Annotated in this window: 43 protein-coding genes, 2 pseudogenes and 1 riboswitch; of the genes and pseudogenes, 31 read left to right on the top strand and 14 right to left on the bottom strand. The window is 71.2% G+C overall.

The annotated features are described in order from the left end of the window. Positions 1–405, top strand: a pseudogene (locus tag ABZ862_RS36645) (dehypoxanthine futalosine cyclase); the annotation flags it as partial. Between the two features lie 17 nt (positions 406–422). Continuing rightward, positions 423–875, top strand: coding sequence for a hypothetical protein (locus ABZ862_RS36640; RefSeq protein WP_360968354.1), 453 nt, complete (start codon positions 423–425; stop codon positions 873–875). A 72-nt stretch (positions 876–947) separates the two neighbouring features. On the opposite strand, the gene ABZ862_RS36635 is transcribed toward ABZ862_RS36640, so the two are convergent. Further along, positions 948–1,802, bottom strand: a complete 855-nt coding sequence (locus ABZ862_RS36635; RefSeq protein ID WP_360968351.1) for a chitinase — start codon at positions 1,800–1,802, stop codon at positions 948–950. A gap of 16 nt (positions 1,803–1,818) precedes the next feature. Here ABZ862_RS36635 and ABZ862_RS36630 point away from each other — a divergent pair, with 16 nt between their 5' ends. From ABZ862_RS36630 to ABZ862_RS36610, 5 genes are all read left to right on the top strand, one after another. Further along, entirely contained in the window at positions 1,819–2,073 is a 255-nt protein-coding gene (locus tag ABZ862_RS36630) for a hypothetical protein (RefSeq protein ID WP_360968348.1), read from the top strand. A gap of 303 nt (positions 2,074–2,376) precedes the next feature. After that, on the top strand, positions 2,377–2,730 hold the full coding sequence (locus ABZ862_RS36625; RefSeq protein ID WP_360968345.1) for a hypothetical protein: 354 nt from the start codon (positions 2,377–2,379) through the stop codon (positions 2,728–2,730). Further along, complete coding sequence (locus tag ABZ862_RS36620; protein ID WP_360968341.1) at positions 2,727–5,033, top strand: bifunctional polysaccharide deacetylase/glycosyltransferase family 2 protein; 2,307 nt, start codon at positions 2,727–2,729, stop codon at positions 5,031–5,033. Before ABZ862_RS36625 ends, ABZ862_RS36620 begins: the two co-directional genes overlap by 4 nt. After that, positions 5,030–6,397 (top strand): acyltransferase, encoded by a 1,368-nt coding sequence (locus ABZ862_RS36615; protein WP_360968338.1) that lies wholly within the window; start codon positions 5,030–5,032, stop codon positions 6,395–6,397. The genes ABZ862_RS36620 and ABZ862_RS36615 overlap by 4 nt, the downstream gene beginning before the upstream one ends. A 30-nt stretch (positions 6,398–6,427) precedes the next feature. Then, positions 6,428–7,123 carry a demethylmenaquinone methyltransferase gene (locus ABZ862_RS36610; protein ID WP_360968335.1) on the top strand — a complete coding sequence of 232 codons (696 nt, stop codon included), beginning with the start codon at positions 6,428–6,430 and terminating at the stop codon, positions 7,121–7,123. A gap of 56 nt (positions 7,124–7,179) precedes the next feature. Here ABZ862_RS36610 and ABZ862_RS36605 read toward each other — a convergent pair whose 3' ends face one another. Beyond that, a complete protein-coding gene (locus ABZ862_RS36605) occupies positions 7,180–7,494 on the bottom strand; it encodes a PASTA domain-containing protein (protein ID WP_360968332.1) in 315 nt (104 codons plus the stop codon). Positions 7,495–7,675: 181 nt separating this feature from the next. Continuing rightward, entirely contained in the window at positions 7,676–8,182 is a 507-nt protein-coding gene (locus tag ABZ862_RS36600) for a GNAT family N-acetyltransferase (protein WP_360968329.1), read from the bottom strand. Between the two features lie 99 nt (positions 8,183–8,281). On the opposite strand from ABZ862_RS36600, the gene ABZ862_RS36595 reads away from it, so the two are divergent. Beyond that, complete coding sequence (locus ABZ862_RS36595; protein WP_360968325.1) at positions 8,282–9,577, top strand: geranylgeranyl reductase family protein; 1,296 nt, start codon at positions 8,282–8,284, stop codon at positions 9,575–9,577. A 131-nt stretch (positions 9,578–9,708) separates the two neighbouring features. On the opposite strand, the gene def is transcribed toward ABZ862_RS36595, so the two are convergent. Both def and ABZ862_RS36585 read right to left on the bottom strand, forming a co-directional pair. Next, positions 9,709–10,338: a peptide deformylase gene (gene def / locus ABZ862_RS36590; RefSeq protein WP_360968323.1), complete on the bottom strand. Its 630-nt coding sequence runs from the start codon at positions 10,336–10,338 to the stop codon at positions 9,709–9,711. Between the two features lie 170 nt (positions 10,339–10,508). Continuing rightward, positions 10,509–11,318: a C40 family peptidase gene (locus tag ABZ862_RS36585; protein ID WP_360968320.1), complete on the bottom strand. Its 810-nt coding sequence runs from the start codon at positions 11,316–11,318 to the stop codon at positions 10,509–10,511. An 834-nt stretch (positions 11,319–12,152) separates the two neighbouring features. Between ABZ862_RS36585 and ABZ862_RS36580 the strand changes: the two genes are divergently transcribed. The 14 genes from ABZ862_RS36580 to nuoN are packed head-to-tail and all read left to right on the top strand — an operon-like array spanning position 12,153 to position 28,124. After that, entirely contained in the window at positions 12,153–12,512 is a 360-nt protein-coding gene (locus ABZ862_RS36580; protein WP_360968317.1) for an NADH-quinone oxidoreductase subunit A, read from the top strand. Positions 12,513–12,527: 15 nt separating this feature from the next. After that, positions 12,528–13,082, top strand: coding sequence for an NADH-quinone oxidoreductase subunit B (locus tag ABZ862_RS36575; protein WP_043442859.1), 555 nt, complete (start codon positions 12,528–12,530; stop codon positions 13,080–13,082). Beyond that, positions 13,079–13,837 (top strand): NADH-quinone oxidoreductase subunit C, encoded by a 759-nt coding sequence (locus tag ABZ862_RS36570; protein ID WP_360968313.1) that lies wholly within the window; start codon positions 13,079–13,081, stop codon positions 13,835–13,837. Before ABZ862_RS36575 ends, ABZ862_RS36570 begins: the two co-directional genes overlap by 4 nt. Then, the gene (locus ABZ862_RS36565; RefSeq protein ID WP_360968310.1) at positions 13,834–15,159 is read left to right on the top strand and encodes an NADH-quinone oxidoreductase subunit D; all 1,326 of its coding nucleotides are present in this window, start codon (positions 13,834–13,836) and stop codon (positions 15,157–15,159) included. Before ABZ862_RS36570 ends, ABZ862_RS36565 begins: the two co-directional genes overlap by 4 nt. 32 nt (positions 15,160–15,191) lie before the next feature. Beyond that, positions 15,192–16,037 carry an NADH-quinone oxidoreductase subunit NuoE gene (gene nuoE, locus ABZ862_RS36560; RefSeq protein WP_360968363.1) on the top strand — a complete coding sequence of 282 codons (846 nt, stop codon included), beginning with the start codon at positions 15,192–15,194 and terminating at the stop codon, positions 16,035–16,037. Continuing rightward, entirely contained in the window at positions 16,034–17,386 is a 1,353-nt protein-coding gene (gene nuoF, locus ABZ862_RS36555; RefSeq protein ID WP_360968306.1) for an NADH-quinone oxidoreductase subunit NuoF, read from the top strand. The genes nuoE and nuoF overlap by 4 nt, the downstream gene beginning before the upstream one ends. Then, complete coding sequence (locus tag ABZ862_RS36550; RefSeq protein WP_360968303.1) at positions 17,383–19,887, top strand: NADH-quinone oxidoreductase subunit G; 2,505 nt, start codon at positions 17,383–17,385, stop codon at positions 19,885–19,887. Before nuoF ends, ABZ862_RS36550 begins: the two co-directional genes overlap by 4 nt. After that, positions 19,884–21,251, top strand: a complete 1,368-nt coding sequence (nuoH, locus tag ABZ862_RS36545; RefSeq protein WP_360968300.1) for an NADH-quinone oxidoreductase subunit NuoH — start codon at positions 19,884–19,886, stop codon at positions 21,249–21,251. The genes ABZ862_RS36550 and nuoH overlap by 4 nt, the downstream gene beginning before the upstream one ends. Continuing rightward, positions 21,244–21,846, top strand: coding sequence for an NADH-quinone oxidoreductase subunit NuoI (gene nuoI / locus ABZ862_RS36540; protein ID WP_360968297.1), 603 nt, complete (start codon positions 21,244–21,246; stop codon positions 21,844–21,846). Before nuoH ends, nuoI begins: the two co-directional genes overlap by 8 nt. Beyond that, a complete protein-coding gene (locus ABZ862_RS36535) occupies positions 21,843–22,685 on the top strand; it encodes an NADH-quinone oxidoreductase subunit J (protein WP_360968294.1) in 843 nt (280 codons plus the stop codon). Before nuoI ends, ABZ862_RS36535 begins: the two co-directional genes overlap by 4 nt. Next, positions 22,682–22,981, top strand: a complete 300-nt coding sequence (gene nuoK, locus ABZ862_RS36530) for an NADH-quinone oxidoreductase subunit NuoK (protein ID WP_073901863.1) — start codon at positions 22,682–22,684, stop codon at positions 22,979–22,981. Before ABZ862_RS36535 ends, nuoK begins: the two co-directional genes overlap by 4 nt. Before the next feature lie 14 nt (positions 22,982–22,995). Next, complete coding sequence (gene nuoL, locus ABZ862_RS36525; RefSeq protein WP_360968291.1) at positions 22,996–24,891, top strand: NADH-quinone oxidoreductase subunit L; 1,896 nt, start codon at positions 22,996–22,998, stop codon at positions 24,889–24,891. A 6-nt stretch (positions 24,892–24,897) separates the two neighbouring features. Then, a complete protein-coding gene (locus ABZ862_RS36520) occupies positions 24,898–26,469 on the top strand; it encodes an NADH-quinone oxidoreductase subunit M (protein WP_360968288.1) in 1,572 nt (523 codons plus the stop codon). Beyond that, entirely contained in the window at positions 26,466–28,124 is a 1,659-nt protein-coding gene (gene nuoN, locus ABZ862_RS36515) for an NADH-quinone oxidoreductase subunit NuoN (RefSeq protein ID WP_360968284.1), read from the top strand. Before ABZ862_RS36520 ends, nuoN begins: the two co-directional genes overlap by 4 nt. A gap of 127 nt (positions 28,125–28,251) precedes the next feature. Here the strand turns inward: nuoN and ABZ862_RS36510 are convergent, their stop codons facing one another. Next, positions 28,252–28,839 carry a hypothetical protein gene (locus ABZ862_RS36510; RefSeq protein WP_360968281.1) on the bottom strand — a complete coding sequence of 196 codons (588 nt, stop codon included), beginning with the start codon at positions 28,837–28,839 and terminating at the stop codon, positions 28,252–28,254. A gap of 293 nt (positions 28,840–29,132) precedes the next feature. On the opposite strand from ABZ862_RS36510, the gene recQ reads away from it, so the two are divergent. Then, entirely contained in the window at positions 29,133–31,157 is a 2,025-nt protein-coding gene (recQ, locus tag ABZ862_RS36505; RefSeq protein ID WP_360968278.1) for a DNA helicase RecQ, read from the top strand. A gap of 103 nt (positions 31,158–31,260) precedes the next feature. On the opposite strand, the gene ABZ862_RS36500 is transcribed toward recQ, so the two are convergent. Both ABZ862_RS36500 and fahA read right to left on the bottom strand, forming a co-directional pair. Then, positions 31,261–32,199, bottom strand: coding sequence for a M56 family metallopeptidase (locus tag ABZ862_RS36500; protein WP_360968276.1), 939 nt, complete (start codon positions 32,197–32,199; stop codon positions 31,261–31,263). A gap of 126 nt (positions 32,200–32,325) precedes the next feature. Continuing rightward, positions 32,326–33,573, bottom strand: coding sequence for a fumarylacetoacetase (gene fahA / locus ABZ862_RS36495; RefSeq protein WP_360968273.1), 1,248 nt, complete (start codon positions 33,571–33,573; stop codon positions 32,326–32,328). Between the two features lie 262 nt (positions 33,574–33,835). Between fahA and ABZ862_RS36490 the strand changes: the two genes are divergently transcribed. The 3 genes from ABZ862_RS36490 (at position 33,836) to ABZ862_RS36480 (ending at position 37,496) form a co-directional block, all read left to right on the top strand. Next, the gene (locus ABZ862_RS36490) at positions 33,836–35,080 is read left to right on the top strand and encodes an ATP-grasp domain-containing protein (RefSeq protein ID WP_360968360.1); all 1,245 of its coding nucleotides are present in this window, start codon (positions 33,836–33,838) and stop codon (positions 35,078–35,080) included. Positions 35,081–35,248: 168 nt separating this feature from the next. Continuing rightward, entirely contained in the window at positions 35,249–36,451 is a 1,203-nt protein-coding gene (locus ABZ862_RS36485; protein WP_360968271.1) for an FAD-dependent oxidoreductase, read from the top strand. Positions 36,452–36,620: 169 nt separating this feature from the next. Further along, positions 36,621–37,496, top strand: a complete 876-nt coding sequence (locus ABZ862_RS36480; RefSeq protein WP_360968268.1) for an HAD family hydrolase — start codon at positions 36,621–36,623, stop codon at positions 37,494–37,496. 19 nt (positions 37,497–37,515) lie between these two features. Here ABZ862_RS36480 and ABZ862_RS36475 read toward each other — a convergent pair whose 3' ends face one another. After that, positions 37,516–38,025, bottom strand: a complete 510-nt coding sequence (locus ABZ862_RS36475) for a transglycosylase SLT domain-containing protein (protein ID WP_360968266.1) — start codon at positions 38,023–38,025, stop codon at positions 37,516–37,518. A 2-nt stretch (positions 38,026–38,027) separates the two neighbouring features. Next, a riboswitch (cyclic di-AMP (ydaO/yuaA leader) is annotated at positions 38,028–38,159 on the bottom strand. Positions 38,160–38,788: 629 nt separating this feature from the next. Here ABZ862_RS36475 and ABZ862_RS36470 point away from each other — a divergent pair. The 3 genes from ABZ862_RS36470 to ABZ862_RS36460 all read left to right on the top strand — a co-directional run bounded on the left by ABZ862_RS36470 (position 38,789) and on the right by ABZ862_RS36460 (position 42,624). Next, positions 38,789–39,799 (top strand): polyprenyl synthetase family protein, encoded by a 1,011-nt coding sequence (locus ABZ862_RS36470; RefSeq protein ID WP_360968263.1) that lies wholly within the window; start codon positions 38,789–38,791, stop codon positions 39,797–39,799. 248 nt (positions 39,800–40,047) lie between these two features. Further along, positions 40,048–41,001 carry a CHRD domain-containing protein gene (locus tag ABZ862_RS36465; protein WP_360968260.1) on the top strand — a complete coding sequence of 318 codons (954 nt, stop codon included), beginning with the start codon at positions 40,048–40,050 and terminating at the stop codon, positions 40,999–41,001. A 321-nt stretch (positions 41,002–41,322) separates the two neighbouring features. Next, positions 41,323–42,624 carry a DUF2092 domain-containing protein gene (locus tag ABZ862_RS36460; protein ID WP_360968257.1) on the top strand — a complete coding sequence of 434 codons (1,302 nt, stop codon included), beginning with the start codon at positions 41,323–41,325 and terminating at the stop codon, positions 42,622–42,624. A 115-nt stretch (positions 42,625–42,739) separates the two neighbouring features. Here ABZ862_RS36460 and ABZ862_RS36455 read toward each other — a convergent pair whose 3' ends face one another. Both ABZ862_RS36455 and ABZ862_RS36450 read right to left on the bottom strand, forming a co-directional pair. Next, a complete protein-coding gene (locus ABZ862_RS36455) occupies positions 42,740–43,987 on the bottom strand; it encodes an amidase family protein (RefSeq protein WP_360968254.1) in 1,248 nt (415 codons plus the stop codon). Between the two features lie 26 nt (positions 43,988–44,013). Beyond that, positions 44,014–44,577: a DUF6668 family protein gene (locus tag ABZ862_RS36450; RefSeq protein WP_360968251.1), complete on the bottom strand. Its 564-nt coding sequence runs from the start codon at positions 44,575–44,577 to the stop codon at positions 44,014–44,016. A gap of 220 nt (positions 44,578–44,797) precedes the next feature. On the opposite strand from ABZ862_RS36450, the gene ABZ862_RS36445 reads away from it, so the two are divergent. After that, positions 44,798–46,162 carry a tetratricopeptide repeat protein gene (locus ABZ862_RS36445; protein ID WP_360968249.1) on the top strand — a complete coding sequence of 455 codons (1,365 nt, stop codon included), beginning with the start codon at positions 44,798–44,800 and terminating at the stop codon, positions 46,160–46,162. A 28-nt stretch (positions 46,163–46,190) separates the two neighbouring features. On the opposite strand, the gene rarD is transcribed toward ABZ862_RS36445, so the two are convergent. After that, positions 46,191–47,198 (bottom strand): EamA family transporter RarD, encoded by a 1,008-nt coding sequence (rarD, locus tag ABZ862_RS36440; RefSeq protein ID WP_360968357.1) that lies wholly within the window; start codon positions 47,196–47,198, stop codon positions 46,191–46,193. 150 nt (positions 47,199–47,348) lie between these two features. Then, positions 47,349–48,203, bottom strand: coding sequence for an SDR family oxidoreductase (locus ABZ862_RS36435; RefSeq protein ID WP_360968246.1), 855 nt, complete (start codon positions 48,201–48,203; stop codon positions 47,349–47,351). Positions 48,204–48,295: 92 nt separating this feature from the next. On the opposite strand from ABZ862_RS36435, the gene ABZ862_RS36430 reads away from it, so the two are divergent. Beyond that, positions 48,296–48,709 carry a helix-turn-helix domain-containing protein gene (locus tag ABZ862_RS36430; RefSeq protein WP_360968244.1) on the top strand — a complete coding sequence of 138 codons (414 nt, stop codon included), beginning with the start codon at positions 48,296–48,298 and terminating at the stop codon, positions 48,707–48,709. 16 nt (positions 48,710–48,725) lie between these two features. Here the strand turns inward: ABZ862_RS36430 and ABZ862_RS36425 are convergent. Beyond that, positions 48,726–49,199 (bottom strand): annotated as a pseudogene (locus ABZ862_RS36425) (2-oxoacid:ferredoxin oxidoreductase subunit beta); the annotation flags it as partial.

The following is a 49,199-nucleotide window of genomic DNA, read 5'->3' as shown; positions in this document are numbered from 1 at the left end:
GGCCGCACCCAGGCCACCATCTTCGAATACCTCCGCATGATCGCCGTCGCCCGCCTCTTCCTCGACAACGTCGCCCACATCCAGGGCTCCTGGCTGACGACGGGCAAGGAGGTGGGCCAGCTGACGCTGCACTACGGCGCGGACGACCTCGGGTCGATCATGCTGGAGGAGAACGTCGTGTCCTCCGCCGGAGCCAGGCACCGCTCCAACCGGATGGAGATCATCGAGCTGATCCGGAACGCGGGCCGGGTGCCCGCGCAGCGCTCCACCACCTACGAACACCTCGTCGTGCACGACGACCCGGCGAACGACCCCGTCGACGAGCGCGTGATGTCGCACATCTCGTCCACGGCGATCGCGGGCGGCACCGCGCACCCCGAGTTGAAGATCCTCGCCGCCAACTGACCTGGGACGAACGGGGGATGCTGACGATCCATGCGGCGGACGAGGTCCTGCGCACCTGGGACGATCCGGCGCCGGTGAGGGGCGGCGGGGTCGTCGTCGACGGCGCCCTGATCGCCGCCGTGGGGCCGCTGACGGAGCTGACCGAACGCTTCCCCACGGCCCGGATACGGCGCTGGCCCGGGGTGCTCGGGCCGGGGAAGGTGCACATGGGGCCGCTTCCCGACGCGCCGAGTCCGCGGGAGCGGATCCACGAGGTGCTGAAACGGGGCGCGGTCGCCGTGCTGGCGGAGCACGCCGCCACGCCCGAACTGCGGGCCGCCGCCGCGCGGGGCGGCGTCGCGGTGGCGGCGGGGGGCGCGCGACTCGTGGCCCTGATGGAGACCGGCCGCGCCGACCTCGCCGTCTTCGACCCGTCCGGCGCCTGCATAGCGACCGTGTGCGCGGGACGACTGGTCCACCGGCGCCGCTGAACCGCCGTCCGTCCTTCCTTCCGCCCTTCCTTCCTCACCTCTCCGTCTCCTGAACTGCTCCGTCTCCTGACGTCAGCCGGAGAGCGCCTCCGCGAACGCGCCCGCGCCCTGCGTCACGCCGCTGCAGTCCGTGGCCGCGTCGTCCGCCGCGGTGTCGCCGTTCTCGCACTGCTGGTCACGGAAGGCGGACCACATCGACACCCACCCGATCTCCTTCTCCTCCGCGAACGTCCGTACCTGCGCCGCGTCGGCAAGCGTGAACGTCTCACCGGACACGTCGTTGACGCCGATCATCGAGGTGAGCGCCATGCCCCGCCAGGCGTCGGCGTCCGAGGTGCCGAAGATTCCGGCGAGCTGGGTGTGGGTGGCCTTGGCGGCCGTGATCGCGTAGTCGCCCATGTCGCCGCCGTACGACTCGCCGTAGTTCATGGTCATGATGTTCACGGTGGACACCTGGACGTCGTACTTGTTGGCCGACTTGAGCAGCGCGAGGCTGTCCGCGTCGAGGCCGGAGGGCATCACGGGGAGCGTGAACGTGACCTTCAGACCCGGGCGTTGCTTCTGGAGCACGGCGATCGCCGCCGAACGCAGCGCCGTCGCACCGGAGTCGGTGAGTGCGTCACCCTCGATGTCGAAGTCGGCCTGGGTGGCACCCGCCGCGTCCAGCGCCGCGCCGTAGGCCGCCGCCAGCTCGGTCACGCTGCCGCAGGCCGACGCCAGTTCGGTGCCGGAGGCGCCGCCGAAGGACACCCGTACCGTCGCGCCGTCCTGCTTCAGCCCCGCGATCCGCTCCTTCACCGCCGCGTCGCCGATCGCGTACTCGCCGTTCCAGCGGGGCGTGCAGCCGCCGCCGGCGATCACGAAGGCCAGGTTGTACGTCGTCGGGGTGCCCGCCGAGTCGTTGTCCGACGCCGTCGTCGCGCTCACATAGGGCGCATAGGACGTGCTCGACGATGACGACGGCGATGACGACGGTGATGACGACGAGGGCGATGAGGCGGCGGGCGCCGCGTCCGACGTGCCGCCGGAACCGGAGGAGCACCCGGTGACTGCCAAGGCAAACAGACAGCTGAGCCCGATCGCCCGCCTGGGGAAACTCCTCATTGCGCATGCACCAGCTCTCGTGACGTATGTCTCAGACCCGAAACAGAAACGGCGTCCAGAAGGAAAACCTCTCACACCCTGCATTTGTTCATGAGAATCGTAAATGCACAGGGTACTCACGGGTAAACAGTCGCAAAAGGTGCCAATCCGGCGGTGCAAACCGGGGCGTTCAGGTCCTGCCCTCCGGCCGCCGGCCATGGTTCCGTCTCTGGAGATTCTCAGGCAAGGCACAGCTTAACGCGTCTCTCATGGGCGCCTCACAAGAACTCCGATTGCGGTCACATAAAGCCTGTTTAACGTCTGGGGAATGCATTCAGAGACTGCCATCGAAAGCCGCGCGGAAGGTCGCGGTCGCCGCCGCAAACGCGGCAACGGGACGGCTGCCGCCGGGGGGCCCGTGTTCGTTGACACCTCCGGACGCCGGTCCCGGGTGCTGCGCCGCATCGGCCTCCTCGTCGGGGTCGTCTGCGCCGGTTACGCCGCGGTGATCGTCATGGCCTTCATGGGCTGGGGGACCTCGCTCAACCCGTCCTCCCTGCTGCCGTTCGGCAACGGCCAGAACAGCAGCGGGCAGGGGCCGGGCTTCGAGCCCCAGGGCGGTGTCGGCGGGCGCGTCGGCACTCCGTCCGGCACCCCGTCCCTCCCGTCGTCCGACTCTTCCGCCTCGTCCGGCTCGTCCCCGGCCTCTTCCGCTCCGTCCGCCTCCGCGTCCGCCACCTCCACCTCCACCTCCTCGGGCGATCCCTCATGACGACCACGACGCCCGCGCACGGCCGCCGCCGGGCCCCCACCCGTATCGAACGAGCCGCGGGCAAGGCCGCCGCGCTCCAGAAACCGCGGGTCATCCTCGCCCTGCTGCTGCTCACCGCGCTGACCGGCGTGATGCTGCTCGACGGCTATCTGCGCGCCGAGGTCGGCGGCGACGAACGCGTGCGCACCGGGGCCAGTTCCAGCGACGTACCCGACAAGGTCCTCGACGGCGGCCCCATCCTGACCTTCCGGGGCGGGCAGGCCACCACCGTGTCCGTCCCCGCCAAGACCATCACCCTCACCTTCGACGACGGCCCCGACCCGACCTGGACGCCGCAGGTGCTCAAGATCCTCGAGGAGAACGACGTGCCTGGCACGTTCTTCCTGGTCGGCTCGATGATCTCGCGCTATCCCGGCATCGTGCGGTCGATGGTCGAGCAGGGCAACGAGGTGGGCGTGCACACCTTCACGCACGTCGACCTGTCGTACCAGAGCAGCTCCCGCATCAACCGCGAGATGGAGCAGACCCAGCTCGCCCTCGCGGGTGCCGCCGGCATCACGACGACGCTGTTCCGGGCGCCGTACTCCTCGGAGACGGACGCCATCGACAACTACAGCTGGCCCGTCTACAAGAAGCTCGGCGAGGACGGCTACACCAGCGTCTTCGTCAACACCGACAGCGACGACTGGAAGAAGCCGGGCGTCTCGAAGATCGTCAAGTGGGCCACGCCCAAGGGCACCTCGGGTGCGGCGGTCCTCTTCCACGACGCGGGCGGTGAGCGTTCGCAGACCATCGCGGCGCTGCCGCGGTACATCAAGAAGATGAAGGCGAAGGGCTACACCTTCACCACCGTCAGCGGCGTACTGGAGCAGGAGCGGGCCGCCCAGCGGCAGGCGCAGTCGGCGGGCTCGGGACAGACGGCGGGGTCCGGGGAGTCGGCGGCCGGGGCCCTCCAGGGCGGCGGGCAGAGCGGCACCACCGCCGCCGGGACGGCCGCCGCCCGACTCCAGGCCGCCCACCACAAGGCCACCGGTACCACCCTCTACGAGGGCAAGGCCCTGATCGCGGCCGTCGCCGTCGCCGAGTGGACGGTGCCCGCGCTCTCCGTGGGGCTGATCGTGGTCGGAGTGGCGGTGCTGGGCCGCTTCGGGATGATGCTGGTGCTCGCCCGGAGCCACTACCGGCAGCGCAACCGGCGCCGGTTCAGCTGGGGACCACCGGTCACCCGGCCGGTGAGCGTGATCGTCCCCGCGTACAACGAGAAGGAGTGCATCGCCAACACCCTCAAGTCGCTGGCGCGGAGCACGCATCCGGTAGAGATCATCGTGGTCGACGACGGCTCCACCGACAACACCGCCGAGATCGCCGAGTCGTTGGGCCACCCCAACGTCCGTGTCATCCGCCAGGAGAACGCCGGCAAGCCGGCCGCCCTCAACAACGGTGTGCGCAACGCCAGTCACGACATCGTCGTGATGATGGACGGCGACACCGTCTTCGAGCCCGACACCGTGCGCCAGCTGGTGCAGCCCTTCGCCGACCCGGAGGTCGGCGCGGTCGCGGGCAACGCCAAGGTCGGCAACCGCGACACGCTCATCGGCGCCTGGCAGCACATCGAGTACGTGATGGGCTTCAACCTCGACCGCCGCATGTACGACCTGCTGCGCTGCATGCCCACCATCCCGGGCGCCATCGGCGCGTTCCGGCGGGAGGCGGTGCTCGGGGTCGGCGGCATGAGCCACGACACGCTCGCCGAGGACACCGACATCACCATCGCCATGCACCGCGCGGGCTGGCGGGTCGTCTACCAGGAGCACGCCAAGGCCTGGACGGAGGCGCCCGGTTCGCTCGGCCAGCTGTGGTCGCAGCGCTACCGGTGGTCCTACGGCACCATGCAGGCGCTCTGGAAGCACCGCAAGTCCCTGACGGACAGGGGGCCTTCGGGCCGCTTCGGGCGGATCGGGATGCCGCTGGTCGTCGTCTTCCAGATCGTGACGCCGCTCTTCGCCCCGCTGATCGACGTGTTCACCGTCTACTCGATGATCTTCGTCGACTTCACCGCCGCGCTGCTGGCGTGGCTCGCCGTGCTCGGTGTCCAGCTCTTCTGCGCCGGGTACGCCTTCCGGCTGGACAAGGAGAAGTACCGGTACCTGCTGATGATGCCGCTGCAACAGCTCGCGTACCGGCAGATGATGTACCTCGTCCTCATCCACTCCTGCATCACCGCCCTCACCGGCGGCAGGCTGCGCTGGCAGAAACTGAAGCGCACCGGCGAGGTCGGCACCCCGGCGGGGGTGAGCCGATGAGCTGGGAACAGCAGGAGCCGTATCCGCAACAGCCGTACCAGCCCCAGCAGCCGTACCAGCAGCAGCCGTACCCGGCGCCGCAGTACCAGCAGCCGCAGTATCCGCAGCAGGGCTACGGATACGCCTACGGCGGGCAGCAGGCCGTACCGCAGGCCTACCCGCAGCAGCAGTACGCCGAGTACGGTCACCAGCCCGCGACCGGCTCCACCGCCCCCCTGCCGGTGGTGGAACCGGACCCCGGACCGGACCCCGAGCCCGCACCCGAGCCGGAACCCGGACCCGCGTCGCCGGAACCCGCCGGGAAGGCGACGTCCTCGCCCGCCCGGCGTCCCCCGGGCCGGGACCGCTACTTCGACAGCCTCCGCGCCGTGGCCCTCGTCCGCGTCGTCGCATACCACACCTTCGGCTGGCCCTGGGCGGCCATGGTCTTCCCCTCCATGGGGATCATGTTCGGCCTGGCCGGCACCCTGATGGCGAAGTCGCTGGAGCGCCCCGCGCCGAAGGTGCTCAGGAGCCGGATGCGGCGGCTGCTGCCCCCGTTCTGGTTCTGGGGCGTGTTCGTGGTGCTGGCGATGCTGGTCCACGGCTGGATGCCGGGCTGGCAGATCGTGTACTGGATCGTGCCGCTCGGCGACCCGCCCGGCAACGCCTGGGGCGAACAGGCGTGGGAGATCCTCTGGTACCTGCGGACGTACCTCTGGTTCGTCCTGCTGTCCCCGCTGCTCCTGCGCGTCTTCCGGCTGGCGCCGGTCCCGGTGCTGCTGCTGTCGCTCGCGCCGATCGTGGTCCTGAACTTCGTCTGGTCGGGCCCGGACAACCGGTTCGGCAGCGCTCTGTGGGACCTGTCGACGTACCTGTTCTGCTGGCTGCTCGGCTTCGCGCACCGCGACGGGGTGCTGCAGCGGCTGAAGCCCTTCGCGGTCGTCGCGCTCTCCGCCGCCGCGCTCGGCTACGGCGCCTGGTACGCCTTCACGCACCAGGCCGACTTCGGCAGCTACGACCTCGACGACAACCCCCTCGCGCAGGCCTTCTGGTCGGCCGGCTTCGTCACGCTGCTGATGTGGGCCAAGGCGCGCTTCCGTATCGACTTCGCCTGGCTCACCCGCTTCCGGCGGCTGGACAGGACCGTCACGGTCTTCAACTCGCGCGCGGTGACGATCTACCTCTGGCACGAGATCGCGCTGGTCCTGGCCGTGCCGCTCATCGACCAGTTCTGGAACGTGCCCGCCTTCGAGACGTACCTGCCCCTGGCCAGCAACTGGTTCCTGTTCGGCGTCGGGTGGGTGCTGATCGCCGTGTTCGTCCTGCTGTGCGGATGGGTGGAGGACGTCGCGGCGAAGAAGAAGCCGAGGCTGCTGCCGTGACGTCCCGGCCCCTGCTGCCACAATGGGCGGGTGACCCGCGCATCCCTGGACAAGCAGCCGCACGACGTCGCCTCCATGTTCGACAAGGTGGCGGCACGGTACGACCTCACCAACGACGTGCTGTCCCTCGGACAGGACCGGCGCTGGCGCAAGGAGGTCGCGAAGGCGGTCGGCGCCCGCCCCGCGCAGAAGGTCCTGGACCTCGCCGCCGGTACGGCGACCTCCTCGCTGCCCTTCGCGCAGACCGGCGCCTACGTCGTGCCCTGCGACTTCTCGCTCGGCATGCTGCGGGTCGGCAAGCAGCGCAACCCCTGGCTGCCGTTCACGGCGGGCGACGCGACGCGACTGCCGTTCAAGGACGACACCTTCGACGCCGTGACCATCTCCTTCGGGCTGCGCAACGTGCAGGACACCGACGCCGCGCTGCGGGAGATGCACCGGGTGACCCGGCCCGGCGGGCGCGTGGTGATCTGCGAGTTCTCGCACCCCGTGTGGGCCCCGTTCCGGACCGTCTACACCGAGTACCTGATGCGCGCGCTGCCGCCGGTCGCGCGCACCGTGTCGTCCAGCCCGGACGCGTACGTCTACCTCGCCGAGTCCATCCGCGCCTGGCCCGACCAGCCCGCGCTGGCCGAGCGGCTGACGAAGGCCGGCTGGTCGAAGGTGGCCTGGCGCAACCTGTCCGGCGGCATCGTGGCGCTCCACCGGGGCTTCAAGCAGAGCTGAGCCCCGGCCTCCTGGTCCCGTCCGGCCGTCCGCCCGGCATCCCGTCCCGGGTCCGCTCAGCGTCCGGCGATCGTCTCCACGGGATGTCCGTGGTCCCCGGGCTCGTCCAGTTCGCGCCGCAGTCCGCCCAGCGGCGGTCTCGGGACACGGGGCTCCCGCATGCCACCGCCGCCGTCCCCGTCGGCGAAGCCGAACCACACGTACACCAGCGAGTCCCGCGGCACCTCGGCGCCGGGCTGCGGGTACTGGCGTACGACGTAGTCGACGACGGCCAGATGAAAGTCCGGACGGTCGGGCGAGTTGAGGGACAGGCCCTGGGCCTGTGCCCTTTCGCGTGCGTCGACGGCCATCAGACCGACGAACCTGGGCACGCGGACCTCGGGTGTTTTTTGCGTTATGCGCACAGATGTCACCCCCAGCGATACAGGCAGAGTAACCGCCGGGGGGTACCGTTCGGAAGCGCTGCGTGTTTTTCTGTGACAGATTCTCACTCTGGGTGAACAAAGTGGAGCGGTGAAGTCCGTATCGGTCCCGGGTGACCGGGACCGCGGCTCACAGCGCCAGGCGGTAGCAGTGCGCCTCGCGCCCCGACTCCGGTCTCACGAAGGTCTCCGCGAGCCGCATGCCCAGCCGCCGGGTCACCGCCGCGGACCGCTCGTTGCGGGCGTCGACCATCGCCACCACGTCCCGCACCCCCGCCGCCCTGAGCCGCTCCAGCGTCTGCCGGGCCGCCTCGGTGGCGTACCCCTTGCCCCAGTGCTCCCGCCCCAGCCGCCAGCCGATCTCGATCTCGCCCGTGGGGCCCCACTCCCGCTCCCAGGGCTGGGCGCCGGTGAAACCGGCGACCCGGTCGCCGCCGTCGGTCAGGGTCCACAGGCAGAAGCCGAGTGCGGCGTCGTGACGGCGCTGCCGGGCGGTGAGTTCCTCGTAGAACGACAGCTCCGCCGGGTGGCCGCCGAGGAACTCCATGACCTCCGGATCGCCGAACACCCGGTGCCAGGCGAAGGCGTCCTCGTGGGTGGGGACTCGCAGCCGTACGACAGGGAGAGCTCGGGTCACGGGACAGCCCTTCAGCCGGGTGATCAATTCTGCTGCATAGACTGCCCATGTCCAGTGCCGGTCGGCACGCCGATTTGCGAACCCTGGGGAGAACCCGCCGTGTCCGAGCCCCACACCGAGCCCTTTTCCGAGAACACCGCCGATGTGATCGTCGTGGGCGCGGGCCCGGCCGGCTCGACGACCGCGTACCACCTGGCCCGCGCCGGACTCGACGTGCTCCTGCTGGAGAAGACCGAGTTCCCCCGCGAGAAGGTCTGCGGCGACGGGCTCACCCCGCGCGCCGTCAAGCAGCTCGTCGCGATGGGCATCGACATCTCCGAGGAGGCCGGCTGGCTGCGCAACAAGGGTCTGCGCGTCATCGGCGGCGGTGTCCGTCTCCAGCTGGACTGGCCGGATCTCGCCTCCTTCCCCGACTTCGGCCTCGTCCGCCGGCGCGACGACTTCGACGAGCAGCTCGCCCGGCAGGCCCAGAAGGCGGGCGCCCGGCTCTTCGAGCGCTGCAACGTCGGCGCCCCGGTCGTCGACGACCGCACCGGCCGCATCACCGGCGTCACCGCGAAACTCGGCGAGGAGAAGCGGGCGGTCACCTTCCGCGCGCCCCTCGTCGTGGCCGCCGACGGCAACTCCTCCCGGCTCTCCCTCGCGATGGGCCTGCACCGCCGCGAGGACCGCCCGATGGGCGTGGCCGTCCGCACCTACTTCACCTCCCCGCGCCACGAGGACGACTACCTGGAGTCCTGGCTGGAGCTGTGGGACCGGCGCGGCGCCCAGGACCGCCTGCTGCCCGGCTACGGCTGGATCTTCGGCATGGGCGACGGCACCTCCAACGTCGGCCTCGGCGTCCTCAACACCTCCGCCTCCTTCAAGGAACTCGACTGGCGCGAGGTCCTGAAGGCCTGGTGCGCGTCCATGCCCGAGGACTGGGGGTACGTCCCCGAGAACATGACCTGCCCGATCCGCGGCGCCGCCCTGCCCATGGCGTTCAACCGGCAGCCCCACTACACCAAGGGCCTGCTGCTCGTCGGCGACGCCGGCGGCCTGGTGAACCCCTTCAACGGCGAGGGCATCGCCTACGCCATGGAGTCCGGGCAGCTCGCCGCCGACGTCATCGTCCAGGCGCACGCCCGGTCCACGCCGGCCCAGCGGGAACTGGCCCTGCGCGGCTACCCGCGCGTCCTCAAGGACACCTACGGCGGCTACTACACGCTGGGCCGCGCCTTCGTGAAGCTCATCGGCAACCCGAAGGTCATGCAACTCGCCACCCAGCGCGGCCTGTCCCACCCCCTGCTGATGAAGTTCACCATGAAGCTCCTGGCCAACCTCACCGACCCGACGGGCGGCGACGCCATGGACCGCGTCATCAACGCCCTGACCAAGGTCACCCCGAAGTCCTGACCCCGGCCCGCCACTTCCACGGCCACTTCCACGGCCGCTCCCGGCGCCTTCCAGGGCCACCGCCCGGCCCGGCCGTCCCCGGGCCGCCCCGGCGGTGGTCCGGGGCGGCGCGGAGGTGTCCAGGCCCCGGCTCAGGCCTCGTCCAGTTCCGCGGTCCTCGCCGCCCGCCGCGCGAACACCGCCTCCCGGCGGTCCGCGACCTGCCGCAGGGCTTCCTTGCGGTCCCGCCTGCTCAGCCGGTCCAGATAGACGTGGCCGTCGAGATGGTCCGTCTCATGGGCGAGGCAGCGCGCGAAGTATCCCGTCCCCTCGATCACCAGCGGGCCGCCGTCCTTGTCCAGCCCGCGCACCACGGCCCGGTCCGGCCGCGGTACGTCCATGGCGGCACCCGGCACCGACAGACATCCCTCGCCCTCGTCGAGAAGCCGCCGCCCGCCCGCGTCCGGCGCCTCCAGCACCGGGTTGACGAGGTGCCCGACGTGCCGCACCCCCTCGTCGTCCGGGCAGTCGTAGACGAACAGCCGCAGGTCCACACCCACCTGGTTCGCCGCGAGACCGGCACCGTCGGCGACGTACATGGTGAGGAACATGTCGTCGATGAGCGCGGCGAGGTCGGGCCCGAACTCGGTCACGTCCCGGCACGGCCGGTGCAGCACCTCCTCACCGACCTCGGTGATGCGCCGGACCGAGCCCCGCCCGGCCTCCGGTGCCCGTCGCGGATACGCGTCGACGGGCCTGCCCTGCACGAACACACGTGGCATCGCTGTCTCTCCCGGTCAGTGGTGGGTCGGGTGGGTCGGGTGGGTATCCGCGCGAACGCCGCGTCCCCCTGACATCACACCAGAACACCGGCCCGTACCACCGGGAAAGACGCCGAAGGGCCGCGCGCCCCCGGAGGGAGCGGCTGCGGCCCTTGACCGGCTGCCGGGACTCAGAGCACCCGCACCGCGCCGGTCGGGGGGTCGTAGGAGAGGGGCCTCTCCACGATGCCGGTGGAGGGGTTCTGCGCGCCGACGAACATGCCGCCGCCCACGTACACCGCGACGTGGTAGGCGCTGCCCGCGCTGCCCCAGTACAGGATGTCGCCGGGCTGGAGGTTGCTCAGCGAGACCTGGGTGCCGGCCGTCGACTGGGACTGGGAGACGCGCGGCAGGCTGACGCCGATCTGCTTGAACGCGGCCTGGACGAGGCCGGAGCAGTCGTAGGCGCTGGGGCCCGAGGCGCCCAGCACATAGCTCTTGCCGATCTGCGCCTTCACGAAGGCGATGACGGCCGCGGCCGAACCCGTGGCCGTGGAGGAGCTCGTGGAGCTGCCGGTGCTCGCCGTGGCGGCGAGGACGGTCCGCTCGGCCGTGCGGGAGGCGCGCTCCGCGGCGGCCCGGCGCGCGTCCTGCTCGGCCTTCTTCTTGGCCTCCGCCTTCTTCGCGTCCGCGAGGTCCGACTTGGCCTGCTTCGCGGCCTTCGTGGCCGCGGCGTCCCGCTCGGCCTGCAACTGGTAGTTCGCGGCGGCCTGCTGCGTGGCGTCCGCGGACTGGGCGATCTGGGCGGCCACGTCGGCCGTCAGGGTGGGCAGTTCGAGCGTCTGGGTCACCGGCTCGGCGGCGTTCGCCGAGTAGGCCGACGCACCGGCCACTGCCAGGGTGCCGATGACGCCACCGGCGACTCCCGCCCGCATCGCGATCGTCTGCGACGCGTTGCGGCGGGGCTTCCGGTGGCTGCGTATGAGAGCGGTGTGGGGCATGGGCACTAGCGGTATCAGGGCTTCCTCCATACCTACAAGGAACGTGTGCTGCGCCACAGTTGCTCAATCAAGCCTGTGAATCCCGGGCGTGTCGTTCTTTATTGACGCCGTAACGGACATTGCGGACGCACGTGATCAAGCCTGTGATCATGTACTTTCGTCGGTTCGCCCCAATTGCCCGTGACCTACCACCGGTGGGGACAGTTGGCCAAGCCCGGTTCTCATGGGTCTCTCATCGATGTGGTGGAGGTCACGGAATGGTCACCGGAAATCCTGTGACCCGTGGGCGGGCCGCGTTGTGCGGCGAGTTTGTGAACTCGTGCGCGACCCGGTGGACAAGTCCGCCGGTGCGGTGAACCCGGAAACCGACTTAGTGAACTAGTGAACAGGCTCGGTGAACCGATGCGTGCGTCCACATCGCGCCGGGCTTCTCCCTCTGTTGTGTGAATGGGTTTCCCTATCAGCGCCCGGAGTCCAAGGCCAATTTGGTTGCACGGGAACTCTCTTGATATGGAGGCCCCCCTCCGGCCTGCGAAGACGAGCGGGAATGTCGCTTCGCGTGATGGCTCTGACGCTTCCCGTGCGAAGATCAACCGACATATGACGGCATGATCGTTCGTCAGGTGGTGGAGATCACAAAGGTAGTGGAATACCCCGTGTCGCAGATCACAGAGGCTCGGGCATAGGATGCGTGGCAGTTGGGCTTGTGACCCGCTTCACATGTTCTCGATCTTGGTCGGGACGGGCGTGGCTCGAGGGTATGTGAGGCGGTATGAGTCCGTCACAACCGTCACAACCGCCACAGTCAGTGCCGACTGAGAGGAGCGAGGAGCGGTGAACGCCTATGCGCCCATCCTCGTACTGGGAGCCCTCGGGGCAGCCTTTGCGATCTTCTCCGTGATCGCGGCCACGCTCATCGGGCCGAAGCGTTACAACCGCGCGAAGCTCGATGCCTATGAATGCGGCATCGAACCGACCCCCCAGCCGGCCGGCGGTGGACGCTTCCCCATCAAGTACTACCTGACGGCGATGCTCTTCATCGTCTTCGACATCGAGATCGTCTTCCTCTACCCCTGGGCCGTCACCTTCGACTCCCTGGGGATCTTCGGGCTCGTGGAGATGCTGCTCTTCGTGCTCACCGTCTTCGTCGCCTACGCCTATGTGTGGCGCCGCGGCGGCCTGGAATGGGACTGAGGGGCCTCTAACACCATGGGACTCGAAGAAAAACTGCCGAGCGGCTTCCTGCTCACCACCGTCGAACAGGCCGCGGGATGGGTGCGCAAGTCGTCCGTCTTCCCGGCCACCTTCGGACTCGCCTGCTGCGCCATCGAGATGATGACGACCGGCGCCGGCCGCTACGACCTGGCGCGCTTCGGCATGGAGGTCTTCCGCGGCTCGCCGCGCCAGGCCGACCTGATGATCGTCGCCGGGCGGGTGAGCCAGAAGATGGCGCCGGTGCTGAGGCAGGTCTACGACCAGATGCCCAACCCCAAGTGGGTCATCTCCATGGGCGTCTGCGCCTCCTCGGGCGGCATGTTCAACAACTACGCGATCGTCCAGGGCGTGGACCACATCGTGCCCGTCGACATCTACCTCCCCGGCTGCCCGCCCCGGCCCGAGATGCTGATGGACGCCATCCTCAAGCTCCACCACAAGATCCAGACCTCCAAGCTCGGCGTGAACGCCGAGGAGGCGGCGCGCGAGGCCGAGGAAGCCGCGCTCAAGGCCCTGCCCACGATCGAGATGAAGGGGCTGCTGCGGTGAGCGACGCGAACGGCACCGGCGCGCAGGACGTGAACGCGCCCAACCCGGAGAAGGACCTCTCCGCCGCCAACCTCCCCGGCCGGCGCGGCCAGGGCGGCGAGGAGATCCGCGTCCAGCGCGGCATGTTCGGCGCCAACAACGGCGGCGACACCACCGGCTACGGCGGCCTGGTCCGCTCCGTCCGGCTCCCGGGACCGGCGAGCCGCCCGTACGGCGGCTGGTTCGACGAGGTCGCCGACGAACTCGAGGGAGCCCTGGAGGAACAGGGACTGCTGCCCGAGAACGCCATCGAGAAGACGGTGCTCGACCGCGGCGAACTCACCTTCCACATCGAGCGCGAGCACCTCGTCCGCGTCGCCCGCCTGCTGCGCGACGACGCCGCCCTGCGCTTCGAGCTGTGCACCGGCGTCAGCGGCGTGCACTACCCGCACGACAAGGGCCGCGAGCTGCACGCCGTCTACCACCTGCGCTCGATCACCCACAACCGGCTGATCCGCCTCGAGGTGAGCGCCCCCGACGGCGACCCGCACATCCCGTCCCTGGTCTCCGTCTACCCGACGAACGACTGGCACGAGCGCGAGACGTACGACTTCTACGGCATCGTCTTCGACGGTCACCCGGCCCTGACGCGGATCATGATGCCGGACGACTGGCAGGGCCATCCGCAGCGCAAGGACTACCCCCTCGGCGGCATCCCCGTCGAGTACAAGGGTGCCCAGATCCCGGCTCCCGACCAGCGGAGGTCGTACTCGTGAGCAGTACCCAGTCAGCAGCCGCCCGGGAGACCACCGAGGGCACCGTCTACACGGTGACCGGTGGCGACTGGGACGAGGTCGTCCAGTCCGCGGCCCGGGCCGACGACGAGCGCATCGTCGTCAACATGGGTCCCCAGCACCCGTCCACCCACGGCGTGCTGCGCCTCATCCTGGAGATCGACGGCGAGACGGTCACCGAGGCCCGCTGCGGCATCGGCTACCTCCACACCGGTATCGAGAAGAACCTCGAGTACCGCACGTGGACGCAGGGCACCACGTATGTGACGCGCATGGACTACCTGACGTCCTTCTTCAACGAGGCCGCCTACTGCCTGTCGGTGGAACGGCTCCTCGGCATCGAGGACCAGATCACCGAACGCGCCAAGATCATCCGGGTGCTCCTGATGGAGCTCAACCGCCTCTCCTCCCACCTGGTGTGCATCGCCACCGGCGGGATGGAGCTCGGCGCCACCACGATCATGATCTACGGCTTCCGTGACCGCGAGATGATCCTCGACATCTACGAACTGGTCACCGGCCTCAGGATGAACCACGCGTACATCCGCCCCGGCGGACTCGCCCAGGACCTGCCGCCCGGCGCGGTGGACCAGATCCGCGAGTTCGTGAAGAAGATGAGGAAGAACCTCCCGGAGTACGACAAGCTCGCCACCGGGAACCCCATCTTCAAGGCCCGTATGCAGGACGTCGGCTATCTCGACCTGTCCGGCTGCATGGCCCTCGGCATCACCGGTCCGATACTGCGCTCCACCGGCCTGCCGCACGACCTGCGCAAGGCACAGCCGTACTCCGGCTACGAGACGTACGACTTCGACATCCCGACCGCCGACACCTGCGACGCCTACGGCCGCTTCCTGATCCGCCTCGAGGAGATGCGCCAGTCGCTCGGGATCGTCGAGCAGTGCCTGGACCGGCTCCAGCCCGGCCCGGTCATGGTCGCCGACAAGAAGATCGCCTGGCCCGCCCAGCTCGCCCTGGGACCGGACGGCCTAGGCAACTCCCTCGACCACATCAAGGAGATCATGGGCACCTCCATGGAGGCCCTGATCCACCACTTCAAGCTGGTCACCGAGGGCTTCCGCGTCCCGCCGGGACAGGCGTACGTCGCGGTCGAGTCGCCCAAGGGCGAACTCGGGGCGCACGTCGTCTCCGACGGCGGCACCCGCCCCTACCGGGTCCACTTCCGCGACCCGTCCTTCACCAACCTGCAGGCCGTGGCGGCGATGTGCGAGGGCGGCCAGGTCGCCGACGTCATCGTCGCCGTCGCGTCCATCGATCCCGTGATGGGAGGCGTCGACCGGTGACCACCACTCCCGACGAGGGTGTCAGCCTGGGCATGCCGCAACTGCCCGCCCCCGGCTACCCGGACGACGTCCGCGCCCGCCTGGAGACCGACGCGCGCGCGATCATCGCCCGCTACCCCGACTCCCGCTCCGCCCTGCTGCCGATGCTGCACCTCGTGCAGTCGGAGGAAGGGCACGTCACGCGCACCGGCATGCAGTTCTGTGCCCGGATGCTGGACCTGACCACGGCCGAGGTCACCGCGGTCGCCACCTTCTACACCATGTACCGGCGCAAGCCCTCCGGGGACTACCAGGTGGGCGTCTGCACCAACACGCTGTGCGCGGTGATGGGCGGCGACGCCATCTACGAGCGGCTCCAGGAGCACCTCGACGTCGGCAACGGCGAGACCACCGACGACGGCAAGGTCACCCTCGAGCACATCGAGTGCAACGCGGCCTGCGACTACGCCCCGGTCGTCATGGTCAACTGGGAGTTCTTCGACAACCAGACCCCCGACAGCGCCACCCGTCTCGTCGACGACCTGCGCGCGGGCCGGCCGGCCGACCCGACCCGCGGCGCCCGCCTGTGCACCTTCAAGGAGACCGCCCGGATCCTGGCGGGCTTCCCCGACGAGCGCCCCGGCGCCGCCGACGAGAGCGTCAGCGCCGGACCCGCCTCCCTGCGGGGCCTGCGCCTGGCCAAGGGCGAGGAGGCACCCGCCCGCGTGGTCCACCCGCGCGACGGCGCGCCGCACGACGGCCCGCGCGACGCCACCCAGGACACCCGGCCGGAGGGGCAGTCGCCGGCCGGACACCGCAGCTCGCACGACGCGCCGCAGCAGACCTCGGCCTCCGACCCGGCACACCCGGCAGGGCCCGTCGCCGAGGAGGGGGAGTGATGACATTGGCACCCGAGATGCAGGGCACCAGCCCGGAGAAACTGCTCGCACCCGTGCTGTCGGCGTTCTGGGACGAGGACAAATCCTGGACGCTGGACGTCTACCGGCGGCACGACGGCTACGAGGGCCTGCGCAAGGCACTCGCCATGGCACCGGACGACGTGATCGCGTACGTCAAGGAATCCGGACTGCGCGGCCGCGGCGGCGCCGGATTCCCGACCGGAATGAAATGGCAGTTCATTCCCCAGGGCGATGGAAAACCGCACTATCTAGTTGTCAACGCCGACGAATCGGAGCCCGGCACATGCAAGGACATGCCGCTCCTGTTCGCCAATCCGCATAGCCTCATCGAGGGCATCGTCATCGCGTGTCATGCGATCAGGTCGCAGCACGCGTTCATCTATCTGCGCGGTGAGGTCGTCCCCGTCCTGCGGCGGCTGCACGCGGCCGTACAAGAGGCCTACGCGGCCGGCTACCTCGGCAAGAACATCCTCGGCAGCGGACTCGACCTCGAACTCACCGTGCACGCGGGCGCGGGCGCGTACATCTGCGGTGAGGAGACCGCACTGCTCGACTCGCTCGAAGGCCGCCGCGGTCAACCGCGGCTCCGTCCTCCTTTCCCTGCCGTCGCGGGCCTCTACGCGTGCCCGACTGTGGTGAATAACGTCGAGTCGATCGCGTCGGTTCCCGCGATCCTCCACCGGGGCAAAGAATGGTTCCGCTCGATGGGGAGCGAGAAATCACCCGGCTTCACGCTCTATTCCCTCAGCGGCCACGTCGCGAACCCCGGTCAGTACGAGGCGCCGCTCGGCATCACCCTGCGCCAGCTGCTCGACATGAGCGGCGGGATGCGGCCGGGCCACCGCCTCAAGTTCTGGACCCCGGGCGGCTCCTCGACCCCGATGTTCACCGAGGAGCACCTCGACGTCCCCCTCGACTACGAAGGAGTGGGCGCCGCGGGTTCCATGCTCGGCACCAAGGCCCTGCAATGCTTCGACGAGACCACCTGCGTCGTACGCGCCGTCACCCGCTGGACCGAGTTCTACGCCCACGAGTCCTGCGGCAAATGCACCCCCTGCCGCGAAGGCACGTACTGGCTGGTGCAGCTGATGCGTGACATCGAGGCGGGCAAGGGCCGCATGAGCGACCTCGACAAGCTGTACGACGTGGCCGACAACATCAACGGCAAGGCCTTCTGCGCCCTCGGCGACGGTGCCGCCATGCCCATCTTCTCCTCGCTCAAGCACTTCCGCGAGGAGTACGAGCAGCACATCACGGGCCGGGGCTGCCCCTTCGACCCGGCCAAGTCCACGGCATGGGCGGACAAGCCCGCGGAGGTGAACGCATGACCGTGTCGACCAACGCTTCCGCAGGAGGCGGAGAGGCGGCGGTCCCGCCGGAAGATCTCGTCACGCTGACCGTCGACGGCGCCGAGATCAGCGTGCCCAAGGGCACCCTGATCATCCGGGCCGCCGAGCAGCTCGGCGTGGAGGTCCCCCGGTTCTGCGACCACCCCCTCCTCGACCCGGTGGGCGCCTGCCGCCAGTGCCTGGTCGACGTGGAGGGCCAGCGCAAGCCGATGGCGTCCTGCACCACCACCTGCACCGACGGCATGGTGGTGAAGACCCAGCTCACCTCCGAGGCCGCCGAGAAGGCCCAGCACGGTGTGATGGAGTTCCTCCTCATCAACCACCCGCTGGACTGCCCCGTCTGCGACAAGGGCGGCGAGTGCCCTCTCCAGAACCAGGCCATGTCGCACGGCAACGCCGAGTCCCGCTTCGACGGGACGAAGCGCACCTACGAGAAGCCCGTACCGATCTCCGCCCAGGTGCTCCTCGACCGTGAGCGGTGCGTCCTGTGCGCCCGGTGCACCCGCTTCTCCAACCAGATCGCCGGCGACCCGATCATCGACCTGATCGAACGCGGCGCGCTCCAGCAGGTCGGCATCGGAGCGGGCGACCCGTTCGAGTCGTACTTCTCCGGCAACACCATCCAGATCTGCCCGGTCGGCGCGCTGACCTCGGCGGCGTACCGCTTCCGCGCCCGCCCGTTCGACCTGGTCTCCTCGCCGTCCGTGTGCGAGCACTGCTCCGGCGGCTGCGCCACCCGCAGCGACCACCGGCGCGGCAAGGTCATGCGGCGCCTGGCGGCCAACGACCCCCAGGTCAACGAGGAGTGGCTGTGCGACAAGGGACGCTTCGCGTTCCGCTACGCGCAGCTCCCGGACCGCCTCACCACGCCCCTGGTGCGCAACCCCGAGGGTGAACTCGTCCCGGCCTCCTGGCCGGAGGCGCTGGAGATCGCCGCCCAGGGCCTGCTGGCCTCGCGCGGCCGGACCGGAGTGCTGACCGGCGGCCGGCTCACCGTCGAGGACGCCTACGCCTACAGCAAGTTCGCGCGCGTGGCCCTCGGCACCCACGACATCGACTTCCGCGCGCGCGTGCACAGCGCCGAGGAGGCCGACTTCCTGGCCGCGCGTGTCGCGGGACGCGGCGTCGACCTCGACGGCACGGGGGTCACGTACACCTCCCTGGAGAAGGCGCCCGCCGTCCTCCTCGCCGGCATCGAGGCCGAGGAGGAGGCCCCCGGCGTCTTCCTGCGGCTGCGCAAGGCGTGGCGCAAGCGCGGACAGAAGACGTACGCGCTGGCCACGCACGCCACGCGCGGCCTGGAGAAGGCCGGCGGCACCCTGCTGCCGGCCGCGCCCGGCACCGAGACCGAATGGCTGGACGCGCTCGCGGGCGGGGTCGGCCTGGAGGACGCGGGCCGGCAGGCCGCGGAGGCGCTGCGCACCGAGGGCGCCGTGATCGTCGTCGGTGAGCGCCTCGCCGCGGTCCCCGGCGCCCTCACCGCCGCCGTACGGGCCGCCGCCGCCACCGGGGCCGGCCTGGTGTGGATCCCGCGCCGGGCAGGAGAACGCGGCGCCCTGGAGGCGGGCGCGCTGCCGTCGCTGCTGCCGGGCGGACGCCCCGCGACCGACCCGCGCGCGCGGGAGGAGGTCGCCGCGGTCTGGGGGCTCGCCGAACTCCCCGGCGGCCACGGCCGGGACACCGGGCAGATCGTCGAGGCCGCGGCGACCGGTGAACTCCAGGCACTGGTGGTCGCCGGTGTCGAGGTCGCCGACCTGCCGGACCCGGCCCGCGCGCTCCAGGCGCTCGACGAGGTCGGTTTCCTCGTGTCGCTGGAACTGCGGCCCGGCCCGGTCACCGAACGCGCGGACATCGTCCTGCCCGTCGCCGCCGTCGCCGAGAAGCCCGGCACCTTCCTCGACTGGGAGGGCAGGGCCCGGATGTTCGACACCGCGCTCAAGCCCGAGCAGATGACCCGCCGGCTCGCGCCGTCCGACGCGCGGGTGCTGCAGATGCTGGCCGACGCCATGGACGTCCATCTGGGCCTGCCGGATCTGCGCACCGTGCGCGCGGAGATCGACCGGCTCGGCGCCTGGGACGGCCCGCGGGCCGCGGCACCGCAGGAGAAGGCGGGACCGGCGCCGCGCGCCGCCGCGGGCGAGGCCGTGCTCGCGGGACACCGGCTGCTCCTCGACCGGGGCGTCCTGCAGGAGGGTGACGACGCGCTCGCCGGCACCCGGCACGCCGCACGCGCGCGCGTGTCGGCCGCCACCGCCGCCGAGGCCGGCGTCAAGGACGGCGACGTCCTCGCCGTGACCGGCCCCGCCGGAAGCGTCGAACTCCCCCTGGAGGTCACCGCGATGCCCGACCGGGTGGTCTGGCTCCCGCTGAACTCCACGGGCGGGGGCGTCGCCTCCGACACCGGGGCGCTGCCCGGCGCCCTGGTCCGTATCGGTCCGGCGGTCCCCGCCGGTGAGGCCCCCCAGGAGGTGGAGGCATGAGCAGCAGCCCGTACCTCGCCGCTTCAGACCTCTCGGTGTTCGGCCACGACCCCTGGTGGCTGGTCGTCGTCAAGGCGGTGTTCTGCTTCGCCTTCGTGATGCTGACCGTGCTGTTCTCCATCGTGTGGGAGCGCAAGGTCGTCGCCTGGATGCAGCTGCGCATCGGCCCCAACCGGCACGGCCCCTGGGGCATGCTCCAGTCGCTCGCCGACGGCGTGAAGCTGATGCTGAAGGAAGACGTCGTCGTCAAGCGCGCCGACAAGGTCGTCTACCTGCTCGCGCCGGTCGTCGCGGCGGTCCCGGCCTTCATGGCGATCGCGGTGATCCCGTTCGGCCCGGCCGACAACGAGATCTCGATCTTCGGGCACCGCACCACGATGCAGCTGACCGACCTGCCGATCGCGATGCTCTACATCCTCGCGGTCGCCTCCGTCGGCATCTACGGCATCGTGCTGGCGGGCTGGAGCTCCGGTTCGACGTACCCGCTGCTCGGCGGCCTGCGCTCCTGCGCGCAGATGATCTCGTACGAGATCGCCATGGGCGCCGCGTTCGCCTCCGTGTTCCTCTACTCGGGCTCGATGTCGACGTCGACGATCGTCGAGCAGCAGCACGACCGCTGGTACATCCTGCTGCTGCCGGTGTCGTTCATCATCTACATCGTCACCATGGTCGGCGAGACCAACCGCGCCCCCTTCGACATGCCGGAGTCCGAGGGCGACCTGGTCGGCGGCTTCAACACCGAGTACTCGTCGATCAAGTTCGCGCTGTTCATGCTCGCCGAGTACGTCAACATGGTGACCGTCTCCGCCGTGTCGACCACCCTCTTCCTGGGCGGCTGGCGGGCCCCGTGGCCCATCAGCACCTTCTGGGAGGGCGCCAACCACGGCTGGTGGCCGATGCTCTGGTTCACCGTCAAGGTGCAGCTGCTGCTGTTCTTCTTCATCTGGCTGCGCGGCACGCTCCCACGGGTGCGGTACGACCAGCTGATGAAACTCGGCTGGAAGGTTCTCATCCCGGTCTCCGTGGTCTGGCTGATGCTGGTCGCCACCGTCCGGGCCCTGCGCAACGAGAACTACGACTTCGCCGACATCGCGCTCTACATCGGCGGCGGCGTCCTCGCCCTGCTGCTCCTGTCCTTCGTCGCCGACATGTTCCGCGAGAAGGCCAAGGCCGCCGAGGAGCCCGCCGAACCGGCCGGCTTCGACCCGATGGCGGGCGGATTCCCCGTGCCGCCGCTGCCCGGACAGGAGCTTCCGCCGGTGCCCAGGCGCCGGTCCCGCCAGGAGCGGGAGCTCGTTGTCAGTGGTGGGGCGGACACTGTGAGTGACGGATCTCTGGATGGAAAGGAGGCGTCCGATGGCTGAGGAGCCCAAGGAGACCAAGCCCGGTTTCATGAACCCCGTGGCCGGCTTCGGCGTGACCTTCAAGGCCATGTTCAAGAAGCGGCTCACGGAGCAGTACCCGGAGCAGCAGAAGACCACGGCCCCGCGGTTCCACGGACGGCACCAGCTCAACCGCCATCCGGACGGCCTCGAGAAGTGCGTCGGCTGTGAGCTGTGCGCCTGGGCCTGCCCCGCCGACGCCATCTACGTGGAGGGCGCCGACAACACCGACGAGGAGCGTTACTCGCCGGGCGAGCGGTACGGCCGCGTCTACCAGATCAACTACGCCCGCTGCATCCTGTGCGGGCTGTGCATCGAGGCGTGCCCCACGCGCGCGCTGACGATGACCAACGAGTTCGAACTGGCCGACTCCAGCCGCGCCAACCTCATCTACACCAAGGAGCAGCTGCTCGCCGGCCTTGAGGAGGGCATGGTCGACAGCCCCCATTCGATCTTTCCGGGCATGGACGAACAGGACTACTACCGGGGCCTGGTGACGGAGGCCGCGCCCGGCACGGTGCGCCAGACCGCCGTCTCCAAGGGCGAGAAGCCCCGGGAAGAGGAGGTGGACGCATGAGCGCGCAGCTCGCCGCCTACTCCACCTCCACCGGCGAGGCGGTCCAGTTCTGGGTCCTGGGCACGGTGGCCGTGCTCGGCGCCCTGGGCACCGTCCTCATGAAGAGGGCCGTGCACAGCGCGCTGAGCCTCGCCGGGACGATGATCGTCCTGGCGGTGTTCTACCTCGCCAACGGGGCCTACTTCCTCGGCATCGTGCAGATCGTCGTCTACACCGGCGCGATCATGATGCTGTTCCTGTTCGTGGTGATGCTCGTCGGCGTCACCGCGGCGGACTCCCTGAAGGAGACCATCAAGGGCCAGCGCTGGCTGGCGCTGCTGTCCGGGGTCGGCTTCGGCGTCCTGCTGATCGGAGGCATCGGCAACGCCTCCCTCAAGGACTTCGACGGCCTCGGCCAGGCGAACGCGAACGGCAACGTGGAGGGCCTGGCGGCCCTCATCTTCACCAAGTACGTGTTCGCGTTCGAGATCACCGGCGCCCTGCTCATCACGGCCGCGGTCGGCGCCATGGTGCTCACGCACCGCGAGCGCACCGAGCGCGCCAAGACCCAGCGCGAACTGTCCGAGCAGCGGGTGCGCGAGGGCAGGCACGTACCGCCGCTGCCCGCGCCCGGCGTGTACGCCCGGCACAACGCGGTCGACATCGCGGGCCTGCTGCCGGACGGCACCCCCGCCGAGCTCACGGTCAACAAGACGCTACGCGACCGCGGTCAGATCCGTGACGTGTCGGCGGAGGCGCTCAACGATCTGCGCGCCCTCGAGCAGCGCGCCGAGGAACGCCTGGAGCGGACCGGGATCGAGCCCGCGCACTTCAAGCGGACCGAGGAGGCGTCGAAGTGAACCCCGTCAACTACCTCTACCTCGCCGCCCTGCTGTTCACCATCGGCGCGACCGGGGTGCTGATCCGGCGCAACGCGATCGTCGTGTTCATGTGCATCGAGCTGATGCTCAACGCCTGCAACCTCGCGTTCGTCGTCTTCTCCCGTATGCACGGCAATCTCGACGGCCAGATCATCGCCTTCTTCACGATGGTCGTCGCCGCCGCGGAGGTCGTGGTCGGGCTCGCGATCATCGTGTCGCTGTTCCGTACCCGCCACTCGGCCTCGGTCGACGACGCCAGCCTGATGAAGCTGTAAGGGGTCGCTGAATCGTGGAGAACCTGATTGCGCTGCTGATCGCGGCGCCCCTGCTCGGAGCGGCCGTGCTCCTGGTCGGAGGCCGGCGCCTCGACGCCGTCGGCCACTGGATCGGCACGCTGCTGTCGACGACCTCGTTCGTGCTCGGCGTGGTCCTCTTCGCCGATCTGCTCGGCAAGGACGCCGACCACCGCACCCTGACGAACCATCTCTTCACCTGGATCCAGGTCGGGGGCTTCCAGGCGGACGTCACCTTCCGCCTCGACCAGCTGTCGATGACGTTCGTCCTGCTGATCACCGGCGTCGGCTCGCTGATCCACCTGTACTCGGTCGGGTACATGGAGCACGACGAGCGCCGCCGCCGCTTCTTCGGCTATCTCAACCTGTTCCTCGCGGCGATGCTGATCCTCGTCCTCGCCGACAACTACCTGCTGCTGTACGTCGGCTGGGAGGGCGTCGGTCTCGCGTCCTACCTGCTGATCGGCTTCTGGCAGCACAAGCCCAGCGCCGCCACGGCCGCGAAGAAGGCCTTCCTGGTCAACCGGGTCGGCGACATGGGCCTGTCCATCGCGATCATGCTGATGTTCACGACGTTCGGCACCTTCGCCTTCACCCCGGTCTTCGCCGGTGTCGGCGGCGCGTCCGAGGGCAAGCTGACCGCCATCGGCCTGATGCTGCTGCTCGCCGCCTGCGGCAAGTCCGCCCAGGTGCCGCTGCAGTCCTGGCTCGGTGACGCGATGGAGGGCCCGACCCCGGTCTCCGCCCTCATCCACGCCGCCACGATGGTGACCGCGGGTGTCTATCTGATCGTCCGCTCGGCGAGCATCTTCAACGCCGCCCCGGACGCGCAGCTGGTCGTCACCGTGGTCGGAGCCGTCACGCTCCTCTTCGGTGCGATCGTCGGTTGCGCCAAGGACGACATCAAGAAGGCGCTGGCTGGCTCGACCATGTCGCAGATCGGCTACATGGTGCTGGCGGCGGGCCTCGGCCCGATCGGCTACGTCTTCGCGATCATGCACCTGGTGACGCACGGCTTCTTCAAGGCTGGGCTCTTCCTCGGCGCCGGTTCCGTCATGCACGGCATGAACGATGAGGTCGACATGCGCCGCTACGGCGGCCTGCGCACGTACATGCCGGTCACCTTCGTCACCTTCGGCCTCGGCTACCTCGCCATCATCGGCTTCCCGGGCCTGTCCGGCTTCTTCTCCAAGGACAAGATCATCGAGGCGGCCTTCGCCAAGGGCGGCACCGAGGGCTGGATCCTCGGCGCCTGCGCCCTGCTGGGCGCCGCCATCACCGCGTTCTACATGACCCGCGTGATGCTGATGACGTTCTTCGGCGAGAAGCGCTGGCAGCCCGACGAGAACGGCGAAGAACCGCACCCGCACGAGTCGCCGAAGAGCATGACGATCCCGATGATCGTGCTGGCCGTCGGCTCGGTCCTCGGCGGCGCGTTCTTCAGCATCGGTGACCGCTTCCTGCACTGGCTGGAGCCGGTCACGGGCCACAGCGAGGGCGACTCGCCGGTCAGCGCCGGCGTCGTCACCGGCGCGACCATGGCCTGCCTGCTCATCGGCGTCGGCCTCGCCTGGGCGCAGTACGGCCGCAGGCCGGTCCCGGCCGTCGCCCCGCGCGGCTCGCTGCTCACCCGGGCCGCCCGGCGCGACCTGCTCCAGGACGACTTCAACCACGTCGTCCTGGTCCGCGGCGGCGAGCACCTGACGCGCTCCCTGGTGTACGTCGACCACACCCTGGTCGACGGCGTCGTCAACGGTACGGCGGCCACGTTCGGCGGCCTGTCCGGGCGGCTGCGCCGCCTGCAGAACGGCTTCGTGCGCTCGTACGCGGTCTCGATGTTCGGCGGTGCGGCGGTCCTGGTCGCCGCGACCCTGCTGATGAGGGCGGTCTGATATCCGATGTCCTTTCCTCTGCTGACAGCGACGGCGGTGCTCCCGGCCGTGGGAGCCGTCGCCACGGCCGCCGTCCCGGCCGCGCGGCGCACCGCCGCGAAATGGCTGGCGCTGCTGGTCTCCCTGGGGACGCTGGGCCTGGCGGTCGCCGTCCTGGTCCGCTTCGACCCGGGCGGCGCCCGCTACCAGCTCACCGAGTCCCACTCCTGGATCAAGGCGTTCGGGGTGAGGTACGAGCTGGGGGTGGACGGCATCGGGGTGGCGCTGGTCGCGCTCACCGCCGTACTGATGCCGTTCATCGTCCTGGCGAGCTGGCACGACGCCGACCCGCTGAACAACGGCAACCGCCGCTGGCGGCCCACGCAGGGCTTCTTCGCCCTGCTGCTGGCCGTCGAGGCGATGGTGATCCTCTCGTTCGAGGCCACCGACGTCTTCCTCTTCTACATCTTCTTCGAAGCCATGCTGATCCCGATGTACTTCCTCATCGGCGGCTTCGGCGACCATGCCCACGAGCACGGTGAGGAGGCGGCGTCGACCCAGCGGTCGTACGCGGCGGTGAAGTTCCTCCTCTACAACCTGGCCGGCGGTCTGATCATGCTGGCCGCGGTGATCGGCCTCTACGTGGTCGCCGGGAGCTTCAGCCTCCAGGAGATCGTGCAGGCCCGCGCGAGCGGCTCGCTGCACATGGCGACCTCCACCGAGCGCTGGCTGTTCCTCGGTTTCTTCTTCGCCTTCGCGGTGAAGGCGCCGCTGTGGCCGGTGCACACCTGGCTGCCCAACGCCATGGGCGAGTCCACCGCGCCGGTCGCCGTGCTGATCACGGCGATCGTCGACAAGGTGGGCACCTTCGCGATGCTCCGCTTCTGCCTCCAGCTCTTCCCGGAGGCCAGCAAGTGGGCCACGCCCGCCATCATGGTCCTGGCCCTGATCAGCATCATCTACGGCGCACTGCTCGCCGTGGGCCAGCGCGACATCAAGCGGCTGATCGCCTACGCGTCGATCTCGCACTTCGGCTTCATCGTGATGGGCGTCTTCGCGATGACCAGCCAGGGCCAGTCCGGCGCGACCCTCTACATGGTCAACCACGGCATCTCCACGGCCGCGCTGATGCTGGTCGCCGGCTTCCTGATCTCCCGCCGCGGCTCCCGGCTCATCGCCGACTACGGCGGGGTGCAGAAGGTGGCCCCGGTGCTCGCCGGCACCTTCCTGATCGGCAGCCTCGCGACACTGTCGCTGCCGGGCCTCGCGCCCTTCGTGAGCGAGTTCCTGGTCCTGGTCGGCACCTTCACCCGGCATACCGCGGTCGGGGTGATCGCCACCTTCGGCATCGTCCTGGGCGCCCTCTACAGCCTCGTCCTCTACCAGCGGACGATGACGGGCCCGGTGAAGTCCGAGGTCTCCGCGATGCCGGACCTCAGGGTGCGTGAGCTGGCGGTGGTCGCCCCGCTGATCGTGCTGCTGATCTTCCTCGGCGTCTACCCGAAGCCGGTGACGGACATCGTCAACCCGGCGGTCAAACACACCCTGTCGGACGTACAGAAGACCGACCCCAAGCCCGAGGTGGAGGCGGCCAAGTGAGCGCAAGCGCCGTCCACGGCCTGTGGACAACATCGGCCACGGCCGCCCAGTCGATCGGGAAGATCGACGCCCCCAAGATCGAGTACGCCCAGCTGTCCCCGACCCTGATCGTCCTGGGCGCGGCGCTCGTCGGGGTGCTCGTCGAGGCGTTCGTCCCGCGCAGACAGCGCTACTACGCGCAGGTGTTCGTGTCGGTCGTGGCGTTCGTCGCCGCGTTCGCCACGGTCGTCGCGCTGGCTGCCGACGGATACGGCACCACGAAGGCGCACATCGCGGCCATGGGCGCGATCGCCGTCGACGGCCCCGCGCTGTTCCTGCAAGGCACCATCCTGCTGGCCTCGCTGGTCGCCGTGTTCACCTTCGCGGAACGGCGCCTGGACCCGGAGACGCACGGCAACCGCGTCGACTCGTTCGCGGCGCAGGCCGCCTCGGTGCCGGGCAGCGACAGCGAGAAGGCCGCCGTGAAGGCCGGCTTCACCACCACCGAGGTGTTCCCGCTGCTGCTCTTCGCGGTCGCGGGCATGCTGGTCTTCCCCGCGGCCAACGACCTGCTGACCCTGTTCGTGGCGCTGGAGGTCTTCTCCCTCCCGCTGTACCTGATGTGCGCGCTGGCCCGCCGCAAGCGGATCATCTCGCAGGAAGCGGCGGTCAAGTACTTCCTGCTCGGCTCGTTCGCCTCCGCGTTCACCCTGTTCGGCATCGCCCTGCTGTACGGCTACTCGGGCTCCGTGTCGTACGCGAGGATCGCGCAGGTCGTCGACGGCACGGTGACCGGCGTCGACCCGGCGCTGGCCGGCACCATGGGCAACGACGCGCTGCTGCTGGTCGGCGCCGCGATGCTGGTCATGGGCCTGCTCTTCAAGGTGGGCGCCGTCCCGTTCCACATGTGGACCCCGGACGTCTATCAGGGCGCCCCGACCCCGGTGACCGGCTTCATGGCGGCGGCGACCAAGGTCGCCGCGTTCGGCGCGCTGCTGCGCGTGCTGTACGTCATCCTGCCGGGCATGCGCTGGGACTGGCGGCCCGTCATGTGGGGCGTGGCGATCATCACCATGCTGGGCGGTGCGATCGTCGCGATCACGCAGACCGATATCAAGCGACTGCTGGCGTACTCGTCGATCGCGCACGCGGGGTTCATCCTCGCGGGTGTCATCGCGACCACCAAGGACGGCGTGTCGTCGGTCCTCTTCTACCTGGCCGGGTACTCGTTCGTGACGATCGGCGCCTTCGCCGTGGTCACGCTGGTGCGCGACGCGGGCGGCGAGGCCACCCACCTGTCCAAGTGGGCCGGTCTCGGCCGCAGGTCGCCGCTGGTGGCCGCCGTGTTCGCGGTCTTCCTGCTGGCCTTCGCCGGTATCCCGCTGACCTCCGGGTTCGCCGGTAAGTTCGCCGTGTTCAAGGCGGCGGCGGCCGGTGGAGCGGCCCCGCTGGTCGTGGTCGGTGTGATCTCCTCGGCGATCGCGGCGTTCTTCTACATCCGGGTGATCGTGCTGATGTTCTTCAGCGAGCCGCGGCCTGACGGCCCGACCGTCGCCGTGCCGTCGCCGCTGACGACGGCGGCGATCGGGGTGGGCGTGGCCGTCACGGTCGTGCTCGGTGTGGCGCCGCAGTACTTCCTCGACCTGGCCAGCCAGGCGGGCGTCTTCGTCCGCTGACCGGCCGGGCACGCCGCGCGGGCCCCGGTTCTCCCCAGGGGAGCCGGGGCCTTCGCGTGCGCGGGCACGGGCGCCGGTGTGGGCCGCGGGCATGCCGCGCGGGCGTGCGGACAGGCGTGCGTGCGGGTCAGGACGACGGGCACTTCACGGTGGGGTTCCACTGGGAGAAGAGTCCGTCCGGGTTGTTCTTGTAGAGCCAGACGTGCAGGTCGTAGTGCGTGGGCATACCGGGGTAGTGGCCCGGCATCGGGCCCTGGAAGTCCTGTCCGAACAACCGGGGCCGGGCGTTCTCGCTGTCCTTCACCGGCACGACCCACTCCACGCCGACGAGCCTGCGCCTGCCGTCGTCCCCGGCCTCGTAGAGCAGCCCGGCGGGCCTCGCGGGGTCGAGGGAGCCGAAGCGGGACTCGTTGAAGTAGTGGAAGCCCATTCCGCCCTGGTCGCGGGCCAGGCACATATGGGCGTCGTAGCCGTCGGCGGCGGCGAAGGGCAGATAGCGGTACTTCGCCGTCGCCGCGCGGGCGGCGGCGAGCTGTTCGACGACGGCGGGGTCCCGGTCCGTGGCGGTCGCCGCGGAGGGGTCTGCCGCGTGGGCCGCGGAGGAGTCCGGGGCATGGTCCGCGGCGTGTGCAGGGCCGGTGGCCGTGGTGAGGCCGAGGACCGGGGTGAGAGCGGCGGCCAGGCCGACAGCGGCTCTGGTCAGGCGAGCGGTCATGACATGCAGCTCCTTGGAACGGTGACAGGTGGGGGACGGACGGGCTGCCGGACGGACGGCGGGCTGCCGGGGCCGCCCTCGGCAGCCTGTCGCGGGCGGGATACGGCGGCCACCTGGAGACCCCCGATGGGCTGATACGACAAGTGATCGCGAGCTGTGGACAACTCGGGACGCTGTCGGCGCGGCGCCCTATCGTGGACGCAGTGGTCGAGAGACGACGCACGGGGGACAGGACTATGCGCGGGACGGGCGGGATCATCGAGATGCCAGGGGCCGAGACGTCAGGGGCCGAGATGCGAGGGATTGGGACGCGAGGGGTCGGGACGCTAGGGGCCGGGACGCCGGAGGTGACGGACAGTGAGGCGCTGGCCACACTGCACCGGGTCTTCGGGTACGAGACCTTCCGTGGCGAGCAGGAGGCGATCGTCGAGCACGTGGTCGCGGGCGGCGACGCCGTGGTCCTCATGCCGACCGGCGGCGGCAAGTCGCTGTGCTACCAGATCCCCGCCCTGGTCAGACCCGGTACCGGAATCGTCGTCTCCCCGCTGATCGCGCTCATGCAGGACCAGGTCGACGCGCTGCGTGCGCTCGGCGTGCGCGCCGGGTTCGTCAATTCCACCCAGGACTTCGACGAACGCCGCACGGTGGAGGCGGAGTTCCTCGCGGGCGAGCTGGACCTGCTCTATCTGGCACCCGAGCGGCTGCGCCTGGACGCGACCCTGGACCTGCTCGGCCGGGGCAAGATCTCGGTCTTCGCCATCGACGAGGCGCACTGCGTGTCCCAGTGGGGCCATGACTTCCGCCCCGACTATCTCTCCCTCTCCCTGCTGGGCGAGCGCTGGCCGGACGTGCCCCGGATCGCCCTCACGGCGACGGCCACCCACGCCACCCACCAGGAGATCGTCCAGCGGCTCGGGATGCCGGCCGCCCGCCACTTCGTGGCGAGCTTCGACCGGCCCAACATCCAGTACCGCATCGTGCCCAAGGCCGATCCGAAGAAGCAGCTGCTCGCCTTCCTGCGCGCGGAGCACGCGGGCGACGCCGGCATCGTCTACTGCCTCTCGCGCAACTCGGTGGAGCGGACGGCGGAGTTCCTCACGGCCAACGGCATCGAGGCGGTGCCCTACCACGCGGGCCTGGACGCGGTCACCCGCGCGGCGCACCAGTCCCGCTTCCTGCGGGAGGACGGCCTGGTCGTGGTGGCGACCATCGCCTTCGGCATGGGCATCGACAAACCCGACGTCCGGTTCGTCGCCCATCTCGACCTGCCCAAGTCGGTGGAGGGCTACTACCAGGAGACCGGCCGCGCGGGCCGCGACGGACTGCCCTCCACGGGCTGGATGGCCTACGGCCTCAACGACGTCATACAGCAGCGCAAACTCATCCAGTCCGGTGAGGGCGACGAGGCGTTCCGCCGCCGGGCCGCCGCCCATCTGGACGCCATGCTGGCCCTGTGCGAGACGGCCCGTTGCCGGCGCGGGCAGCTGCTGGCCTACTTCGGCCAGGAGCCGGACGCGGAGGGCTGCGGCAACTGCGACACCTGCCTCACCCCGCCGGAGACCTGGGACGGCACGGTCGCGGCGCAGAAGGTGCTCTCCACGGTGGTGCGGCTGCAGCGGGAGCGGGGCCAGAAGTTCGGCGCGGTGCAGATCATCGACATCCTGCTGGGGCGGCGCACGGCCAAGGTGATCCAGTTCGACCACGACCAGCTCTCCGTGTTCGGTATCGGCGAGGAGCTGACCGAGGGCGAATGGCGCGGTGTCGTACGGCAGTTGCTGGCCCAGGGGCTGCTCGCCGTGGAGGGGGAGTACGGCACGCTGGTGCTGACCGAGGCCAGTGGCTCGGTGCTGCGGCGCGAGCGGGAGGTGCCGCTGCGCAAGGAGCCGAAGAAACCGGCCACGGCCCGCGCGTCCTCGCCGGGCAAGGGCGAGCGCAGGGCCAGGGCCGCCGTGGCGGCCGCCGAGCTGTCCGAGGAACTTCTCCCGGCCTTCGAGGCACTGCGGGCCTGGCGTGCCGAGCAGGCCCGTGAGCAGGGCGTTCCGGCGTATGTCATCTTCCACGACGCCACGCTGCGGGAGATCGTCACCGCCTGGCCGGCCTCGGTCGCCGAACTCGGCACCGTGGGCGGGGTCGGCGAGAAGAAGCTGGCGACCTACGGGGAGGGCGTGCTCGGCGTGCTGGCCGCTCTCGCCGCCGGCCCGGACGGGGACCGGGCCGTGGCGGGGGACCAGGCTCCGGCGGGCGGCGCCACCGCGCGGGACGACGACTGGCCGGAGCCGGAGGGCGAGCCGGGGCCGGAGCCGGACGACTGGATATAGAGGCGGCAGAGGTTCTTGCCGCGCCCCTGCCGCACGCCTGGCCGTTCCCCCTCGTCCCGCTCGGCCCGTCCCTGTCCGGTCCGTTCCCGCGCGGTCTGCCGGCTCAGCCCAGTGCCGTCAGCCCCGGGGTGAAGGTGATCAGCAGCGGGATCAGCGGCACCAGCGCGGCGGCCGTCGTGGTCAGCGCCCGGCGCCGCCGGTCCAGCCGGGGCGGTGGCTGGAGGAGACGGTCGACGCGTTCGCCGAGCAGACGGCGGCTGGAGGCGCAGGACAGCACACCCCGGTGCTGGTTCAGCTCGATCAGCGCCAGGGCCGTGGTCAGATGGCCGCAGCGGCGGGACGCGGTGTCGTCGGCGGCCAGTTCGACCAGGCGGTGGGTCTGGTCGCAGAAGTGGGCGAAGACCGGGACACGGGGGAAGCCGGTGGCCAGCGCGGTGGACAGGTGGAGCAGCCAGTCGTGGTGGGCGCGGGCGTGGTCGCGCTCATGGGTGAGGACGGCGTCCAGCTGGAGATCGGTGAGCCGCCGGAGGGCGCCGGTCGTGACGATCAGCTGGGGCGGATGGCCAGGCAGCCACCAGGCGTCGGGATACTCGTCCTCCAGCACCAGCAAGGCCCCGCGGCGGACGGGCAGCCCGGCGGGCAGCTCGGGGGCCCGCTCCCGCAGGTGCGCCCGCTTCAGACCGCGGCCCCGGCGCGCCTCGACCGCCTCGCGGGCCAGCATCGCGGTCGTCCACGCGGCTCCGCAGGCCAGCAGCAGGGTGAGCGCGGCGGCCCAGGGGGCCGTGGCGGACAGGTCGTAGGCGGCGGTCACGGCGGGCGGCGCGGGGGCGAAGACCTGGTCGCGGACGGTCTGGAAGACGGCGGCGGCACCCAGCACCAGTGCGGCCAGGCAGCACAGCAGGACGGTCGCGACCAGGCACTGCCACACCCACAGGGCGACGACCGGTTCCCGCTCGGGCCAGACGGCCGCGGTGAGCGCACGGGGCGCCGGCACGGCCGCCGAGAAGGCGACGACGCTCAGCAGGAGCAGGCAGAAGGTCATGCCGGGAACTCCGGTTCCAGGTCGAGCGCGACGGAGGACGGACAGCGGTCTGCGGGTGCCGCCCGCCGCTCAGTATGACGGCGACGGGCGGCCGGAGTCAGGTGCCCGGCACGGGGAGAATCGCGCTCACCGCGCGACCACCCGCCCCGTCACCTCGCCCAGACCGACCCGGGTGCCGCCCGCTCCCGGGGCCCAGGCGGACAGGGTCACCACGTCCCCGTCCTCCAGGAACGTGCGCTTGCCGTCGGGGAGCTCCAGCGGGTCGCGCCCGTTCCAGGTCAGCTCCAGCAGGGAGCCGCGCTGGTCCGGGTCCGGTCCGCTCACCGTGCCGGAGGCGTACAGGTCGCCGGTGCGCAGGGACGCGCCGTTGACCGTGAGATGGGCGAGCTGCTGGGCGGCGGTCCAGTACATGGCGGAGAAGGGAGGACCGGAGACGGCGTGACCGTTGATCTCGACGCCGATGCGCAGGTCGTAGCCGCCGGGCTCGGTGCCGGGGGCGGAGTCGTCGAGGTAGGGGAGCAGGGGGTGCGTGCGTGCCGGGGGCGCGGTCCGTGCCTCGTCGAGCGCCTCCAGGGGCGTGATCCAGGCGGAGACGGAGGTGGCGAAGGACTTGCCGAGGAACGGGCCGAGGGGGACGTACTCCCAGGCCTGGATGTCGCGGGCCGACCAGTCGTTGAGGAGGCACAGGCCGAAGACATGCTCCCGGAAGTCGGCCAGCGGGACCGGGGTGCCCGGACGCGACGGCGCCCCGACCACGAAGCCGACCTCGGCCTCGATGTCCAGGCGGACGGACGGGCCGAACACCGGCGCCGGGTCGGCGGGACCCTTGCGCTGGCCCGACGGCCGCACGACGTCCGTGCCGGACACCACGACCGTGCCCGCGCGGCCGTGGTAACCGATCGGCAGATGCTTCCAGTTGGGGGTGAGGGAGTCGGCGGCGTCCGGGCGGAAGATCCGGCCGACGTTCCGGGCGTGGTGCTCGGAGGAGTAGAAGTCGACGTAGTCGGCGACCTCGAAGGGCAGGTGCAGGGCCACCGAGGACAGGGGGTGGAAGAAGGGCTCGATCGTCTCCCGGTGGGACGGCACGGTGAGCCAGGCCGTCAGCGCGCGGCGTACGTCCGACCAGGTGGTACGGCCCGCGGCGAGGAGCGGGTTCAGGGACGGCCGGGCGAGCAGGGAGGCGTACGGCGAGCCGAGTGCGCGGGCGGCCGCGCCGGCGTCCAGGACACGGTCCCCGAGCCGCACACCCACCCTCCTCCCGGCACCCGGTCCGGCCGGACCGGCGGGCCCGTCGGCTCCGGCGGGGGAGAACACGCCGTAGGGCAGGTTGTGCGGGCCGAAGGGGTCGCCCTCGGGGACGTCGAACGGGGGCATGGATACCGCCTCGCTTTCGTGCACATCGGGTGCGCGTCGGGTGCGCGCCGGTCACGGGAGGTGCGCCGTGCGTGCCACGGGTCGCCGCACAGGTTACGGGTGGGCTGCCTGTCCGGGCAGTGCCTAAAGAGTTTGCAATGTCCGCTTTGGGGTTGTCGGAGGCTTACATTCCGGCTTAGCGTCCTTTGGGGGACGCGGACGGGGTGGGTCCGCTCCGTAAGGGGGACACGTGGGGGGACCCGTGGCCAGGGGCACCGCCGGCATGCCGTTCGCGGCGGACCGTGAGGTGCCGGGCCTGATCGTCAAGTTCGGTGACTACCCGCTGCATCACGGGGGCGTCGGCGCGATCCGGAGCCTGGGCCGGCTCGGCGTCCCCATGTACGCGATCACCGAGGACCGTTACACACCGGCGGCCGTCTCCCGCTATCTGCGGCGGGCGTTCGTCTGGCCGACGTCCGGCACGGAGGACCCGTCCCGCCTGATCGAGGGGCTCCTGCGCATCGGCCGCCGTATCGGCCGCCCCGCCGTCCTCGTCCCCACCGACGAGGAGGCCGCCGTCCTGATCGCCGAGCACCAGGAGGCGCTGGAGGACCGCTTCCTGTTCCCGCGCGTCGAAGCGGCGCTCCCGCGCCGTCTGGCCAGCAAACAGGGGCTGCACGAACTGTGCGCGGAACACGGGGTGCCCAGTCCCGCGGCGGCCTTCCCGCAGTCGTACGACGACATCGCGGTCTTCGCGGAGAAGGCGCGCTTCCCGGTGGTGGCGAAGAACCGGGAGGCGTTCGTACGGCGCGCGCGGCCCGCCGTCAACGGCACCACCAGGATCGCCACCCGGGAGGGTCTGCTCGCCCGGGCCCGTGCCTGGGGCGAGCGGCCCGGTGTGATCCTCCAGGAGTACCTGCCGAGGGAGGAGGCCGAGGACTGGATCGTGCACGCCTACGTCGGCCGGGACTCCGTGCCCCTCGCCCTGTTCACCGGCGTCAAGGTGCGCTCCTGGCCGCCGCACGCGGGGATGACGGCGAACGCGTACGTCGTCGACAACCCGGAACTCGCCGACCTGGCCGCTCGTTTCGTCAAACAGATCGGCTTCACCGGCATCGCCGACCTCGACCTGCGTTTCGACCGCCGCGACGGCCGCTACAAACTGCTCGACTTCAACCCGCGCATGGGCGCCCAGTTCCGGCTGTTCGAGAACGAGTCGGGGGTGGACGTGGTCCGCGCCATGCACCTCGATCTGACCGGCCGCGCCGTCCCGGCCGGTGAACAGCGGACCGGTCGGCGGTACATCGTGGAGAACATCGACCTGCCCGCCCTCCTGGCCTACCGCCGCAGCGGCTACACGACACCGCACGCCCCAATCCGGCCGAGCGGGACGGAACTGGCCTGGCTCGCGGGTGACGACCCCCTGCCGTTCCTCACGATGCTCGCGCGCTTCGTCCGGCCGGGCGTGAAGCATCTCCACCAGTTGTGGCGGGCCGGCCGCCACGACGGCGGCACCGGCGCGAGGTAGGCGACGCACGGCACCCGACACACGGCACCCGACGCGCGGTGCGCCGTACGGGGTACGCGCCACGGAGGCGGGCAGCACGAAGCAGGCAGCACGAAGCAGGCGGCGCCGGGTACGGCGACGCCGGGCAAGGCAGCGCGAAACAGGCAAGTCGTCCTGGGGAGGGACTTCGTGATCCAACCGGTAGCAGTCATCGGCGCCGGCCCCTTCGGCCTTTCGACCGCCGCGCATCTCACCGCGCGCGGCATCCCGGTACGCGTCTTCGGCGAGCCCATGGTCAGCTGGCGCGACCAGATGCCGGCGGGCATGATCCTCAAGTCCACCCCGGCCGCCTCGAGCATCGACGCCCCGCAGCCCGGCCATACCCTCGCCGACTACTGCGACGCGGCGGGGACGTCCCGTCTGGTGACGGACGAGGACCTCATCCCCGTGGAAACGTTCACCGCTTACGGCGAGTGGTTCCAGCGGCAGTTGCTGCCCGGACTCGAACGGGTGCGGGTGGTGTCTGCGGACCGCCGCGAGGGCGGCGGCTTCGACCTCAAACTGGACTCGGGAGAGTCGTTCACGGCGCGTGCGGTGGTGGTGGCCACCGGTCTGTCGGGCCTCGCGTACCTCCCACCGGAGCTGGCCGTCGCCGGGGCGGGCGGACCCGCCCCCACCGGACCCGTCTCGCACAGCTCCCAGCACCACGACCTGACCCGGTTCGCGGGCCGGGACCTGGTCGTCGTCGGCGCGGGCCAGTCCGCGCTGGAGACCGCGGCTCTGGCCGCCGAGGCGGGCGCCCAGGTCACCGTCGTCTCCCGCGGCCGCGACAAGGTCGCCTTCGGCGCAGCGCCGTGGGACCAGCCCCGGCTGCGCCCCGAGTCGCCCTTCGGCCGTGCCTGGTCCCTGTGGGCGTTCAGCCACTACCCGCACCCCTACCGGTACCTGCCCGCGCATCTGCGCCACTACCTGGTCCGCCGCGTCCTGGGCCCGCTCGGCGCGTGGTGGCTGCGCGACCGCTTCGAGGACAAGGTGACGGTGCGGGAGGTCGAGCGGATCACCGGTACGGACGCCCCGGACGGCAGCCCGCGGCTCACCGTCCGCACCCTCGACGGCCGTACCCGCGAGCTCCCCGCCGACCATGTCATCGCCGCGACCGGCTACCGCGTCGACACGGCGGCGATGGACTTCCTCGGCGACGGACTGCGCACCGAGGTGGCCGTCAGCCGCGGCACCCCGAAACTCGGCGCGGGATACGTCTCCTCGGTCCCCGGCCTCTACTTCACCGGCCTGCCCGCCGCCGCCTCCTACGGTCCGGTGATGCGCTTCGTGTGCGGCACGGAGTTCGCCTCCCCGCGGCTCGCCGAGCACCTCGCGATGGCGCACCCCTGACCGGCGGTCCGGCACGTCGTGAAGATCACATGAAGTATGTGTGCGACCGAAGCGGCTGCGGCGGAAGGGGAGTTGACATGGGCGGCAGTGCGTGGCGGCGAGGTGCGGCCCTGCTCCGCCGTGCCCCGCGTGTCCGATCGGCGCGTCCGGCGATCCGTATTCTCTGATCATGCCCGCAACCGTCGCGCCTGCCGACCGCCCCGTTTACTCCCTCATCGCCACCGACCTGGACGGGACACTGCTGCGCGGAGACGACACCCTCTCCGACCGGACGCTCGCCGCGCTCGCGCGGGTGACGGCGGCCGGCGCGCGGCACCTGGTGGTGACGGGCCGCCCGGCGCCCAGGGTGCGTCCGCTCCTGGAGGACCTGGGCGGCGCGGGGTTCGCGGTGTGCGCCCAGGGCGCGCAGCTGTACGACGCCGCCACCGACCGGCTGCTGTGGTCCGTCACCCTGGACCGCGAACTGGCCGAGACCGCGCTCGGCAAGATCGAGGCCGAGGTGGGGGAGCTGTACGCGGCCGTCGACCAGGACGGCGTGGACGGGCTCACGCTGACAGAGCCCGGCTATCTGATGCCGCACCCGACCCTGCCGGCGGTGCGGGTACGGCATCGCGACGACCTCTGGTGCGAGCCCATCAGCAAGGTCCTGCTGCGTCATCCCACGCTGTCCGACGACGAGTTGGCGGCGACGGCGCGCGGAGTGATCGGTTCGCTGGCCACCGTCACCATGTCGGGCCCGGGCACCGTGGAGCTCCAGCCGTGCGGCATCACCAAGGCGACGGGCCTGGCCCTGGCCGCCGAACACCTCGGTGTGCGCCCCGCCGACACCATCGCCTTCGGTGACATGCCCAACGACATCCCGATGTTCGACTGGGCGGCCCACGGCGTCGCCATGGCCAACGCGCACCCCGAACTCAAGGCGGTGGCCGACGAGATCACCCTGTCCAACGAGGACGACGGCATCGCAGCGGTCCTGGACCGCCTCTTCCCCCAGGGGCCGGCGGTCCGGTTCGGGAACGAGGCCCCGCAAGGGGCCGGTTCCTGAGGGGCCGGCCCGGCGGGGGCTAATACGCTCCGTTGACGTTGTCGATCGACCCGTAGCGCGCCGCGGCGTAATTGCACGCCGCGGTGATGTTGGCCACCGGATCGAACGGGCTGTAGGACGTTCCCGCCACGTGGTAGGCGAGGAAGGTCGGGTCGATCACCTGGAGCAGCCCCTTGGACGGAGTCCCCTTGGCCGCGTTGGAGTCCCAGTTGTTGACGGCGCCGGGGTTGCCGGAGGACTCGCGCATGACGTTGCGGTAGATGCCGTTGTAGGTACCGGGAATGCCCTTCTGCGCCATGATCGCGAGGGACTGGCGGATCCAGCCGTCGAGGTTGTTCGGGTACCCGGCGAGAGCGGTGGACGAGGTGGCCGGCGTGGCGGGGGCCGCGGACGCGCTGGTCGCGCCGACGAGCGGCAGCGCCAGGACGGCGGCGCCGGTCACGGCGACGGCGAGCGTGCGCAGGAGGCCGGAGGAGCGGGGGGCGCGGGACGCGCTGAGGGCATGGCGGAGCTGGCCCGGTGCAGACATGACACATTCCTCTCCGTCGCCTGCGAGGTGAGCTGTCGGGTTCGGGCGGGAGCTGCCCGGCCGGGCCGCCCTGCGGCGGCGCGACTTCACCCCGAGCCGGCCCGGCGCGCTGTCCGGTACGGCGTTCTACCTGGGTCCCCCGCTCCTGCCATGGCGAGTGGGTGGGTGGTCGGTCGGGCGGCGGCAGGATTCGGCGTTCCGCTCGACTGGCCGGGAACGTATGCGAGAGCACATGTCCGGAACAAGTCGCGGAGAGGGGTATCGCGCAGTTTGACCTTGGTCGGAGCGATATGGGCCGCTTGATCCTTTGCGTCCGCCATGCATCAACTGGGCGGCAGGGGAAAGAGGGTGTGGGGAGCGTCGGCGCGCGGTGGGCCGGACGCGCCGGGAGTGCCGAGTGAGGCAACTCACGGTTTCGAGCGAGAGTGACGAAAAGGGCAATTAGCTCAGATGTGATCAGTTCGGACGTATTTCGACGGCCGACTCCGAATGGAACCTCGCGGGCGGTGCGCGTCGTTGTTCTGGTGATGGTGTGCGATCGCCCGATTCGCGGCAGACGGCAATAATTCCTCTTAAGTCAATCAATGTCCGTTCTTATTGTTTGATCAAATGCATAACGGTCGTGATCCAATAGCGCCCGTCCTGTGACGGTGGGCGCTATCGGTGATCGAAAGCTGACCGGATACGCTGACTTGAGTGATGGCAGCGACCTATCGACAAACCGCGTAAGCGCCGGTAGACGCCAGCAGACAGGAGATCCCCCGTGACCGTCGTCGGGCCGTTCGGGCTGAGCGTGCGGGACCAGGCTCTGGAAGCCGATGTCCAGGCCGGATTGGCGGCTGTCGAGGAAGGGCTGCTCGAGGCCACCAAGAGCGAGGTCCCCTTCATCACACAGGCGGCGCAGCATCTGGTACGGGCGGGCGGCAAACGGTTCCGGCCCCTGCTGGTGATGCTCGCGGCGCGCTTCGGCGACCCGTACGCGCCGGGAGTGGTGCCGTCGGCCGTGGTCGTGGAACTCACCCACCTGGCCACCCTGTACCACGACGACGTCATGGACGAGGCCGCGGTGCGCCGCGGTGTGCCCAGCGCCAACGCCCGCTGGGGCAACTCGGTGGCCGTCCTGACCGGGGACTTCCTGTTCGCCCGCGCCTCGCACATCCTGGCCGACCTCGGCCCGGAGGCGGTGCGGGTGCAGGCGGAGGCGTTCGAGCGGCTGGTCACCGGGCAGATCCTGGAGACGGCGGGCCCGGCCGACGGCCGTGATCCGGTCGAGCACTATCTGGACGTGCTGGCCGGCAAGACGGGTTCACTGGTCGCGGTGTCGTGCCGTTTCGGCGCCATGATGTCCGGCGCCGACGAGACGGTCGTCGACGTGCTCACCCAGTACGGCGAGCGGCTCGGCGTCGCCTTCCAGCTCGCCGACGACGTCCTCGACATCGCCTCCGACTCGCACGAGTCGGGCAAGACCCCGGGCACCGACCTGCGCGAGGGCATTCCGACCATGCCGGTGCTGCGGCTGCGGGAGATGGCGGCGCGGGACGGCAGGGCGGAGGACATCGCGCTGCGCGAGCTGCTCGACTCCGACCTCGGCGACGACGCCCGCCACGCGGAGGCGCTGACGGCGCTGCGGGCGCACCCCGCGCTCCAGCAGGCCCGCCGCGACACCGTGCGGTACGCCCAGGACGCCCGCGCGGCACTGGCCCCGCTGCGGGACTGCGACGCGAAGGCGGCCCTGGTGGAGCTGTGTGACGCGGTCGTGCACCGGGCCGGCTGAGCCCCGGCGGCACGCGCCCCGCCGTAGCCGCCGCGCGTCAGCTGCTCCGGTGTGTCCGCCGCGCGTCAGCTGCTCCGCGGTGTCCGCCGTGCCGCATCGGCTCCGCCGCTTCCGCCGTGCCGCGTCGGCTCGCCGTATGTGACCCGCATCACGCCGGTGGGCTGAGCCTCGCCCCCGGGGCGCGCCGTACTCATGCCCGGGACCCGGTGCAGGGGACGCCGGGCGAGATGCGGGGAGCACGCACCATCATGGGCATCAGCGCAACGCGTACCACGCGCCGCACGACCTTGATCGCCACCGGCGCCGCCCTGGTCGCGGCCGCGGGCGTGGCCGCCGGGTCGATCCCGGCGGTCGCCGCCACCGCGACCGCCACGGGCACCGCCGCCACCACGACCGTCCTGGCCACCGCCCTGCGCGGCGCCGCCGAGGTGCCCGTCGCGGGCGGCCCGGCCACCGGGGACGCGCACGGCACGGCACTGGAGTTCATCAAGGTCGAGGGCGACAAGGTGTCCGTCGCCGTCACCTGGCACGGCACCGGCAGGCCGACCGCGCTCCACCTCCACCAGGGTGCCAAGGGCGTGAACGGCGATGTCGTCGTCGACCTGACCGAGGCGCTCAGGCACGCCGGACACCACAGCGCCACCGGCACCGTCGAGGTCGACGACCCGGCCGTGCTGACCGCGCTCACGAACGACCCCGGCTCCTTCTACGCCAACCTGCACACCAGGAAGTTCCCCGGGGGAGCCGTCCGCGGGCAGCTCCACAAGGTCACCGCCGACGTCGACTTCCGCCACGCGCTGCGCGGCGTCCGGGCGTCCGTCGTCGAGGGCGAGCAGATCTACGAGTGCAAGGCGGACACCACCGGCGGACACGCCTTCGCCCAGCGCGACGTCAGCGCCCGTCTCCAGCACGGCATCCGGCACTCCTTCGTGGCTCCGAACTCGGGTACCCCGCAGTGGGTCGCGCCCGACGGCAGCGCGGTCACCGGTGCCGTCCTGACCAAGACCCCGAACGGCGACGGCAACATCCCCGAACTCGACCTCAGGGCCACGCAGTCCGGCGCGGGCCGTGGCCTGCTCGCCGGCACGGTGGAGGTACTGCGCCTGAACACGGCGGGCGGTACGGCCCCGGCCGGTTCCTGCACGCCCGGCGACATCGTCTCGGTGCCGTACCACGCGGACTACGTCTTCGTGCAGGGCTGACCCGTCCTCGGACGTCGGCGCAGGCACGGCGGCACCTTCCCACCAGGCCCCTGACGGGTGGTCCGGCCCCCGACACGGCCGGTCCCCCGACGGGAGGTCCGGGCCCGACCCCTACGGGTCGGGAGGAGGTGCCGCCGTCGTGTGTCATACCGCAGTCGTACGCGGAGTTGAGCCCGCGGTCTGACGATTTCACCCGGCCGATTTGGTGAGATGGACACCACGGAGAACACCACTCCTCACCGGTTCGGGTGAGAACGGCGGCTCGTGGTGGACAGGTACGCAGGGTCGGGAGCCGCCGCCCACGACGGAGGTAGGGCACACATGGCACCGTACGGATCCGACGACAACAGGGACATCGCAGCGGACACCGCAGCGGGCATCGCGGAGGCCGACGACACGCGCGGCGCAGGCCGTAAGGCCGCCCGGTATGCCGTCCCGGTCGCGGTGGTGGGGGTGGCCGCGGTGACCATCGGCCTGGTGCCGGCGCTCGCCGACTCCGGTGACCCCAGCCTGCCGAAGATCACCGCGCAGCAACTCATCGACAGGATGGCCACGTCGGACGTCGAGCAGCTGTCCGGCACCGTGAAGATCACCACTGATCTGGGCCTGCCCGACCTCGGCGGTCTCGTCGGCAGCCTCGCCTCGGCGGCCGGGCAGCAGGGCGGCGGCGCGTCCGCCGACCCGAGCTCCAAACTGATGGAACTGGCGTCCGGCACGCACACCCTGCGGGTCGCGACGGACGGCCCCGACCGGCAGAAGCTCTCGCTGACGGAGGGCGCCGCCGAGTACACCGTCATCCACAACGGCACGGACGTCTGGGGCTACGACAGCGCCTCCCACCAGGTCTACCACGGCACCGCACCCAAGAACGCGCAGTCCCGTGAGCGGCCCGCCACCCCGGGGGACTTCGCCGACGAGGCCCTGAAGGCGGTCGACGACACGACCTCGGTCACGGTCGACGGCACCGCGCAGGTCGCCGGCCGGGACGCGTACAAGCTGGTGATCAAGCCGAAGCAGTCCGGTACGACCGTCGGCGCGATCAGCATCGCGGTGGACTCGAAGACCTGGATGCCCCTGAAGTTCACGCTGACCCCGGCGAGCGGGGGCGCGGCGGTGGTCGACGCCGGCTTCACCAAGGTGTCCTTCGCCAAGCCGTCCGCGGCCACCTTCGACTTCACGCCGCCCAAGGGCGCGAAGGTCACCCAGGAGGGTTCGGAGACGGCCGCCACGCCCCGCAAGGACGCCCCGAAGTCGGCGGACGGGCTCCTCGAGGGCCTCGGCGAGCAGCCCGGTGGCGGCATGAGCGGCACCGGCGGCCTCCTGGGCGGGGCCTCGGGCGACGGGTACAAGGTCCTCGGCAAGGGCTGGAACGCCATCGCGGTCCTCGGCTCGGACAGCACCGGCACCAGCGGCAAGAGCAGCGGCAAGAGCAGCGGTGGCCAGGCCGCCGGCGGCGACCTCGGTGGCATCCTCGGCTCGTTCGGCGACAAGGTGACCGGCACGTTCGGCTCGGGCACGGTCTTCTCGACCCGCCTGGTCAACGCGCTCGTCACGGACGACGGCACGATGTACGTCGGCGCCGTCACCAAGGGCGCCCTGGTGAAGGCGGCCGACGCCGGCTGACCCGCCCACGCCCCCTACGGGCACGCCCGGGAGGGCGGCACGGGACATCACCGCACGACGACGGCCGCGCGGACCACGGCTCTGCGAGGCGGCGGCCGCGCGGCCGCCGCCTCGCCTACGGGGGTGACCCCGGCGGAGTGACCGCGCGCAGCCCCGCCCGGACCTCCGCGGCCCGTGCCACCCGGAGCAGCAGGGACTCCCGCCCGTGTGCCGCCACGAGCTGGAGTCCCACCGGGCAGCCGTCGGCCCCGAACCCGGCGGGAATGCTGAGCGCCGGATGGCCGCTCAGGTTGAACGCCCAGGTGAGCGCGGTGGAGTAGTGAGCACCCGGGCCCTCGTGGCCGTGCGGGGCGTTCGGGGTCACCGGCGTCAGGAGCAGGTCCGCGCCGGTGAAGAGGACGGCGAGCCGTTCGTCGTTCCCGGCGCGGAGCAGGCGGACCGGGACCCGGTCGGCCCCGGGGGCGCCGCGCAGGGCGAGCCAGGCAGGCGCCGGATCGTGCAGGCGCAGGGAATCACCGGGCTGCGGTCGGCCAGGCGGCACCACGCGCTCGTCCGCGAGCGGCGGCGCCGGGCCCTCGTCCGCGAGCCGTACGGCATCCGCTTCCGTGAGCCGTACGACACCCGCCTCCGCGAGTCGCAGCGCGGCCGTGTGGGCGACGGCCGTCTGTTCCGCGTCCGGCTCGGCGAAGCCCAGGCCGGGCGACCAGACGGCGCGCACGGGCGGCTCGCCCGATCCGGCGTCCGCCGGTTCCGGCCGGCCCGACACCACCCGCCAGTACGCCGCCGCGTCCGCCGCGTGGCGGGCCAGCACCCCGGCCGCCGCGAGGCCCGTACGGTCCGGGGACGGCAGCCGTCCGTTCGTGGTCTTCAGCCCCACGACCCCGCACCACGCCGCAGGGATCCGTACCGACCCGGCCCCGTCGCTCCCGGTCGCCAGCGGCACCAGCCCCGCCGCGACCGCCGCCGCGGAACCCGCCGACGAACCGCCCGGGGTGCGGTCGGCCCGCCACGGGTTGACGGTACGGCCGCCCGCCCCGAGCCCCCAGGTCTGCCACGCGGTCCCGGGACCGGGCACGGCGGTCGCGCCGACGGGCACGCATCCGGCGTCCAGCAGCGCGCCGACCACCACCGAGCGCAGCGCGCCGCGCCGTCCCTTCACCCCGAGCGGCACCCCGGCCAGCGGCAGCTGCTCGCCCGCCGCGACCCGGGCGTCCACCCCGGCGGCCCGGCGCAGCGCGTCCGCCGCCCACACCTCGGCGAAGGCGTACAGGCCGGGGTCGGCCCGCTCGATCCGGGCGAGGGCGTCCGCGACGGCATCGACGGCTCGGACCCGGCCCGCCCGCACGGCCCGGGCGAGGTCCACGGCCGACGGCAGGGGCCGGACCCCGCTCAGCGGACGCTCCTGCCCGTCGCACCCGTCGCACCCGTCGCTCGTGTCACCCCCGTCAGCCGGGCCAGCGGTTCCGTCTCGCGGGGCTGGCGGCCGGTGAGGTCGCCGAGGCGCCAGTCGGGGACCCAGGGAACGTGATAGACGTCGATCACCGACTCCAGCATCCTGACGCGCTGGGCCAGGGGCCGGGGCAGCCGGCCGGGGGCGTCCGCGACCAGCACCACCGCGTCCAGGTCGAGACCGCGCGGCGCGGCACCGTGCCGGAAGATCTCCAGAACCCGGTTCACGGACTCGAGGCCGCTCGCGTGCGTACGGGCCACCAGCAGGACGGAGGACGGATCGGCGGGGCCCGGCCAGTCCCGCCCGCAGTCGTGACCGCCGTAGACGGCCGCGAGGGTGGTGGCACCGGCGCCCCCGTGGGTGGCCAGCCAGGAGAAGCGCCGCGGCGTGACCGTCCCGAAGCCGGACACGCCGCCGTCCCGGTCGGCGGCCGGCGGCGGTTCCGCGCCGGTCACCGGGCCGCGCAGCCAGATCTCCGGGCCCTGTGGCACACCCGTCTGCATGACCGTTTCCTCTCTGGCGGGGGCTCTGGGACGAGCCTGTGACGTCATGGTGACCCGGAAAGGTGAGCAAGCGGCGAGACTCGACGGTAAGCGTACGAGTCAAACGTGCCCGGACGAACCGGCCTTGAGCCGGTGAGTCCCTGCCGGACGGCTGGTGGAGCACCATGGAACCCGCACGCGCCGTCCGCCGACTCCCCTACGTCACCGAGTGAGGGAACGCATGACTCGACTCAGCCGCGAGAAGAAGCGGGACCAGCGGGAACAGCGCGAGCACCGGCGTGCCGTTCCACCGCCCGTCTCCGCGGCGGCGCCGATAGACGTCCGCGTGTCCGCCCCGGGGAGCAGCACCGGCGGGGGCGGTACGGCCGTCGCGACCATCGGCGGTGTCCCGGTCTCCGCCGGGCCCGGCGAGGAGATCCAGCACACCGTCCTCGACCACCTCCACCGCATCGCCCTCGCCACCGGCCGGCCCGTCGTCGCCCACGTCCACGACGACCGCATCGGTTACGTCATCCCCCTCCAGGTGGGCACCGACGGCGCGAGCAGCTTCGCCGGCGACCCGCTCCGGCTGCCTGTGCCGACGGCGGTGCCGGTGCCGACGGCGGGGGAACGTCTCCGTGCTCCGGGAGACACCGGGTGCGACACGCCCGTGAGGGACGACAAGCCCACGCACGGCCTGCGCCGGCTCCCCGATCCCGCCGCCCACGAGCCGGTGCGGGAGGCCGTACCGACGTTTCCCCTGCACGCCGTCCCGGAGCCGCTGCCGCTCGGCGGTACGACACCCACGTTCCCCCTGCGCGCCGTCACCGAATCCGCCGGGTCCGCTGAGTCCGCAGCACCGGTGCCCGACCCTGCTCCCGGTACCGTCCTCCCGCCGACCGGGGTCTTCGGCCCGCCCCCCGAGATGGACGCTCCGCCCACCCGGCTCACCGGGCCCGAGCGAGAGTCCCGGCCCGGATCCGCCCCCGCTGCCGTCCCCGCCCGCGTGCCCGAGTTCGGCCTCGACCCCGACCTCGACCCCGAACTCCGTCCCGCCCCCGCCCGGGGCTTCGACGCGGTGGCCGAAGCGGTGCTCGGCGACACCCCGCCGGCCGCCCCCGGCGAGCCGCCCGCGCTGCTCGCCGAGCCGGTGTCACGGATCAACGAGGCGGTCAAGGCGGGCCTCATCGACACCGCCGCGGAACTCGCCGGACGCACCATCACCGAGGCCACCGGCACCCTGGGCACGGAGCACCCGGAGGTGCTGCGGCTGCGCGAACTGACCGCCTACATCGCCTACCTCGCCGGGGAACCGGTGCGGTCCTTCCGGCTCTCCGTCGAGCTGGCCCGCATCCACCGCGCCGCTCACGACGCGGAGGGCGCGTACGGCAATGTGCAGAGTGCCGCCACCGCGTGGCGTGCCGTCCGCGACCCGGAGCAGGGGCTGAGTCTCGGTCGTGACCTGATCGGTCTGTGGACCGACCTCGCCGCGGAGGAGGGCCCGGCCGCCGAGGACATCGAGGAACTGGAGTCGGCCCGCGCCCGTATGGGCCGCCTGACGGAGCGTGTCGCCCGCGGCCGGGGCGGGGCCCCGGCCCGCGACTGACACCGGCTCCGGTGGGCAGGACCGTCCGTCACCTGTCCACCGGAGCCGCGGCCGCGCCGGCACCTGTTCCCGCCGCGGTCCCTGCTCCCGTTCCCGCTCCCGTCCCCGGAGCCCGTACCGCCGCCGCCTCCACGAGCCCCCGCTGCCGGCGCGCGACACGGAGCGCGTCCCCGGTCAGCAGCACCAGCGCCAGCCACACCAGGCCGAACCCGGCCCAGCGCTCCGGCGGCATCGCCTCGTGGAAGTACAGGACACCGCACAGGAACTGGAAGACCGGCGCCAGGTACTGCAGCAGCCCCAGCGTCGACAGCGGCACGCGGATCGCCGCGGCCCCGAAGCAGACCAGCGGCAGTGCGGTGACCACGCCGGTCGAGGCGAGCAGGGCCGCGTGGCCCGGGGTGCCGGTGGTGAACGTGGAGTCGCCACGTGCGGTCAGCCACGCCAGATAGCCGAGCGCGGGCAGGAACTGGATCGCGGTCTCGGCGGTCAGCGACTCCAGGCCGCCCAGGTTGACCTTCTTCTTCACCAGCCCGTACGTGGCGAAGGAGAAGGCGAGGCACAGGGAGATCCACGGCGGGTGGCCGTAGCCGACGGTCAGGACCAGCACCGCGGCGAGTCCCACGCCGACCGCCGCCCACTGCACGGGACGCAGCCGTTCCTTGAGGAGCAGGACGCCCATCGCGATGGTGACCAGCGGGTTGATGAAGTAGCCGAGGGACGCCTCGACGACATGGCCGGCGTTCACGGCCCAGATGTACACGCCCCAGTTGACCGTGATGACGGTCGCGGCGACGGCTATCAGTCCCAGCCTGCGCGGCTGCCGCAGCAGCTCCGCCGCCCAGGCCCAGCGCCGTACGAAGAGCAGCGCGGCGGCGACGAAGGCGAGGGACCACACCATGCGGTGGGCGAGGATCTCCACCGACCCGGCGGGTCTGAGCAGCGGCCAGTAGAGGGGGACGAGGCCCCACATGCCGTAGGCCGCGAAGCCGTTCAGCAGTCCCGTCCGCCGCTCGCCCTTCGACGACTCCCCGGCCACCGGCCCCTCCTCCATGCGCCGGGCCCGCACGACCGGGCCCATCCGCTCGAAGGTAACGCCGGGCGCCCCCGCCTGTCATAACCATGTCGTCATACGGTCATGACAGGCGGGGGCGGACCGGGGGCAGGCGGGAGCGCGCGGGGGGACCGGTCAGTTCTTCAGCGCGGCGCGGATCGCGTCCGCCAGGGGCGTGGTCGGGCGTCCGGCCAGCCGGGACAGGTCGCCGGTGGTGACGACCAGCTCGCCCTTCGCGATGGACGCGTCCACACCGACCAGGATCTCCGCGAACGGCTCCGGCATGCCCGCGCCGGTCAGGATGCCCTTCATGACCTCACCGGGGACGGCGTTGTAGGCGATCTCCGAGCCGGTCTGCGCGCTCAGCTCGGCCGCGTACTCGGCGAAGCTCCACGCCTCGTCGCCGCCCAGCTCGTACGCCTTGTTCTCATGGCCCTCGCCGGTCAGCACCGCGACGGCGGCGGCGGCGTAGTCGGCGCGCGAGGCGGAGGAGACACGGCCCTCGCCGGCCGACGACACGACCGCGTGGTGCTCCAGGACCGGGGCGAGGTTCTCGGTGTAGTTCTCGTGGTACCAGCCGTTGCGCAGCAGCGTGTACGGCAGGCCGGAGGCGAGCAGGATCTCCTCGGTGCCGCGGTGGTCGTCGGCGAGCGCGGCCCGCAGGCTCGCGGGTGCGCTGGTGTACGCCAGCAGCGCCACCCCGGCCGCCTTCGCGGCGTCGATGACGGTCCTGTGCTGCTGGACACGGCCCTTGTCGAACTCGTTGCCGGAGACGAGCAGCACCTTGTCGCCGGCCGCGAAGAGGCCGTCGAAGGTCTCCGGGCGGTTGTAGTCCGCGACGGCGATCCTGACGCCGCGTGCCGCGAACCCGGCCCCCCTGGCCTCGTCGCGCACGACGGCGGTGATCTGTCCGGCCGGGACCTTCTCCAGCAGCTGCTCCACGACGTGACGGCCGAGGTGTCCGGTGGCTCCGGTGACGACGATGCTCATGATCTGGGTTCTCCTTGTGGGGTGGCTTCTCCTCCGACTCTAGGGTGAGCGCTAACTGAACGAAAGTACCCACTTTGAAGTAAGGTACAGGGGTGAAGGTAAGTGCCCAGGTCAAGGTCGCGCCCGTCGGTAAGTACGACACCGACGAGGCGCTGTGCCCGTACCGCCGCGTCATCGAACACGTCACCAGCCGCTGGGGCGTCCTGGTGCTGATCGAGCTCCTCGACCGCCCCCACCGCTTCAGCGAGCTGCGCCGGGTGATCGGCGGGGTCAGCGAGAAGATGCTCGCCCAGACCCTCCAGACCCTGGAGCGCGACGGCTTCGTCCACCGCGACGCCAAGCCGGTCATCCCGCCCCGCGTCGACTACTCCCTCACCGACCTCGGCCGTGAGGCCGCCGAGCAGGTGCGGGCGCTCGCCCTGTGGACCAAGGACCGGATGGCCGACGTGGAACAGGCCCGCCGCACCTACGACGAGGCCCGGGACCTCAGGTCCCGGGCCTCGTGACACAGCGGCGCGGCGCTCAGCCGAGGACCGTCCAGGTGTCGCCGCCCGCCAGCAGCCCCGCCAGGTCGCCCTTGCCGCGCTGCTCGATCGCCTTGTCGAGCTGCTCGGCCATCTGCGTGTCGTAGACCGGCCGCTCCACGGACCGGAACACGCCGATCGGGGTCTGGTGCAGCGTGTCCGGGTCGGCCAGCCGCGACAGCGCGAACGCCGTGGTCGGCGACGAGGCGTGCGCGTCATGGACCACGAGCCGCCCCTCGTTCTCCGGCGTCACCGTGACGACCTCCAGATCACCCGTCACGGGGTTGCGCACGACACCGCGCGGCTGTCCTCCGCTCCCGGCATCGCCGGCGCGGGAGCTGTCCCCGCCGCCGAACCGGATGAGCTGTCCGTGCTCGAGGCGGATCAGTGCCTGTTCGGCCTGCTGCTTGTCCTTGAGGGCGTCGAAGGCGCCGTCGTTGAAGATGTTGCAGTTCTGGTAGATCTCGACGAG

It is taken from the genome of Streptomyces sp. NPDC047000 (assembly GCF_040644295.1).
Taxonomy (GTDB): Bacteria; Actinomycetota; Actinomycetes; order Streptomycetales; family Streptomycetaceae; genus Streptomyces.
Note: the sequence above shows the minus strand (reverse complement) of the source record. Positions and strands in the feature narration are given on the sequence as shown.

Bases quoted from the DNA above. Each gene is read 5' to 3' on its own strand.
- recQ (WP_360968278.1), top strand. From the start codon at position 29,133: ATGCGAGGGATTGGGACGCGAGGGGTCGGGACGCTAGGGGCCGGGACG.
- nuoH (WP_360968300.1), top strand. From the start codon at position 19,884: ATGAGCAGCAGCCCGTACCTCGCCGCTTCAGACCTCTCGGTGTTCGGC.
- ABZ862_RS36480 (WP_360968268.1), top strand. From the start codon at position 36,621: ATGCCCGCAACCGTCGCGCCTGCCGACCGCCCCGTTTACTCCCTCATC.
- ABZ862_RS36640 (WP_360968354.1), top strand. From the start codon at position 423: ATGCTGACGATCCATGCGGCGGACGAGGTCCTGCGCACCTGGGACGAT.
- ABZ862_RS36450 (WP_360968251.1), bottom strand. From the start codon at position 44,577: ATGCAGACGGGTGTGCCACAGGGCCCGGAGATCTGGCTGCGCGGCCCG.
- ABZ862_RS36435 (WP_360968246.1), bottom strand. From the start codon at position 48,203: ATGAGCATCGTCGTCACCGGAGCCACCGGACACCTCGGCCGTCACGTC.
- ABZ862_RS36550 (WP_360968303.1), top strand. From the start codon at position 17,383: ATGACCGTGTCGACCAACGCTTCCGCAGGAGGCGGAGAGGCGGCGGTC.
- ABZ862_RS36465 (WP_360968260.1), top strand. From the start codon at position 40,048: ATGGGCATCAGCGCAACGCGTACCACGCGCCGCACGACCTTGATCGCC.
- ABZ862_RS36460 (WP_360968257.1), top strand. From the start codon at position 41,323: ATGGCACCGTACGGATCCGACGACAACAGGGACATCGCAGCGGACACC.
- ABZ862_RS36575 (WP_043442859.1), top strand. From the start codon at position 12,528: ATGGGACTCGAAGAAAAACTGCCGAGCGGCTTCCTGCTCACCACCGTC.
- ABZ862_RS36490 (WP_360968360.1), top strand. From the start codon at position 33,836: ATGCCGTTCGCGGCGGACCGTGAGGTGCCGGGCCTGATCGTCAAGTTC.
- ABZ862_RS36535 (WP_360968294.1), top strand. From the start codon at position 21,843: ATGAGCGCGCAGCTCGCCGCCTACTCCACCTCCACCGGCGAGGCGGTC.
- fahA (WP_360968273.1), bottom strand. From the start codon at position 33,573: ATGCCCCCGTTCGACGTCCCCGAGGGCGACCCCTTCGGCCCGCACAAC.
- nuoI (WP_360968297.1), top strand. From the start codon at position 21,244: ATGGCTGAGGAGCCCAAGGAGACCAAGCCCGGTTTCATGAACCCCGTG.
- ABZ862_RS36510 (WP_360968281.1), bottom strand. From the start codon at position 28,839: ATGACCGCTCGCCTGACCAGAGCCGCTGTCGGCCTGGCCGCCGCTCTC.
- ABZ862_RS36475 (WP_360968266.1), bottom strand. From the start codon at position 38,025: ATGTCTGCACCGGGCCAGCTCCGCCATGCCCTCAGCGCGTCCCGCGCC.
- nuoE (WP_360968363.1), top strand. From the start codon at position 15,192: ATGCCGCAACTGCCCGCCCCCGGCTACCCGGACGACGTCCGCGCCCGC.
- ABZ862_RS36520 (WP_360968288.1), top strand. From the start codon at position 24,898: ATGTCCTTTCCTCTGCTGACAGCGACGGCGGTGCTCCCGGCCGTGGGA.
- ABZ862_RS36615 (WP_360968338.1), top strand. From the start codon at position 5,030: ATGAGCTGGGAACAGCAGGAGCCGTATCCGCAACAGCCGTACCAGCCC.
- ABZ862_RS36445 (WP_360968249.1), top strand. From the start codon at position 44,798: ATGACTCGACTCAGCCGCGAGAAGAAGCGGGACCAGCGGGAACAGCGC.
- ABZ862_RS36620 (WP_360968341.1), top strand. From the start codon at position 2,727: ATGACGACCACGACGCCCGCGCACGGCCGCCGCCGGGCCCCCACCCGT.
- ABZ862_RS36500 (WP_360968276.1), bottom strand. From the start codon at position 32,199: ATGACCTTCTGCCTGCTCCTGCTGAGCGTCGTCGCCTTCTCGGCGGCC.
- ABZ862_RS36585 (WP_360968320.1), bottom strand. From the start codon at position 11,318: ATGCCCCACACCGCTCTCATACGCAGCCACCGGAAGCCCCGCCGCAAC.
- def (WP_360968323.1), bottom strand. From the start codon at position 10,338: ATGCCACGTGTGTTCGTGCAGGGCAGGCCCGTCGACGCGTATCCGCGA.